We start from the raw sequence: 56,442 nt of genomic DNA, 5'->3' as shown, positions 1-56,442 counted from the left end.
TCGAAGCGGGACTCGAAGCGGTGCACCCGTCCCAGCTCGCCGCCGGCCAGCACCTTGCGCACGGTGCGGATGTCGCTGTCCCAGCGGCGGTTCTGGAACACCGTGAGCAGCAATCCCCGGTCGCGGGCGTGCTCGATGAGCTCGCGCCCCTCCTGCGCGGTCGGCGTGAAGGGCTTGTCCACCACCACCGGGACACCGGCGTCCAGCGCGGCCTTGGCAAGCTCGACGTGCGTGCGGTTGGGGGTCGTGATGACCACAAGGTCGGGCTCGCGGGCGAACAGCGCGTCCATGCCGGCCACCGGCTCGGTGCCCGGGTGGTCGGCGCGCACCTGCGCCTGCCGCTCCGAGTTGGAGGTGACGACGGCGTCGAGCCGCAGCCGCGGGTTGGCGGCGATCAACGGCGCGTGGAAGATCGCTCCACCTGAGCCGTAGCCGACGAGTCCGACCTTGAGTTCGTGCTGTTCCGAGCCGTGCATGACCCCATTAGACACGTCACGCCGCACGGGTTCGGCAGGGCGTCAGGCCGAGACCTGGCGCGGCGGGCGGGCGTTGTCCTGCCCCGGGCAGACCAGGCCCGTCTCGTAGGCGAGGATCACCAGCTGCGTCCGCGAGGAGATCTGCAGCTTCTGCATCACGTGGTACAGGTGCGATTTCACGGTCAGCTCGGCCAGGCCGAGGTTGCGGGCGATCTCGGCGTTGGAGCCGCCGCGCGCGACCTCCAGCAGCACGTCCACCTCGCGCTCGGTGAGCACGGACAGCTCGCTGCGGGCGTCACGCACGCCCAGCGCGGCGAAGCGCTGGAGCAGCCGCTTGGTCACCCGGGGCGCCAGCAGCGCCTCTCCCGCCGCGACCGTGTGCACGGCCTTGACGAGCTCCTCGGGACTGGCGTCCTTGAGCAGGAATCCGCTGGCCCCGGCGCGCAGCGCGCCGTAGACGTACTCGTCGAGGTCGTGCACGGTCAGCATGATCACCGATGTCGCGCCATCGGTCTCCGCGAGGATCTCCTGGGCTGCCGCGATGCCGTCCTTTCCCGGCATCCGCACGTCCAGCAGCACCACGTCCGGACGTCTCCGGCGCACCGCGGCCACCGCCGAGTCACCGTCGGAAGCCTCGGCCAGAACGCGCAGTCCCGGCTCGTTGGACAGCAGCGCGACCAGCCCCGCGCGGATCATCGCTTGGTCATCGGCAACCAGGACGGTCGTCTCCGCAGTTCCCACCGAGCCTCCTAGGTCCTGGCGGCCTGACATTTCGGCTCAGGCCAGGTCCGAATTTTCCGGGCACGGTAACACGGCCTCAAGGCGAAAACCGTTCATGACGGGATGGGCTGTCAAAGTTCCACCCAGCAGCGCAACGCGTTCCCGCAGGCCGATCAATCCGTGACCCGACTGTTGGTGCGCAGCCCGCTGCTTCTGGTCGTCCAGCGCGCTGAGCTCGTTGGTGACTTCGATGCGCACCGTGGTGGGGGCGTACTCCACCAGCACCCGCGCTCGGCCGGCTCCGGCGTGCTTGAGCACGTTGGTCATCGCCTCCTGGGCGATGCGGTACGCCGTCATCTCCACGGCCTGCCCGAGCTCGCGGACCGGACCGCGCCGGTCGAGCTTCCAGGTCACCTGCCCGCCGCGGACCGAGTCCACCAGGGCGTCGAGGCCGTCCAAGGTGGGCGTGGGCTGCCAGTCGACGGTTTCCTTGCCGGTGACGTCGCGCTCGCGGAGCGCGCTGAGCATGTCCCGCATCTCCCCCAGCGCTCCCCGCGAGCTGCTCTCCAGCTCCTGGAGCGTCTGCCTGGCGTGGTCGGGATCGCGGTCGATCACCGCCCGCGCCACGCCCGCGCGCAGCGCCACCACCGACAGGTTGTGCGAGACGATGTCGTGGAACTCCCGCGCTATTCGCGCGCGTTCGATCGAGGCGGCGTCGGCGGCCAGCTGATCACGAGCCTCGTCGAGCAGCGCCAGCGTGCGTTCGAGCTGATCAGCGCGCCTGCGACCGATCTGCACCGCGTAGGCCAGGCCGACGACGATCACCAGGTTCACCACGGCCCCGATGACCCGCAGCGCGCCCATCAGCGGGCTCATCTCGTAGGCGATCGCATCGACGACCGGGTAGAACATCGCCAGCCCTGCGGCGGCCACCATCATCGACGGCGTGCTGCGCACGCAGACCGAGTACAGCGCGACCTGGATCACCAGGTTCAGCGCACCGATGCTCAGCTGGAAGGCGCTCAGCCCGGACGCCGTCGCGACCAGCACGAACAGCACCGCCCACGGAGCCCGGCGGCGCAGCGGCAGCAGCAGACCGGCGGGGCCGCCGATGGCCATCGGCACCCACCACGGCATCCACGGCGGGTGGTCGGCCAGCGCGGCGTCGAAGGCGTAGAGCACCGACGCGGCGAGCACGAACGCGACGTCGCCGAGCGTCACGCGATGGGTCAGCGCCCAATGCCAGAACCCCGACTTCGAACGGGACAACACCAGCCTGCCGACGACCTGATCCATCGCACCTGCCTGTCTGCAACGGGGCTCACGGAGCCGAGTCCGGCCCCGGCGGCACCACGCGCCGCGAACACCGGAGTCGGGGGTTCCGGCATCCGCGGCACGCCGCTCCCGTCGCACCGGCACGCCGAACGACGGGCCCAAGATCTTGCCCGCCGTTCGACCCCACCTCATCCGTCGAAAGTGGGAGTGTAGAACGCTCCGTGTCGAACCGAGGACTGATCAGTGGCCGCGCGCCACCCATTCGTCGAATTGCGGACGAACATCGCCGATGGTCGTCGACTCTCCGTGTCCAGGGTGGACCTGGGTCTCCGGCGGCAGCGGCAGCAACCGGTCCCGGATCGAAGCGGTGATCACGCCGAAGTCCGAGTAGGAGCGCCCGGTCGCACCCGGCCCACCGGCGAACAACGTGTCCCCGGTGAACACCACGCCTTCGGCAGGCGCGTAGAAGCACACCGCTCCTGGCGCGTGGCCCGGCGTGTGCAGCACGTGCAGCTCACCGCCGCCGACCTCGATCACCTCGCCGTCGGCCAGCTGCCGGTCGGGCTCGCGGTCGGGGTGGGTCATGTTCCACAGCACCAGGTCGTCCGGGTGCAAGTGGATCGGGGCGCCGACCGCGTCGGCCAGTTCCGGCGCCCGGCGCACGTGGTCGTCGTGAGCGTGCGTGCACAGCACGGCGCGCACCTTCCGAGCACCGATCAGCTTCTGGATCGCGCCCACGTCGTGCGGCGCGTCCAGCACCACGCACTCGGAGTCGTCACCGACGACCCAGGCGTTGTTGTCCACTTCGAACGTCTGGCCGTCCAGCGAGAAGGTTCCGGACGTGACCGCGTGGTCCATTCGCAAGGTCATTTTCACCACCAGGCTTCGGGGTTCGGGGTTTCGAGCGGCGGGGCTCTCAGAAGGTCACCACGGAGCGGAGGACTTCTCCGCGGTGCATCTTGTCGAATGCCTGCTCGACATCGCCGAGGGCGATCTCCTCGGTCACGAACTTCTCCAGCGGCAACCTGCCCTGCTGGTACAGCTCGATGAGCATCGGGAAGTCGCGTTCGGGCAGGCAGTCGCCGTACCAGGAGGACTTGATCGCGCCGCCCCGGCCGAAGACGTCCAGCAGCGGCAGGTCCAGCGTCATGTCAGGCGTCGGAACGCCCACCAGGACCACGGTTCCGGCCAGGTCGCGCGCGTAGAAGGCCTGCTTGAACGTCTCGACCCTGCCGACCGCGTCGATCACCACGTCGGCGCCGAAACCGCCGGTGAGCTCGCGGATCGCCTCGACGCTGTCCTGCTCGGCGGCGTTGATCGTGTGCGTGGCGCCGAAGCCCTCGGCCCAGCTCAGCTTCTTGGGGTCGGTGTCCACGGCGATGATGCGCCGCGCACCGGCCATCGCGGCTCCGGCCACGGCACCGTCGCCGACACCGCCGCAACCGATGACGGCCACGCTGTCGCCCGGTCCGGCCTGGCCGGTGTTGACCGCCGCGCCGATGCCCGCCATCACACCGCATCCCAGCAGTCCGGCCACCGCGGCCCGCGCCGCGGGATCGACCTTCGTGCACTGACCGGCGTGCACCAGCGTCTTCTCCGCGAAAGCGCCGATCCCCAACGCCGGGGACAGCGGCGTGCCGTCGGTCAGCGTCATCGGCTGGGAGGCGTTGTGGGTGTCGAAGCAGTACTGCGGACGACCGCGCTTGCAGGCCCGGCAGACCCCGCACACCGCGCGCCAGTTGAGCACCACGAAGTCACCGGGCTCGACGTCGGTGACGCCCTCGCCGACCTGCTCCACGACACCGGCGGCTTCGTGGCCGAGCAGGAACGGGTAGTCGTCGCTGATGCCGCCCTCGCGGTAGTGCAGGTCGGTGTGACAGACCCCGCACGCCTGGACGCGAACAACCGCCTCGCCAGGCCCCGGGTCCGGCACCTTGATCGTCACCACCTCGACCGGCCTGCCCTTGCCGGCCGAGACCACCGCCTGCACGTCGGACACGACTACCTCCTGGGACCGCGTTGTCGGGATTCGCTGTGAATGGCGCAGCAGCCACATCGTCATATGCACGACCGACCATCACAAGGGCACGCCGATCCGCATGCCCGATCGATGTTGAACACGAAGGGTTACGTGCCGACTACTGTACGATTTCAGTGGAGAGGGAGAGGACGAGCATGGTCGACACGCGCAATGCGGCTGTCCGGGAGATGGACATCGGGCGTCCCGCTGCCGCCAGGATGTACGACGCGTTCCTCGGGGGCTGCCACAACTTCGGAGTCGAACGCGCCATGGTGGAGCGCATCGGCACTGCCCTGCCCGGCATCACCGGCACCTACCAGGAGACCCGCGCGTTCCTGCGCCGAGCGGTGGAATACCTGCTCGCGCACGGTGTCCGGCAGTTCCTCGACCTGGGCTCGGGCATCCCCACCATCGGTCACGTGCACGAGGTGGCGCGTCGGCGCACCCGCCACTTCCGGGTCGTCTACGTGGACAACGAGCCGCTGACGGTCGCGCACAGCAAGCCGCTGCTCGCCGCCGAGATCAACGCCGCCATCACCCACGCCGACATGCGCGATCCTCGGTCGGTGCTGGAGTCCGACGAGGTCCGAGCGCTGCTGAACGTGGACGAGCCGGTCGGCCTGCTGATGTCCTCGGTGCTGCACTTCCTCCCGGACTCCGATGACCCGGACGACCTGGTGGCCGAGTACCGGGCCCGGCTCGCCCCCGGAAGCCACCTGCTGGTCTCGCACGTCACCGGCAGCCATGACCCGGCCGCGACCCGCACGCTCACCGAGCACTACGCGGAGACCTCGGACCCGCTCTTCCCGCGCGACGCCGACCGCATCGAGTCCTTCTTCGGTGACTTCACTCCGGTCCCTCCCGGCGCGACCTACCTGAGCGACTGGCGTCCGGACCCGGGCACGCGGACCCCGACCCCGTACCGCCTGATGTTCGGCGGCCTCGCGCGCAAGTGACGGGCCCGGTCAGCGCCGGACGAACATCAGCAGGATCGCGGCGGTGATGGCGCAGGCCCCCGCGGCGATCCAAGCGCCGGTGAGGCCTGCGTGCTCGGCGAGGAGTCCGAACAGGAGCGGGCCGAGGCTGCCGCCGAAGTAGATGCCGGTCTGGGTGAAGGAGGTCGCGCTGGCCACCCGGTCCGGGGCGATCTTGGCGACGGCGAAGTTCAGCAGACCCGGCCACGCCCAGCCCGCGCCGAAACCGATGGCCACGCCGATGAGGAACACCGGTGGCGAATCCACCGCCATCAGGCCGAAACCCAGCGAACCGATCAGCAGCATCACCGTGATGACGCGGATCAGGTTGGGGTTCTTCCGGTCGGCGGTCACACCGGCGGCCAGCCGGATCGTCAGCCCCACGGCCGAGCCCAGCGACAGCACCAGCCCGGCGGCCCACGGGCTGAAGCCCACCTCGACGGCGGTGGTGGTGACGAAGGCTCCCAGCGCGTTGGCCGCCGCCGAAGCCAAGCCGCCGGCGATCGCGATCAGCAGCAGCGCCGTGAACTTCCCGTCGGTGCCGGCCGAACCCGGGCGGGTGGCCTGGGACCGTTCGGCCTGCGGCAGCTTCGGCACCGACACGGCCGCGACCAGTCCGATCACGCCGCCGATCAGGAACACCCAGCGCCAGCCGACGGTGAGCGCGATGGCGGGCACCGCCACGCCCGCCAAGAGCGTGGCGGCCGGGATCGACGACTGCTTCACGCCGAATCCCATGCCCCGGTGGTGCGCCGGAATGCCTTGTGCGATCAGCAGGTTCGAAGCCGGTTGCGCCAGCGAGTTGGGCAGCCCCGCCAGCCACAGCAGTCCCATCAGCCAGACCGCGTTCGGCGCGGCCGACAGGCCGAACAGGCACAGCGAGCTGCCGAGGACGCCGATGCGCATGCCGAGCCGGGCGCCGATGCGCTCGACCACCCAGCCCATGCCGCGCGAGGACACCGACGCCACGCCGAAGAACCCGGCCGCGCCCACGCCCAGCAGCGCCGCGCCGAAGCGCAGGTCCTGCTGCAACTGCACGCCCAGCCCGCCGACCAGGAACACCGGGAACACCCCGACGGTCACCACCGCGGCCACCGACGAGAGCACTCGCGGTATTCCGACGCTGCGCTGTTCGACCGCCACGGCTGACATCAAGACCCTTTCGTCCCAGGTCCTGCCAGCCTCCGGCGCCGAACGATCCTTAGCAAGGCTAAGGTGACGAAACCGTCATCCCCGGAAGGCCGGGATCCCGGTCAGCGCCTGGCCGATGGTCAGCGCGTGCATCTCGCTGGTGCCCTCGTAGGTCAGCACCGACTCCAGATTCGTCATGTGCCGGATCACCGGGTACTCCAGCGAGATCCCGTTGGCACCCAGGATCGTCCGCGCGGTGCGGGCGACCTCCAGCGCGCCCCGGACGTTGTCCAGCTTGCCGAAGCTGACCTGCTGCGGACTCAACTGCCCGGCGTCCTTGCGCTTGCCCAGGTGCAGCGCCAGCAGCCTGCCGTTCTGCACCCGCACGGCCATGTCCGCCAGCTTGGACTGGGTGAGCTGAAAACCGCCGATCGGGCGTCCGAACTGCTCCCTGCTCGTGGCGTAGTCCAGAGCCGCTTCCAGGCAGCTGCGCCCGGCACCCACCGAACCCCACACGATGCCGAAGCGGGCCTCGTTGAGGCAGGACAGCGGGCCGCGCAGGCCGGTGACCTCGGGCAGCACGGCATCGGCCGGCAGCCGGACGTCGTCGAGCACCAGCTCGGCGGTCACCGACGCGCGCAGCGAGAGCTTGCGCTTGATCTCCGGAGCCGAGAATCCCGGCGTGTCGGTGGGCACCACGAAGCCGCGCACGCCCTCGTCGGTCTGCGCCCACACGACCGCCACCGAGGCGATGCTGCCGTTGGTGATCCACATCTTGCGGCCGTTGAGCACCCAGTCGGACCCGTCGCGGCGAGCGGCGGTGCGCATCGACGACGGGTCCGAGCCGTGGTCGGGCTCGGTCAGGCCGAAGCACCCGATCGCCTCGCCGGCCGCCATCAGCGGAAGCCAGCGCTGCTTGTGCTCCTCCGAGCCCCAGCGCCAGATCGCGTACATCGCCAGCGATCCCTGCACCGACACCAGCGAGCGCAGTCCGGAGTCGCAGGCCTCCAGCTCCTCGCAGGCGATCCCGTAGTCCACAGCGGACAGACCGGCGCAGCCGTAGCCCTCCAGGTGCATGCCCAGCACGCCGAGCTTGCCCAGCTCCCTGGCCAGTTCACGGGCCTGCGGGAACTCGCCGTTCTCGTACCACTCGGCGACGTGCGGCTGCACGTGGTCGCGGCACAGGGCGCGCACGCTGTCGCGGATCGCCAGCTGTTCCGGGGTGAATTCGGCGTCGATGCCCAACGGGTCGTGCGGGTCGAACTTGGGGCGGTTTCCACCGGCGCTCATTGCGGGTCCCTCCTGGACGAGATCGGGGGAAGCTGTTGTTCGGGGCCCTCCAACCACGCGAGGACCTCCTTGTCGTGCTCACCGAGCAGCGGTGGCGCGGTCGCCTCGGCGCTGCCGTGCCCGGAGAAGTCGATGGGCATCCGCACCTGCATCGCGGCGCCTCCGCCTGGATCGACCATCGGCCGCAATCCCAGCGACTCGGCGTAGTGCACCGCCCCGGACAGGTCGTTGACCTGCCCGCACGCGATGCCCACGCCCTGCAGCCGCTGCTGCCAGTCGGCGGCCGGGCGCGCGCCCAGCACGTTCTCCAGCCTGCTCACCATCTCCTCGCGATGGGCGACCCGCTGGGCGTTGGTGGCGAACTTCGGGTCGTCGGCCAAGGACACCATGCCCAGCGCCTCGCTGAGCTTGCGGAACTGCGCGTCGTTGCCGACCGCCACGGCGAGGAAGGCGTCCTCGCAGCGCAGCGTCTCGTAGGGGGCGATGCTCGGGTGCTGGTTGCCCATCCGCTGCGGCGCGATGCCGGTGGTCAGCAGGCTCGACATCTGGTTGGCCAGCGAACCCAGGAGGCTGGACATCAGGTTGACCTCGACGTGCTGGCCCCGGCCGGTCCTCTCCCGGTGGCGCAGCGCGGCCATGATGCCCAGCGCGGCGTCCTTGCCGGTGAGCACGTCGACCACGGCGACTCCGACCTTCACCGGGGGCCGGTCGGACTCACCGGTGATGCTCATCAGGCCGCCCAGCGCCTGCACCACGAAGTCGTAGCCGGGCAGCTCGGCGCCCTCCTGGGAGCCGAAGCCGGAGATCGAGGTGTAGATCAGCCCCGGGTTGAGCTCGTGCGCGGACTCGAAGTCCAGGCCGTACTGCGCCAGCGAACCCACTTTGAAGTTCTCGACCAGCACGTCGGCCCGCCGGACCAGCTCGCGTGCGGCGGCCCGACCCTCGTCCTGGGCGAGGTCGAGTCGCACGCTGCGCTTGCCGCGGTTGACCGATTCGAAGTAGGAGGAGCTGTTCTCGGTCCAAGGCGGCCCCCAGGACCGCGTGTCGTCCCCCGTGCCGGGGCGCTCCACCTTGATCACGGTGGCTCCGAGGTCGGCCAGCAGCATCGTGGCGTACGGGCCGGCCAGCACCCGGCTGAAGTCCGCGACGACGACGCCGTCCAACGGCAGCGCTTCCATGACCCCACCCTTCCGACGGCGCGCGCAACGACGTTCTTGCGCGTCCGGAAATTTGGATCCAATATACAGTTGATCGATGCGCGGTCAAGCCGTTCCGAGCGCCCGCGTGTCCGCACCCGACGCAGGAGACTCCGATGCGCAGACCGCCGACCACGCAGGCATTCGTCCTCGATGAGCTGCGCAGATCCATCGTGTCGGGAGAGCTCTCGCCGGGCCAGCCGATCCGCCAGGACACGATCGCGGCAGGCCTGGGCGTCAGCCGCGTGCCGCTGCGCGAGGCGTTGAAAACGCTCGAAGCCGAAGGGCAGGTCGTCTACCAGCCGCACCGGGGCTACTCGGTGGCCGAGCTGTCGCTGGCGGACCTGCTGGAGGTCTACCGGATGCGGGAGCTGCTGGAATCCGAGGCGGCGAGGGTGGCCACCGAACGGCTCACCGACGCCGATCTGACGCGCATCACCGACGCGGGCCAGGACGTGGAGAGGGCGGCCGAGGACGGCGATCTGGTGGCGATGATCGCGGCCAACCGCCGCTTCCACTTCGCGCTGCTGGAACCTTCCGGGATGCCGCGGCTGCTGCGCGTGGTGCGCACGCTCTGGGACGCCACCGACGCCTACCGCGCCGTCTACTACAACTCCGGAACCAACCGGGCCCGCGTCCGTCGCGAGCACGAGGCCATCATCGGCGCGGCGGAGAACCGCCGCGCCGATGACCTCGTCCACCTGCTCGCCGAGCACCGCGACCACGCGGTCGACGCCCTGCGCGGCACCATCGGCGAGGAGAAGTTCCGGCGGTAGCCGCTGTTCCGGATGTGGAAGTCAACCTGCACCGCGAAGCAGGTTGACCACAGCGGTCATTCGTACGTGTAGAAGCCCTTGCCGGTCTTCTTGCCCTTGATTCCCGCGTCGACCATGCGCTTGAGCAGCGGCGGAGCGGCGTAGGTGGGCTCGGCGTACTCCTGGTACATCGAGTCGGCGATGGCCTTGACGGTGTCCAGGCCGACCATGTCCGCCAGCAGCAGCGGACCCATCGGGTGGGCGCAGCCCTGCACCATGCCGTTGTCGATGTCCTCGGCGCTGGCGTGCCCGGCCTCGAACATGCGGATCGCCGAGAGCAGGTAGGGCACCAGCAGCGCGTTGACGATGAACCCGGAGCGGTCCTCGGCGCGGATGGTCTCCTTGCCCAGCTGCTCGGTGGCGAAACCGCGGGCGCGCTCGACGGTGTCCTCGCTGGTGAGCAGCGACGGAACCAGCTCGACCAGGTTGAGCACCGGAACCGGGTTGAAGAAGTGCACGCCGATGACCTTGTCGGGACGCTTGGTGGCGCCGGCGAGCTTGGCGATCGGGATGGACGAGGTGTTGGAGGCCAGGATCGCCTCCGGGTCGGTGAGCAGCTCGTCGAGCTCCTCGAACAGCTTGAGCTTGAGGCCCTCGTCCTCGGCGATCGCCTCGATCACCATGTCGCGGTCGTCGAGGTCGGTGAGGGTGGTGGTGAAGTGCAGGCGCTCCTGGGTCGCGTCGCGCTCGGCCTCGGTCAGCTTGCCCTTCTGGACCGCGCGGTTGAGCGACTTCCACAGCCGAGAGCGAGCCGCCCGAGCCGCGTCGTCGTCGATCTCGCGAACGATCACGTCCAGGCCCGCGCGGGCGCCGACCTCGGCGATGCCCCCGCCCATCTGCCCGCCACCGACGACTCCCAGGCGTTCGATCTTGGTCACCACACAGTTCCCTTCCGCTCCCGGCCGCACTGCCGCTACGCGACGCTATTCGGCTCGGATCATGCCAAAAACCGCCGAACGGCACCGATCAACAGTGCGCGAGGGCACACCTGAACGCGCAGAGAGCCGGGTCCGCGTGCGAACCCGGCTCCCGGTCGTCCCCCGACTGTCCGACCCTGACCCCCTGTGCGATGTCGAGGCTACCGCACTGAGCGTGTCCGGGCGCATGCGCTCCGGTCATGCACAGTGGACGATCATTTCGGTCGTGCAACGCCACGAGCAGCGCTAACGGGGCCTGCGCGACCGACTGCAATAATCCGCCACCATGAGCAAGCAGATGCCGCCGCTGCGACGTCGGATGGTCTCGCGCGATCCCGAAGAGGAGCACCGCGCGGCGACACCGCTCGAGCTGCTGTTCGACCTGTGCTTCGTGGCCGCCGTCGGCCAGGCCGCCGTTCAGCTGCACCACGGGCTCAGCGAAGGGCACTTCGCACCCGTTTCGACCGGCTACATGATGGTCTTCTTCGCCATCTGGTGGGCGTGGATGAACTTCACCTGGTTCGCCTCGGCCTACGACACCGACGACGCGCCCTACCGGCTGCTGACGCTGCTGCAGATGGGCGGCGTCCTGGTGCTGGCCGCCGGGGTGCCCGCAGCGTTCCACGACTACGACTTCCTGATCGTCACCCTCGGCTACGTGGTGATGCGGGTGGCGATGATCGCGCAGTGGTTGCGCGCCGCCGCCGAGCACCCCGAGGGGCGGTCCTGCTCGCTGCGCTACGCCGGTGGCATCGCGGTGGTGCAGGTCGGTTGGCTGCTGCGCCTGCTGCTGCCGCACCCCTACAGCGAGATCGGTTTCCTGCTGCTGGTCGCGGCGGAGCTGGCGGTGCCCGCCTTCGCCGAGCGCCACGCGCCGACCACGTGGCACCCCCACCACATCGCCGAGCGCTACGGCCTGTTCACCATCATCGTGCTCGGCGAGGTCGTGCTGGCGGTGACCGCCGCGATGCAGGAGGACGTCGCCGACGGCGGGTGGTCGGCCGGATTGCTGGAGATCGGTGTCGGCGGCCTGCTCATGATCTTCGTGATGTGGTGGTTCTACTTCAAGCACTCCCCCGTCCAGCACCTCCGCGAGAACCTCCGCAGCTCCCTGACCTGGGGGTACAGCCACATCTTCGTGTTCGCCGCGGTCGCGGCGGTCGGTGCCGGCCTGGAGGTGGCCATCGACGCCGACGCGCACAAGGCGCACATCGGCGAGGTCTCCGCCGCGCTGACCGTGGCCGTGCCGCTGGCGGTGTACCTGCTGCTGACCGGGCTGCTGCACACCAGGTTCACCGACGCGGGCGGGCATTCGACGCTGATCTCGGTGATCGGTTCGGTGCTGCTGCTGGGCACCGCGCTGCTGGCGCACACCCTCGGCGTCTCCTCGACGGTGCTGCTGCTCGGCGTGCTGATGGCGCTGCTGCTGGCCGTCGGGCTGATCACGCATCGGGCACCGGTCAGGGAAGCCGGGTGACCGCGGTCCGGGAGACTTCGGTGATGTCGTTGACGGCCTTGCCGTAGCCGACCGAGCTGGGCTGGGCGCTGAGCAGGGCGACGACGTAGCGGCGGTCGGGGTCGACGACGCCCGCGCTGTGCACCCAGACCTTGTCCTCCTGGCAGCACATCCAGCCGGACTTCACCGCCTGCGCATCCATCGCCATCAGCCCGAACTTCTGGTTGACGCCGTCCGCCGCGCGGCTCGGGGCCGCGTGCAGCGCGTCGAGCACGAAGTCGCGGTCCGCGGCCGGCATGTGGGCGAGGAGGTGGTGGTAGACGGCGGCGATGTCGCGGGCCGACGTGACGGTGTCACCCCAGCGGCCGGGATCGTCCGGTGGCCGGGTCTGCTGGAGCATCAACCGGTTCGCGGCGGCGGTGATCAGCGACGACCCGTCGTAGCGGTCCCACAGGGCGTTCATGGCCTGGTCGTCGCTGGGGCCGAGGGCCCGCCGCATGGCTAATCGGTCCTGCGGGGTGACCCGGTGGCGTTCGAGCAGTTCGACGGCCACGATGACCTTCGACAGCGACGCGGAGTACATCGGTTGCTTCGCCGCGCTTCCGTAGGCGACTTCGCCGGTCGCGCGGTCCAGGATCGCGACGCCCAAGGGGTTCCGCTGCGCGGCCGCCTGCTGGTCGACCGAGGCGGTGGCGGCGGCAGGAGCTCCGGTGGGTTTCGCGCGGGTCTCCAAGACGCGTTGCTGGTCCTGCAGCGTGGCCACGGCCGAAGGCCCGCACGCGAGGAGCAGGACCGACAGCGCGGCAGCGGCCACCCCCATCGCGCCGGGGCGCGATGGGTGAGAAGCCGGTTTCCTGCCGAACACGCAACCCCCCGGTCGTGACGCCCGGCGTTGTGAACCCGATTCACACAACACCGTCCGGCCACGACAGCACAGGAGGGGCGAATCCGCAGGTGGAAGCCTTTCGTCCCGCTTCCAGGTGCCGGTGCGGCGCTAAACCGCCCGATGGGTACCGCACCGGCTACCGGACGTCACTCGCTCGGCATCAGTTCGGTGAGCAGCACACCCACACGGCGGTCGATGTCGTCGCGAATCTCGCGCACCGCGTCCACTCCCCGGCCGGCCGGATCCGCGAGTTCCCAATCCAGGTAGCGCTTGCCCGGGAACACCGGGCAGGCGTCACCGCATCCCATCGTGATGACCACGTCGGACGCCTCGACCGCATCGGTGGTCAGCTTCTTGGGGACCTCCTCGGACAGGTCGATCCCCAGTTCGCGCATCGCTTCGACGACCGCGGGGTTGATCGAGTCGGCAGGCGCGGAGCCGGCCGAACGCACCTCGACCTTTCCTTCGGAGCGGTGCCGCAGCAGGGCGGCGGCCATCTGCGACCGGCCTGCGTTGTGCACGCAGACGAACAGGACCTCGGGCATCAGCTTCTCCTCAGGAGGTGAACCGGCGCCGCAGCGCCAGCGAGACGTAGACCAGGCCGACCAGCACCGGCACCTCGATCAGCGGACCCACCACACCGGCCAGGGCCTGACCGCTGGTGACGCCGAAGGTCGCGATCGCCACGGCGATGGCCAGCTCGAAGTTGTTGCCCGCAGCGGTGAACGACAGCGTCGCGGAGCGCTCGTAGTTCAGGCCGATGGCCTTGCCGAGCCCGAACGAACCCGCCCACATCACCGCGAAGTACACCAGCAGCGGCAGCGCGATCCGCACGACGTCGAGCGGGTGGGAGGTGATCGCGTCCCCCTGCAACGCGAAGAGGATCACGATGGTGAACAGCAGCCCGTACAACGCGACCGGACCGATCCTGGGCAGGAACCGGGACTCGTACCACTCGCGGCCCTTGGCCCGCTCCCCGAACCTCCGCGTGAGGTAACCGGCCACGAGCGGGATGCCGAGGAAGATCAGCACGTTCTTGGCGATCTCCCACGCCGAGACCTCCAGCCCCACCTGGTCCAGGCCCAGCCACCCGGGCAGCACCGATAGGTAGAACCAGCCCAGCCCGGCGAACGCGATCACCTGGAACACCGAGTTCAACGCGACCAGCACGGCAGCCGCCTCGCGATCCCCGCAGGCCAGGTCGTTCCAGATGATGACCATCGCGATGCAACGCGCCAAGCCCACGATGATCAGACCCGTCCGGTACTCCGGCAGGTCCGGCAGGAACCCCCAGGCCAGCGCGAACATCAGCGCCGGGCCCAGCACCCAGTTCAGCAGCAGCGAGGAGGCCATCAGCCGCTTGTCACCGGTGACGGTGTCCAGCCGGTCGTAGCGGACCTTGGCCAGCACCGGGTACATCATCACCAGCAGACCCAGCGCGATCGGCAGCGAGACGCCATCGATCTGCACCGCGTCCAGCGCCGATCCCAGCCCGGGGATCCAGCGACCGGCGAGCAGACCGAGGACCATCGCCGCGCCGATCCACACCGGCAACAGCCTGTCGAGCGTCGAAAGCCGTGCGACGACCGCGCTCTCGGGTTCGGCCGTGCGCGTCACGCGAGCACCTCCGCCGGCGTCAGCACCGACGAGACCGCGCTCAGGGTCTCCGGGCGCACGCGGTAGTAGATCCAGGTCCCGCGCCGCTCCCCCTCGATGATCCCGGCCTCGCGCAGCACCTTGAGGTGGTGCGAGATCGTCGGCCCGGACAGCTCGAAAGCACCGGTCAGATCGCACACGCACGCCTCACCACCGGCGTGCGAGGCGATCAGCGAGAGCAAGCGCAACCGCACCGGCTCCCCGATCGCCTTGAACACGCGTGCCAGCTCGACCGACCGCTCGGCGCTCATCGGCTCCCGCAGGACCGGCGAGCAGCACAACTCCTCCTGTTTCGACACCGCTCTAATTTGACACACCTCGAAACAAGGAGCAATCTCGGGTTGCTGCTTCGACGCACATCAAAACAAGGAGTTCGTGATGTCACGCCTTCAACTCGCCCTCCGCGTCGGTGACCTGGAAGGGTCGATCTCCTTCTACTCCAAGCTCTTCGGCGCCGAGCCGGCCAAGCGGCGCCCCGGTTACGCCAACTTCGCCATCGCAGAACCGCCGTTGAAGCTGGTCCTGATCGAGGGCGAGGCCGGCCAGGACACCGCCATGGACCACCTCGGCGTCGAGGTCGACGACACCGCCACCGTCGAGCAGGCCACCGCCCGCCTGGCGGAGCTCGGCCTGTTCACCGAGGTCGAGAACGACACCGACTGCTGCTACGCCGTGCAGGACAAGGTCTGGGTCCACGGACCGGGCCGGGAGCCCTGGGAGGTCTACACCGTCAAGTCCGACTCCCCGGCCGCAGACGTCACGTGCTGCTCGTAGCACCTCGGCATCTGCGACCTGAACTGCGAGAACCCCGGCTATCGCAGCGCGAGCACCGGGGTTCTCAGGAGCGGATCACCGCCTCGATCACGTCACTGGGGCGGGTTCTCGCAGGAGGGGTTGAGGATCTTCTGGATCTCGGGCGAGTCCAGGTTCTCCTTGGTGATGAGGGTGGCGCCGGTGTCGGTGCTCGGGGCCTGCTCGCCCGTGCCCCGGATCTTGGCGACCGCGGTGTTGACCGCCGCGTAGCCCATCTTGAACGGGTTCTGGGCGATCAGGCCGGTGATCACGCCGTCCCGCAGCGACTGGATCTGCCCCTCCGAGGTGTCCCAGCCGATGATCTTGACCTGCCCGGTCTTGCCGGACTGCCGGACCGCCTCGGCCGCGCCCAGCACGCTCGGCTCGTTGGCCGCGTAGATGCCGTTGAGGTCCGGGTTGGCCGTCAGGATGTCCTGGGTGACCTGCAACGCCTTGTTGTAGTCGCTGTCGCTGGACTGCTGCGCCACCAGCTGCAACCCGGGGTTCTTGGCCAGTCCGTTCTTGAAGCCCTGCCCGCGGGTCTCGTTGGTGCTGGTGCCGGCCTGGAACTCGATGAAGGCGACCTTGCCCTTCCCGCCCAGCTGGCGCGCCAGCTCGTCGGTGCCCTGCTCGGCCGCGGCGACGTTGTTGGTGGCGAACACCGGCACGTCCGGCGGCTGCGGGGTGGTGCCGGAGTCCATGTTGACCACCGTGGTGCCCTGGCCCTGCGCGGTCTTGGTGACGTCCGACAGAGCCTTGGCATCGGTGGCCGCGTAGACCAGGCCCTTGACGTTGCCCTGGGCGAGCATGTCCTGCAGCAGGCTCTGCTGGCCGCTGACGTCGCTCTCGGCGCTCACGCCGTCCCACTGCAGCTCGACGTCCTGCTGCTTGGACCCGGCGCACTCGGCGCCGACGCGGACCTTCTCCCAGAAGTCGAAACCGATCGCCTTGGGCACCACCGCGATCTTGATCGGGCCACCGGCCTGCTGGCCGCCGCCGGTCTGCTCGCGCACGCCGACGCTGCAACCGGTGGCCGCCAGCGTCAGCATCACGCACGTTGCCGTCAGAACCTTCTTCATCGAAGAGCTCCCTTGCTCCTAGCGGAAGTGGCTATCCGACGTCGCCGCCGAGCTTGCGGCGCTGGTAGTAGTCCCACCAGACGGCCAGCCAGATGATCACGCCGATCAGCACGTTCTGGTAGAAGGTGCCGATGTTGAGCTGCACCGCGCCGTTGCGGATGACCGCGACCAGGAAGGCCCCGATCAGCGAACCGAGCACGGTGCCGCGCCCGCCGAAGAGGCTGGCGCCGCCGATGACGACCGCCGCGATCACGTCCAGCTCCAGGCCCTCGCCGAAGTTCGGCTGGCCGGAGTTGATCCGCGACGCCGCGATCATGCCGCCGAGCCCCGCCAACGCACCGGAGAGCACGTACACCGAAGTGATGTAGCGCTTGACCGGGACACCGGACAGCCGCGCGGCCTCCATGTTGGAACCCATCACGTACGCGTAGCGGCCGAGCCGGGTGCGGGTGAGCACCACGTACCCGAGCAAGGCCACCACGATGATCAGCAGCACCGGGATCGGCAGGATCCCGACGACGCCCTGCCCGAGCAGCCGGAACGAGTCCGGCGCGCCGAACACCGCGACCGCACCGGTGGCGATCAGCACCAAACCCCGCCCCACGCTGAGCATGCCCAGCGTGGCGATGAACGGCGGCAGTCCCACCACCGACACCAGCAGGCCGTTGACCAGTCCCGCCAGCGCACCGACGACGAGTCCACCGACGACGCCCAGCAGCGGGTTGAACCCGTAGTCGGCCATCAGCAGCACGCCGATCACACCGGAGAGCGCGGCCACCGAGCCCACCGACAGGTCGATCCCGCCGGTGATGATCACCAGCGTCACCCCCACCGCCATCACCGCGTTCACCGAGGTCTGCGACCCGAGGTTGAACAGGTTGTCGGCGGTGAGGAACGACGGCGCGACGATCGACAGCAGGATGAACACGACGATCAGCGCACCGGCCGCCGCGACCTGGGAGACCGCGCCGGAAAGCCGGTCGCTCAGCCCTCCCAGCAGGCCGCGGTCCCCATTGGACGGTGCCTTGGTCCGCTCAGTCATGGTTGCCCTTCGCTCCGGTCGCGAGTGCGACGACGCGTTCTTCGGAGAACTCGGCCCGCTGGACCTCGCCGGTGATCCGGCCACCGCGCATCACCAGGATCCGGTCGCACATGTTCAGCAGCTCCGGCAGGTAACTGGAGATCAGCACGACCGCTTTCCCCTGCCCCGCAAGGGAATCCAGCTGTTGGAACATCTCCGACTTGGCACCGACGTCCATGCCCCGGCCCGGCTCGTCGAAGAACAGCACGTCGGCCCCGGTCTCCAGCCAGCGCGCCAGCACCACCTTCTGCTGGTTGCCGCCGGAGAGGGTCTGCGCCTGCCGCCCCACGCGCGGGACGCGGATGCGCAGCGAATCGCGCTGGCGCTCGGCGATGCGCCGTTCACCCTGCAGGTCGATGAGCCCGTAGCGCAGCATCGGGAGCTTGGCCATCGTGATGTTCTTGTCCACGCCCAGCTGCATCGCCAGGCCGTCGGTCTTGCGGCTCTCGGTGAGGTAGCCGATCCCGGCGGCGATGGCGTCGGCCGGGCCGCGGATGCGCAGCCTGCGACCGTCCATTGTGATCGTTCCGCGCTCGGGCGGTTCGGCGCCGAAGACCGCGCGGGCCAGCTCCGTTCGCCCGGCGCCGACCAGACCGGCCAGCCCGACGATCTCCCCCGCCCGGACCTCGAACGACACGTCGCGGACCTGCTCACCCCTGGTGAGCCCGTCGACCTTCAACCGCACCTCGCCGGGCGGTTGGTGGGTGCGCGGGTAGAGGTTGGAGACGTCGCGGCCGACCATCAGCTGCACCAGCCGCGCCTCGTCCAAGCCGTCGACCGGGCTCGTGTCCACAACGGCACCGTCGCGCATCACGGTGACCCGGTCGCCGATCTCGAAGATCTCGTCCAGCCGGTGCGAGATGTAGAGCACCGCGATGCCCTGGGCGGTGAGTTCGCGGACGATGCCGAACAGCTCCTCGGCCTCGCGCTCGGTCAGGCTCGCGGTCGGTTCGTCGAGGATGAGCACTTTCGCCTGCACCGCCAGGGCTTTGGCGAGCTCGACCCGCTGCTGCTCCGCTGTGGACAGCAGCGACACCCGACGACCGGGGTCGACGTCCAGGCCGACGCGGGCGAGCAGTTCGCGCGCGGCCCGGCGCTCGGCGTTGCGGGAGATCCAGCCGCCCCGGCCGGGTTCGTGCCCGATGAAGAGGTTCTCGGCGACCGACAGGTCCGGGGCGAGGGCGAACTCCTGGTGCACCATGGAGACGCCGAGCCGCCGCGCCGAACCGGGCCCCTGGTAAGTGACCCGCGCTCCGTCCAGTTCGATGTGACCGCTGCTGGGCTGCTCGATCTGAGCGATCACCTTCATCAGCGTCGACTTGCCCGCACCGTTCTCACCTGCGAAGACGTGCACCTCACCCGGTGCGATCTCCAGGGTGACCCCGTCGACGGCCACCACCCCGGGGAACCGCTTGCCGACGCCGCGCAGCGCCACCGCCGGGCGTAGTCCGCTGGCTGTCACGGCGTGCCTCCCTCGATCCGCTGCGAGCGTGCTCCAGGTCACGGTGCGCCGGATCATACCCACAGCGCTGCTCTTGTTGAAAGGTCTGGAACGAAGCCAAGTAACCGATTACCGATCGGACTCGCCGACGCGAATTGGAGCGACGACCGGACGTGGAAGCGGAGGTTACGTAAGCTCTCAGTCGGGACAGCGCACACGCGACCACCGATGATCTAGGGGGCGAGGACGCCGTGCAGCCGTTGCTGGCCAGCGATCCGACCAGGGTCGGCGACTACCGGCTGCTCGCACGTCTGGGCCGAGGCGCGATGGGCGGGGTCTACCTCGGCCGCTCGCGCGGTGGCCGCGTGGTCGCGGTCAAGGTCATCCGCGCCGACCTCGCCGAGGACCCGGAGTTCAGGGAGCGTTTCCGGCGCGAGGCCGACGCGGCACACGCGGTCGGCGGGTTCTGGACCGCCGCCGTCGTCAACGCCGACCCGGACGCCGAACAGCCCTGGCTGGCCACCGAGTACGTGCCCGGCCCGACGCTGCACCAGGCCGTCGCCGACCACGGCCCGCTGCCCGAGCCCACCGTGCGCAGCCTGGGCGCCGGACTGGCCGAGGCCCTGGTGGCCATCCACAAGGTCGAGCTGGTGCACCGCGACCTCAAACCGGCCAACGTCCTGCTGGGTCCCGACGGCCCGCGCGTCATCGACTTCGGGATCTCCCGGGCGATGACCGGGCACTCGCTGACCGCGACCGGCATCTTCCTGGGCACCCCCGGGTTCTTCTCGCCCGAGCAGACGCTCGGCAGCGAAGTGGGTCCACCCAGCGACGTGTTCTCCCTCGGCGCGGTGCTGGTGTTCGCCGCCGCCGGCTGCGGACCGTTCGGCGAGGAGAGCACCGCCTCCCTGTTGTACAAGGTCGCGCACGCCGAACCCGAACTGGAGAAGGTGCCGGAAGGACTGCGGCCGCTGCTGGCCGAATGCCTGAACAAGGACCCCGCCGCCCGCCCGACCCCGGCGCAGATGCTCGACCGGATCGGCGAGACCAGCCCGCAGGGCAGCAGCTGGCTGCCGCCGACGATCACCGCGGTGATCGCCCAGCACTCGACCGAGTTGCAGCGCACGGTGCACGCCCCGGACGCTCCCCCGCCGCAGCCGGTTCCCGCGGCCCCGCAGGCAGCGCCGAAGCCGGTCACCCAGGCCTACACCCAGGCGCCTCCGGTCGCCGCTCCCGAGCAACCGGCCGCCGCGCCCGCACCGCGGATGCGGGACAAGATCGTGCCCTCCCCGCCGCAGAAGCGCCCGACGCAGGCGCAGCAGCAGCGCGCACCCCGCGTGCGACGGGACGGGCCGGGGCCGGAGTTCCGCACCCGGGGCCGGGTGGCCGCGGCGATGTGGACCGCGCTCTTCGCCCTGCTGCTGGTCGCGGTGTTCTACCTCTCCGACCGCATGAACATCCCGTTCTACAACGGGACCGTGTCCATCAACCCGGACCGGCTGGCGATCTTCCGGCTCGGGTCCCTGCTGCTGCTGGTCGGCGCGATCTGGTCGTGCTGCCGGATGCTGGCGCCGAGCCTGCGGTTGAAGGTCAACTCCGACGGAGTCGTGGTCCACCGGATGGGCCTCACGCGCGAGATCCCGTGGCAGCAGGTCTCCCGGGTGGGCGTGGTCGGCAGGGGCAAGACGACGTCCCTGGCGGTCTGGCTGACCGACGGTTCCGCCCCGCGCTCCTCGATGTGGCACCGGGTGCGGCGCTACCACGGCGGCGCGAGGATCTACCCGGTCGGCGCGACCGGCGGCTTCCTCTCCCGGCGGCAGGAGGCCCGGCGGCTGCGCGGCGCCCTGGAGCAGTACGCGCGCGGGCGCTACGACTCACGCATGCTCTGATCCTGCGATAGCACAACGAAGGTTCGCATTCACTCGAATATGCGCAACGAAGCGACGCAACAAGCAAGGCTTGACGACTGAAATCCACTGGACCGTCGACATAGCCTTGTGCTCATGGCTACCGCCCACCACCTCGACACCGAGTCCCGCGCCGGAGAGTTCCTGGCGCTCGACGAGCGCTACAGCGCGCACAACTACCACCCGCTCCCGGTCGTGATCGCCGAGGCCGACGGCGCCTGGATGACCGATGTGGACGGACGGCGCTACCTGGACTTCCTCGCCGGCTACTCGGCCCTGAACTTCGGGCACCGGCACCCCGAGCTGGTCGCCGCCGCCACCGAGCAGCTCGGCAAGCTGACGCTGACCAGCCGCGCGTTCCACCACGACCAGCTGGGACCGTTCTGCCGCGAGCTCGCCGAGCTCACCGGCACCGACCGGGTGCTGCCGATGAACTCCGGCGCCGAAGCGGTCGAGTCGGCGATCAAGATCGCCCGCAAGTGGGCCTACCAGGTCAAGGGCGTACCGGAGAACCAGGCCGAGATCATCGTGGCCGGCTCCAACTTCCACGGCCGCACCACGACCATCGTCTCCTTCTCCACCGACCCGGACGCGCGCGCCGAGTTCGGCCCCTACACCCCGGGATTCACGGTCACCGACTACGGCGACGCCGCCTCCGTCGAGGCCGCGATCAGCGAGCGGACCGCGGCGGTGCTGGTCGAGCCCATCCAGGGCGAGGCAGGCGTGGTCGTGCCGCCCGCCGACTACCTGCCCCGGCTGCGGCGGCTGTGCGACGAGCAAGGCGCCCTCCTCATCTGCGACGAGATCCAGTCCGGCCTGGCCCGCACCGGTGAGCTGCTGGCCAGCGCCCACGACGGCGTCCGCGCCGATCTCTACACGCTGGGCAAGGCGCTCGGCGGCGGCATCCTGCCGGTCTCGGCGGTGGTCGGTCGCGACGACGTCATCGGCGTGCTGCAGCCCGGTCAGCACGGCTCGACCTTCGGCGGGAACCCGCTGGCGGCGGCCGTGGGCCGCGCGGTGATCCGCCTGCTGAGCACCGGCGAGTTCCAGGAGCGCTCCCGCGACCTGGGCGCTCATCTGCACGCGCGCCTCGGCGACATGATCGGCAACGGCGTGGCGCAGGTGCGCGGCCGGGGCCTGTGGGCGGGCGTGGAGATCGCGCCCGGCGGCCCCGCTGGTCGTGAGGCCAGCGAGGCGCTGATGGCCAAGGGCGTGCTGTGCAAGGAAACGCAGGACACGACGCTGCGCATCGCTCCGCCGCTGACGATCACGCGCGACGAGCTGGACACCGGCATCGACGCCATCGCCGAGGTCCTCGCGAAGTAGCGCTCGGGCGGTTTTGGTCCGAACCGATCGGCGTCCGCCATGCCCGGAAAGTTCGGACCAGAACCGCCCGCTGCCGTCGTCGGCGCGCGGTTCAGGACTTGGTGAGGTCCCGGGACAGAGCGGTGAGGCGGCTGATCGCCCGCAGGTACTTCTTGCGGTAGCCGCCCTGCAGCATCTCCTCGGTGAACAGGCCCGACAGCGGCGCGCCCGAGACGCGGACCGGGATGGCCCGGTCGTAGAGGCGGTCCGCCAGGGCCACCAGCCGCAGCGCCACGTCCTGGTCCGGGGCCGCGTGCACGCCCGAGAGGTGCACGGCGGTGATGCCGTCGACGAGCGTGCCGTACTTCGAAGCGTGCAGACCGGCGAGGAAACCGCAGAGCTCGTCGAAGTCGTCCAGCGTCGAACCGTCGGTGGCCTCGGCGAGCCGGGACAGCTCGTCATCGGCCATCGGCGGGGGCGCGTCCGGCAGACCGCGGTGCCGGTAGTCCGGCCCGTCGACCCGCACCACCCCGAACCGGGCCGACATCGCGTGGATCTCGCGCAGGAAGTCCGCCGCGGCGAACCGGCCCTCTCCCAGCTTGTCCGGCAGCGTGTTGGACGTGGCCGCCACGTGCACACCGGCGTCGGTGAGCTTGGCGATCAGCTGCGTGACCAGCATCGTGTCACCCGGGTCGTCCAGCTCGAACTCGTCGATGGCCAGCAGCCGGTGCTGCGAGAGCCGCTCGACGGTCGCGGCGAACCCGAGAGCGCCGACGAGGTTGGTGATCTCGACGAAGGTGCCGTAGGACTTGGTCCCCTCGGTGGCGTGCCACAACGAGGCCAGCAGGTGGGTCTTGCCGACGCCGAACCCGCCGTCGAGGTAGAGCCCGCGCTTGTCGCCGTCGGTCTTCTTCTTGCCCCCGAACATCCCGCGCAACCAACCGCCGCCACCACCGGCGGAGGCGTTGATCCGCTCGGCGAACGCCGCGCAGTCCCGCACGGCCTGCGCCTGGCTGGGCTCGTCCGGGTTGGGGATGTAGGTCTCGAAGCGCGCCGCCTCGAAGCGGGGCGGCGGCGTCATCGCCTGGACCAGCTCGTCCGGGGTGATCTCTGGACGGCGGTCGACCAGACGGGCGAAATTCATGCGACCGACTCTATAACCGGACACCGCCGAGCCAGGTCCTGGCGCCACGTGCCACTCGTCACCCGTGGTGGGATGGATCCGTGGTCGATGAGCTCTGGCCGGTGGACGGCGCCCGAGAAGCGGACGAGCGCCTGGAGGCGCACTACGCCTACCCGAAGAACCCGCACCGCCCGTGGGTGCGGGTGAACTTCGTGTCGAGCCTGGACGGCGCGGTCACCTCCGGGGGCAGCTCCCGGCCGCTGTCGGATCCGGTGGACCGCAAGGTGCTGAGCCTGATCCGCGATCTCTCCGACGTGATCCTGGTCGGCGCGGGCACCGCCGTCGCCGAGGGGTACCGGGGCGTGAAGCGCAACGCGGTCCGCACCGAGCGCCGCACCCGCCTGGGGCTGTCCGAGGTACCACCGATCGCTGTGGTCACCGCGCGCGCCGCGCTGCCCTCGGACTCGCCGCTGCTGACCGACACGCTGGTGCCGCCGATCGTGCTCACCTGCGAGGCGGCACCCGCGCAGCAGCGGGCCGCGCTGGCCGAGGCCGGTGCCGACGTGGTGATCACGGGTACCGACCGGGTGGACCTCGCCGCCGCGCTCGACGCGCTGGACCAGCGGGGGCTTCGCCGGATCGGCTGCGAAGGCGGGCCGCAGCTGTTCGGCGGTCTCGTCGACGCCGACCTCGTCGACGAGCTCTGCCTGACCCTCTCACCCATGCTGACCAGTGGAGACGCCGGTCGGATCGCGGCAGGCCGCGGCGCGGAGCCGCCGCACCGGATGCGGTTGGAGTCGGTGCTGCACTCGGATTCGCTGCTGTTCCTGCGTTACGGAAGAATGCGCGAGTGACGGATGTGGCGAAACGCCGACGCTGTCACCCGAGGCACCCGAATGGTGCCGCGACCGCATCTGGGACACCCTTCGGACCAGGGGCGGGCATCACTCGCGCCACACCTAGCCGACGATCTTCGGCGTACCGGGAAGGAGCTGGATTTCCATGGCCCAGAACAGCGACACGTCGTCCGGCCAATCCACCCAGCAGACGGGTGCTCAGAGCGGCGAGCGGCGCATCCCGGAGACACGCGGCGGCGGTTCGCCCGCGCGCACCGACGAGAGCTCGCAGGGCAAGACGACCATCGCCGCATCGGTCGTGCAGAAGATCGCGGGCATGGCTGCTCGCGAGATCTCCGGCATCCACGCCATGGGCGGCGGCGTCTCCCGCGCCTTCGGCGCGCTGCGCGACCGGATCCCCGGCGGCAGCGGCACTTCCTCCACCTCGGGCGTGCAGGTGGAGGTCGGCGAGAAGCAGACCGCGGTGGACCTCGACCTGGTCGTGGAGTACGGCGAGTCCATTGTGGAACTCTCGCGCGCGGTGCGGCGCAACGTGATCACCGCCGTGGAGCGGATGACCGGCCTCGAGGTCATCGAGGTCAACATCGTCGTCAACGACATCCACCTCCCCAGCGACGACGAGGAGGAGGCGCCGCAATCCGCGCAGTCGCGCGTCGAGTGACGTCGTCCGTCCGAAACCGCCTAGGAGGCCCAGTTGCCGGAGCAGCCATCCGTCAGTGAGCTCGCCGAGAAGGTGCTGGCGCACCCGTCGGTGGCGCGGCTGGCCGGCGGCGCCTTCGGGGAGATCACGTCCTACTTCCCGGGTCACCGCATCACCGGCGTGCGGATGCCCGAGGACGGGAGCGTGGAGATCGGCGTGGTGGTGCGCCTCGACCAGCCGGTCGACAAGACCGTCGCCGAGCTGCGCGAATCGCTGACCGGACTGCTGGGCGAAACCCGGGTGGACGTCTACGTGTCCGACGTGGAAACCGCCGAGGATACGCCGGAATCGGCATGACTGGCCGGTCCCGCCTGGAGGCGCAGAATGGTGGACGTGGAGCACGATCCGGCGACGCGCGCCGAGATCCGCGCGTTCGTCCGGGCGAATCACCCGGACGTGGGAGGGGACCCGGAGGCGTTCGCCGCCGGGCTCGCTCGGCTGCGCGGCAGGACCGCCGATCCCCGGTTCGACGCGCCGATCGTGGTGGAGATCAGGCCGAGCGGAGTCCGGGGCCTGCTGCACCGCGTCCGATGCCGGTGGCGGCGCCGCCACGCACCTCCCCGCGTTCGATGACCCGTTCGTGCAACAGCCCTTTTCGTCACAGGAGGCATCGGAGATGAATGCGACGCAGACCGGACTGATCTCCGGACTGATCCTCGGCACCGCCGCGGCGGTCGGCGGGTTCAGCGGGTTCTTGATCGCCCTGGTCATCGGCGTGGTGGGGCTGGTCATCGGCCGGGTCCTCGACGGCGAGCTGGAGATCGGCGATCTGCTGGGCCGCTCCAAGGACCGTCGATGACCGCAGCCGCGACCAAGCCGGAGGGGACCACCTCCGACGAAGCGCTGGAGGAGCGCGGCGACCTGCACATCAACCGCACGGTGCTGCGCAAGATCGCCGAGCACGCCGCCGACGTCGACCCGGGCAGCGCGCGCAGCGGCCGCAAGCACGCCGCCGGTGCCGAGATCAGCGGACCGGACGACGCGTTGCGGGTCCGGCTGACCGTGGCGCTGCGCTACCCGAACCCGGTGCGCGACATCGTCGCCTCGATGCGCGAGCGGGTCGGCGCCGAGCTCTCCCGCATCGCGGGCTGCGAGGTGCGCAGCGTCGACGTGACCGTGTCCGGGCTGGTTCCACCGGCCGCGGCACCTCGGGTGGAGTGAGCGATGCGCCTGTTCGTACGACTGATCACCGCCGTCGCCGGCGTCGTCCTCGCCGCCGCCGGAGTGCTCGTGACCATCGAGTCGGTGTGGTCGCTGATCCGGCCGGGCGGCCGCGGCCTGATCCTCGGCCCGGCCGCGGTGCGCGACGCGCTGGCCGGGTTCTCGTGGAACGACGTGCCGGTGCGGCTGGTGGCCTGCGGGCTGATCGTGCTCGGCCTGGTGCTGCTGATCGCCGCGATGAGCGCGGGCCACCGGGAGGTCCGGCTGCACGACCCGGCACCGGAGGTCACCGTCACCACCGACCGCCGTTCGCTCGCGCGGCTGGTCGGGCATCAGGTTCGCGACCAGGACGGTGTCGCGGGGGCGACCGTCACCGCCGGTGCGAAGCGGATCCGCGTCAAAGCCACCTCGCGCTTCCGGGAGACCGGTGACCTGCGGGGCCGGCTGACGGAGACCGCCGAGCACGCCGTCGGGGACCTCCCGCTGCCCAGCACGCCGAAGGTGCTGGTGTCGCTGGCCACGCCCAAGGAGCGCCGATGAGCGAGACCAAGCCGAGCAGCACCCCGATCGGTCGCGGCGCTGGGTTCGAACGCGGCGCCGTGGTCCTGCTGGGCCTGCTGTCGCTGCTGGTGGGCGCAGCCGCGATCGTCGTGGGTTCCGGAGCGCTGGGCGTGTTCCGCGCGCAGCGGCCGGTTGCCGATCCGCTGGTGGCGCAGTGGGTGCGGGACAACTCCCGGCTGGCGGCGGTGATCGGCATCGCGGCCGGGCTCGTGCTGCTCGTGCTGGGCCTGTGGTGGCTGGTGCGCGCGCTGCGGCCCGAGCAGCGGCCGGACTTCCGCCTGGAGCACTCCGACTCGGGCGACCTCAGCGTGACGGCCAGTGCCCTGTCCGACGCCGTGCGCGCCGATGCCGAGCGGGTTCACGGCGTCAAGCGGGCCCGGGTGCGGATGGCCGGCACCGAGCGCTCGCCGTCGCTGCGCCTGACGCTGTCGCTGCAGGAGGGCACCAACGTCCGGCACGTGTGGGAGGAGCTGGACGAGAAGGTCCTCGCCCGCGCCCGCCAGGCGCTGGGACTGGAAACGCTGCCCACGGCCATCCGGCTGCGACTGGACCGCGCCCCCAAGCAACGCGTTCAGTAGGAGGCCGTCGTGCTGCCGCTGCACCCTCCGGTGAAACCGATGCTGGCCAGTCCGATCGACGGCGTGCCGCACCGCGAGGGCCTGCTGTTCGAACCGAAGTGGGACGGCTTCCGCTGCCTGGCGTTCATCGATCCCGGCAGTCCCGTGCTGCTGCAGTCGCGCACCGGGCGAGGGCTGGAGCGCTACTTCCCCGAGGTGCAGGCGACGCTCTCCCAGCAGCTGGAGCGCCCGGCGGTGCTCGACGGGGAGCTGGTGGTGATCGACCACGACTCCGTCGGGGACAGGCTCGACTGGAACCTGCTCAGCGAGCGGATCCACCCCGCCGCCAGCAGGGTCAAGGCGCTCGCCGAGCGCACTCCGGCCACCTTCATCGCGTTCGACCTGCTGGCGCTGGACGACCAGGACCTCACCGGATCGGCGCAGTCCGAACGCCGCTCGCTGCTCGCCGACCTGGGACTGGACCGCCCGGGTCTGCGCACCACCCCGGCGACCGAGGACCCGGAGCTGGCCGAGGAGTGGTTCCGGCTGTTCGAGGGCGCCGGGTTGGACGGCATCATCGCCAAGCCCCTCGACGGCCCGTACGTGCCGGGCAAGCGGACGATGTTCAAGATCAAGCACTCGCGCACCGTGGACTGCGTGGTCGCCGGGCTCCGCTGGCACGCCAACACCGAACCCGGCACCGCGGTCGGGTCGTTGCAGCTGGGGTTGCACGACGAGCACGGGGTGCTGCACCACGTCGGCGTCGTCGGTTCGTTCTCCGCCGCGCGCAGGCGCGAACTGGCCGGGGAGCTCGCCGAGCTGATCACCGACGACGAGCACCCGTGGGTCGGCGAGAACGCGACCGGGCGGCGGCTGCCCGGGTCGGTGAACCGCTGGAACAGCAACGAGCAGCCGTGGGTGCCGCTGCGCCCGGAGCGGGTCGTGGAGGTCTCCTACGACCACACCGAAGGCGGGCATCCGGCCCGGTTCCGGCACACCACGCAGTTCGTGCGCTGGCGTCCCGACCGGGATCCGGAGTCCTGCGACTACGCCCAGCTGGACGAGCCGATGCGTTACGACCTCGACTCGGTTCTGTTCGGCGCAGTGCACCGGACGGATCGTTCGAGCGGGTAACGTCCGCTCCCGTGGCAGAGCGAATTGCGGTGATCGGTTCGGGTGGCATCGGCGGGGTGATCGCCGAAGCGGCGCACGCCGCGGGCCACGAGGTGACGATGTGCGTGCGCACCCCGTTCGAGCGGCTGGTGGTGGACGCGCCGGAGGGGCCCGTGGAAGTCCCGGTGTCGGTGGCCACCGATCCCGGTGCCGTCGGCGAGTTCGACTGGATCGTGCTCACGACCAAGGTCCACGACGTGCCGAGCACGGCTCCCTGGCTGCACGAGCTCGACGACGGGCGCACGCCCCTGGTGGTCGTGCAGAACGGTGTCGCGCACCGCGAGTCGGTCGCCGAGCTGCGGCTGCAGGCGCCCGTGCTGCCCGCGCTGATCTACGTCGGTGCTGAGCGGACCAGTCCCGGCCGCGTGGTGCGCCGGTCCCCGGCCACCCTGCAGGTCCCCGCGGGTGATCTCGGTTCCCGGTTCGTGTCGATGCTGGCAGGTTCGGCGCTGAAGCTGCGCGAGACCCACGACTTCCACACCGCGGCCTGGCGCAAGATGCTCACCAACGTGGCGCCGAACCCCATCACCGCGCTGACCCTGCGCCGCCTGGACGTGCTCGCCGACGCCGAGGTCCAGGAGCTCTGCGCGGGCATCCTCACCGAGGCGATCGCGGTCGCCCGGGCCGAGGGCGCATCGCTCACGCAAGAGGACGCGGACAAGGTCCTCGCCGACTACACGGCCCGGATGCCTCCCACCAACGGCACCTCGATGCTCTACGACCGCATCGCCGGTCTCCCGCTGGAGCACGAGCACATCACCGGAACCCTCGTCCGGGCGGCCGACCGGCACGGCATCCCGGTCCCCCTCAACCGCACGCTCCTGACCCTCCTCCGCGCGATCAAGCCCCACCCCTAACCCCAAGATCACCGCAGAATTCCCTCCAGCCGGGCATGTGATCGCAGCTCAAGGCCCTGACGTTCGAATTTCGCGCGAAATTTGAACCCGAACTTCCGGAGTCGAATTTCGCGCGAAATTCGAATTTCGTCGCCCGATCGGGTCAGTTCGCCGGTGGGTCGCTCGACTCGGGGGTTTTGCGGGTGGTGGCGACCGAGCCGACGGAGGCGATGACGACGCAGCAGATCGCCAGCCACTGCCAGCCGGTCAGGAGTTCGCCGAGCACCACCAGGCCGGCGAGGGCGGCGACGGCGGGTTCGGTGCTCATCAGGATCCCGAAGACGCGAGCCGGCATCCGGCGCAGCGCTTCGAGTTCGAGCGTGTAGGGCACCACCGAGGACATCAGCGCGACCACCAGTCCGATGATCAGCACCATCGGGCTCAGCAGCGCGGGCCCGGAGTCGAAGGCGCCGATGGGAAGCGCGACCAAGGCGCCGAAGGCCATCGCCAGCGCCAGCCCGGAGGTTCCGGTGGTGCGGCTGCCGACCTTGGCTCCGAGCAGGATGTACCCGGCCCAGCAGGCGCCCGCGGCCAGTGCGAACGCGACGCCGACCCAGTCGAGGCCGCCTTCGACGCGGGCGAGCAGGAACACGCCGGTCCCGGCCAGCAGCGCCCACACCACGTCGAGCTTGCGGTGCGACCCGAACAGCGCCACCGTCAGCGGCCCGAGGAACTCGATGGTCACCGCCGCGCCCAGCGGAATCCGCTCGAAGGCCTGGTAGATGCACATGTTCATGCCGGCGAGCACCAGTCCGTACCCGGCGACCACGCGCAGCGTCGGCCAGTCCAGCCGCAGCGACGGGCGGAACACCACCAGCAGGATCAGCGCGGCGAACACCAGGCGCATCAGCACCACGCCCGAGGCCCCGGCGACGCTGAACAGCTGCTTGGCGAACGCGGCACCCACCTGCACGCTGATCACGCCGACGAGCACCATCATCGGCGGCGGCACGGCTCCCAGCGCAGCGGCCGACACCCGGCTCGCGCTCCACCGACGTTCGTCTCCCGGCCCCCAGGCGACCTGCACAACGCTCCTTCACGGCTGAACGACAACGACCAGCACGCTATCCCAGCGAACACCCGAGAAGAACGAGCGCCGAAGGTGCTTCTCCGCACCCCGGCACCGCCGGGAGGACGCCGTGCACTGGACTCTCGCATCCGGAGCCGGGTTCGGCTTCCGGCCCCGCTGAGCAATGAGGAGTCGCCGCGGACGTCCCCTAACCGAGGTCACACGTCGATCATGGGATGCTGCGTAGCAAGTTCGCCGGTCGACTAGGAGTTCTCGTGCCGCGCACCATCAACCGGGCCGGAGCCGCGCTGCTGCCGTTGCTGCTGCTGGTGGCCGCCGGTTGTTCGGTCGGGCCGTCCCAGCGCCCCGCGGTCGCCTACCACGACAGCGAGCAGCAGGTGGCGCCCGCGCCGCAGCCGCCGAAGCCGCGGCCGGTGCCGCCGCTGGGCGCCGCTCCAAACGACGCGCTGAACTGGCAGGACTGCACCGACCAGACCCGCGCCGAGCTGGGGACCTTGCCGCCCGGTCTGACCTTCTCCTGCTCCCGCCTGCTCTCCACGCTCGACGCGCCGGAGGCACCGGAGCGCGGCACCGCCCGCAACGCCTTGATCCGCACGGGTTCCGGTCGCGTGCCGCTGGTGGTCGTGGGCGATGTCGGCGGCGAGCCGGGCACGACCTTCGCCGCGCGGATGGCCACGCAGCTGCCGCCGGAGCTCCGCAACACCTTCGACATCATCGGCATGGACCGGCGAGGCACCGGCGAGTCGGAACCCGCCGACTGCGTTCAGCCGCAGCAGCGCGAGGAGGTCCTGGGCTTCGACCCGCGCGCGACCCAGCGCCCGGACCTGGACCGGCTGCTGGAGTCGGTGCTGTCGGCCAGCCAGGAGTGCCTGCTCAAGCTCGACGAGCGACTGCAGGCCTACGACACCTGGCGCACTGCCTCCGACCTGGAAGAACTCCGCCTGGAGCTGGGTGTGCCGAGGTTGCACGCGATCGGCCGCGGCGAGGCCGGGCGGCTGCTGACGACCTACGCCGAGCGGTACCCGGGCGGGGTCGGGCGGTTCGTGATCGACGGCGCCCCGGACCCGACGCGCGACTCGATGGGGCAGGCCGAGTACCAGGCGCAGACCGCCGAGCAGACCTTCGACGTCTTCGCCGCCGACTGCGTCAGCCGCAACTGCCCGCTCGGGCCGAATCCCCGGCAGACCGTCAGCGACCTGGTCGAGCGCACCCGGAACACCCCGCTGCCCGCGCCGGGCACGTCGGTGCCGGCGGGCCGGGTCACGCAGGCGGTGCTGCAGGGGCTCTCCGACCGCAACGGCTGGCCCGCGCTGGCCGAGGCGCTGGCGGCGGGCAACCGCGGTGACGGTGCGCGCCTCGCCGAGCTCACCGCCCCGCTGGTCGCCGCGCAGGGGGTGAACCCGCCGTGGTTCGACGGCGACCTGATCACCAGCTGCAACGACACGACGTTGCGCGTTCCGCCGCAGCGCAGCAGCGAGATCGCGCAGGACTGGGTGAACCGCTTCCCGCTGTTCGGCGGGGTCGCGGCACAGCGCGTGGTGTGGTGCGGTTCGTGGCCGGTTCCGCAGCAGCCGCTGCCGACTCCTCGCCGCGCGGATCTACCGCCGATCCCGGTGATCACCACGGCCCACGATCCGCGGACGCTGGCGCTGGGCACCGATCACCTGGCCGACGAGCTGCCGACCGGTGTGCCGATGCGCTGGCAGGGCGCCGGGCACGGAGCGATGACCCGCTCGACGTGCGTCACCGACGCGATCAGCCGGTTCCTGGTGCAGGGGGTCGTGCCCACCGAGGGCATGGCCTGCCCGGAGTGATCCCGCAACACCCCGGGCAAGCCACCGCCGCTTCAGCCGCAGCTGGAGCAGCAGCCACAGGAAGGACCGCTGCAACTGCTGCAACAGCTGCAACCGCCCTGGTGCGGTGCGTCGGTGCCGACCATCTCCGACCTCCGATCGGTGTTGGATACCAGCACCGTCCGATGTTCCTCGCCTAGCCAACCGCCGGGACACCGCTGCACGAGCGAACCGACGTCGCCCGAGGAGTGGAACCTGCGGCTGCGATCAGTGACCGAACCGGGGTTCCGGGTCGATCATCCGAGGTAGGCGTACTGGTACTCGTGCGGGGACGGCTGGGTGGACGACACCGCGCCGTTGCCCACCATCGCGAGCACGCCGAGCACGATGAACACGATCAGCAGGATCCGCCCGCCGCGCGACATCACCAGCGGCCGCGTGCCGGCCGGGACCCTGGCCGCCTCTCCCTCCTCGCGGGCGTCGCCGAACAGCCGCTTCGGGTAGGCGCCGGTGAGCAGGTGGACGTAGGCGTTGGTGCGCATCGAGTAGCGCAGGGCGGCCACCGAGGCGTCGAAGACCGGGCGCGGGTTGCGGCCCATGACCAGGATGATCAGCCACAGGAAGAACGCCAGGACCCCGTAACCCCACGAGGTCACCGCGGCCACGATCGCCGCCGGGATCAGCAGGATGAACCGGAACAGCACCGCCCAGCGGTTGAGCCTGCCCGGCCGGATCTCGACGTCGACCGGGAACTGCGGATCGCCCACGACGAACGGCGGGTAGCGGTCGACCAGCAGCCACGCTGAGGCTCCGACCCGCGTGGAGTAGGAGATGTAGAGGGTGAGGAACCCGGAGATCCAGTCGGGGAGCCTGCCCAGGACCAGCGCGGCGAACCAGCCGATGAACACCACCACCGCCGCGGCGACGCTCAGCGCCCACAGCACGATGAAGTGCGGGATGAGAAGCAACATCCGCAGCAGCACGGTCCAGCGGCGGTGCCGCTCAGGTGGTGTGATCAGCAGCTCCGGCAGGAATCGACCCTCTTCGACTGCGGCTGACTCGCTCAACGCCACCCTCCCATGATCCAAGATGAATTCCTCACAGCTTAGGTGTTCCACGGCGGCGACGAGCGCGATTGCCCTGGTCGGCCCGCCACTCCATCCGGTGAACTCGGCGATTCCGCTCCCCGCGGATGAGGGGATACGGTGTGCCGATGCAGCGCCGTGAATCCGAGGAGCCGGCCCGCTTCGGCGACCTGGACGACCTCGATCAGGACGATCCCGAGGTCCGCGCGTTCGCCGAGCACCGCGCGCGGATGGACCGGCCGAACTCCGAGGCCACGGTCGAAGGCATGCTGCGCGGGGTGGACGAGTTCGCCCAGAGCGCCAACCGCACCGGGGGCCACCGCAGGCTGGTGGCGGTGGCCGTCGTCGTGCTGATCCTGTTCGGCGTGCTGTTCACGGTCTGGAACGCGGTGGCCTACATGCTCGGGACGTTCTTCGGCTGATCGTGGCCTGGACCTCGATCAGCCAGGGCGACTTAGCAATCGATCTTCGATCGCATTAGCGTGGAAGCATGGATCCGGTTGCAGGCACGCCCAAGGTCACCAAGAGCGAGCAGGAGTGGCGGGAGCAGCTCACCCCGAACGAGTTCGCGGTGCTGCGCCAGTCCGCCACCGAGCCCGCCTGGGTGGGCGAGTACGTCGACACCAAGACCACCGGCGTCTACGAGTGCCGGGGCTGCGGAGCGGAGCTGTTCCGCAGCGAGACCAAGTTCGAGTCGCACTGCGGCTGGCCGTCGTTCTACGACCCGAGCGACTCCGACGCGGTGATCATCCGCGAGGACCGCAGCATGGGCATGGTCCGCACGGAGGTCCTCTGCGCCTCCTGCCACGGTCACCTCGGCCACGTCTTCACCGGCGAGGGCTACGCGACGCCGACCGACCAGCGCTACTGCATCAACTCGATCGCCGTCCGCCTGGTCGAGAGCTGACCCGCGACAGCAGAAGGCCCAGCACTCCCGGAGTGCTGGGCCTTCGCGCTCGATGCGTCAGGGAAGCCGGGTGACCAGGTCGGTGACCTCGACGCGGTGCCCGGTGTAGAACGGGATCTCCTCGCGGACGTGCAGGCGGGCCTCCGTGCCGCGCAGGTGGCGCATCAGGTCGACGATGCGGTGCAGCTCGTCGGCCTCGAAGGCGAGCATCCACTCGTAGTCGCCCAGCGCGAAGGACGCGACGGTGTTGGCGCGCACGTCCGGGTAATCGCGGGCTTCCTTGCCGTGGTCGGCGAGCATCTTGCGGCGCTCGTCGTCAGGAAGCAGGTACCACTCGTAGGACCGCACGAAGGGGTACACGCAGATGTACTTCTTCGGGTCCTCACCGGCCATGAACGCCGGGATGTGGCTCTTGTTGAACTCCGCGGGACGGTGCAGCGCCACGTTGCTCCACACCGGCTCGGAGGACTGGCCGAGCGGGGTTTCGCGGCGGAACCCGGTGTAGGCGGCCTGCACGGCCTCGATCTCCTCCGCGTGCCACCAGATCATGAAGTCCGCGTCGGCACGCAGGCCGGACACGTCGTAGACACCGCGCACCACGACACCGGATTCCGCCAGCGAGTCCAGGTACTCCTGGGTCACCTGCGCGGCCTTGGCCCGGTCCTCGGGCAGGGTTCCCTGCTCGATCCGGAAGACCGACCACATGGTGTAGCGGATGGTGTCGTTGAGCTCGTCGTAATTCAGCCGCGCCATGCCTTCATCGTCCCACTGCTCAGCGTCCGGGCCGCACCAGGTCCCGCGTGATGCTGGTCGCTGCCGCCTCACCGGTCGCCACGCACGCGGGCACACCGACCCCGTGCAGCGCGGCTCCCGCGATCGCCAGACCCGGAACCTCGGCCACCTCGCGTTCCACGTCGGCGACCAGGTCCAGGTGACCGACGCCGTACTGCGGCAGTCCGCCGCCCCAGCGCAGCACCGCCGAATCCACCGGTTCGGCGGTGATCCCGGTCAGCTCGGCCAGGTCCGCGCGGACGCGCCGCAGCAGTTCCTCGTCGTCCAGGCGGAGGTCCTCGGTCTCGCCGAAGCGGCCGACCGAACCGCGCAGCAGCACCTCTCCCCCGGAACCGCGCAGGTGCGCCCACTTGTTGCTGGAGAAGGTGAACGCCTTGGCGGTGAACGGGGTTCCACCGGAGTGCCGTTCACCGCGCGCGATCAGCGCGCCGGAAGCCGGGGTGCCGTCGTGCTCGGGCAACTGAGTGCCGGGCGGCAGCGCCAGACCGACCACGACCATCGACGCCAGTTCGACCTCGGCGAGCTTCGCGGCGGCAGCGGGGACGGGGCCCTGCAAGAGCTTCCGAGCGGCGGGCGCGGGGACCGCGAGCACCACGGCGTCGACGTGGAGGTGCTCCGGCGCGGGTGCCGAGCCGATCTCCAGCCGCCAGCCGTCGCCGGTGCGGACCAGCGCGCGGACGGGAAGACCGAGCCGCACCTCGACGTCGGCGGCGATCAGCAGCCGGTCGAGCAGCTCCCGGTAGCCGTTCCGGAAGGCTCCGAAAACGGGTTGCGGCGCACCGGGTTTCGGCGTCGGCAGCGCGGCGCGGGCGGCTGCGGTGATCCAGCCCGCGCCCTCGTCGAGGGCCTTGGCCAGGGCGGGAACCGTCGCGCGCAGGCCCAGCCGGTTGGCGTCCCCGGCGTAGACGCCGCCGAGCAGCGGCTCCACCAGCCGGTCGACGACCTCGTCGCCGACGCGGGCGCGCAGCAGGTCGCCCACCGAGATGTCCGCGCCGCCCAGTTCGATCGGCGGCATGTCGGCTTCGGCGCGCACGGCGGCGATCCCGGCGTCGGAGAGCACTCCGGCGACGGAATCGGCTTCGGCGGGAACGCCCATCACGGTGCCACCGGGCAGCCGCTGGGTCCGTTCTCCGGCCCGAACCGTCGCGGCCGCACCAGCCGGGTGCACGACCTCCGTGCGAACGCCCAGCTCCTCGGCCAGGTTCAGCACCTCGGGCCGGCGGGCCAGGAACGCCTCGGCACCCAGGTCGTACGGGCAGCCGGCGAGTTCGACGGTGCGCAGCTTGCCGCCGAGCCGAGAGGTCTGCTCCACCAGCACGATCTCGGTTCCGGCGCCCAGCTCGCGGCGGAGCCGGTGGGCGGCGGCCAGTCCCGCGACGCCACCCCCGACGACCGCGACGCGGCCGGTCATCAGCGCTGCGCGGTCGCGGTGTGCACCAGCTCGACGACCCGGGTCAGGACCTCCGGATCGGTGGTCGGCAGCACGCCGTGGCCGAGGTTGAAGATGTGTCCGCCCGCTTCGCGGCCCTCCTCGAGGATGCGGTGCACCTCGCGCTCGACTGCGTCCCAGCCGGCGAACAGCACGGCCGGGTCGAGGTTGCCCTGCACGACCGGCTTGGCCGCACCCGGCTCAGCGGCGCCCAGCCGGGCGACGGCGGTGTCGAGCGGAACGCGCCAGTCCACGCCGACCACGTCGGGTCCGGCGTTGCGCATCGCGCCCAGCAGCTCACCCGTTCCGACCCCGAAGTGGATCCGCGGCACGTCGGAGATCTCGGCAACGCCCTCGAAGATGCGGCGGCTGTGCGGCAGCACGAACTCGCGGTAGTCGCGCAGCGAGAGCGCGCCCGCCCACGAGTCGAACAGCTGGATGGCGTCGACCCCCGCGTTCAGCTGCACCCGCAGGAACTCCAGCGTGGTGTCGGCGAGCTTCTCCAGCAGCGCGTGCCAGGTCGTGGGGTCGGAGTGCATCAGCGCCTTGGTGCGCTCGTGGTTGCGGCTCGGGCCGCCCTCGACGAGGTAGGAGGCGAGCGTGAACGGCGCACCGGCGAAACCGATCAGCGGCGTGCTCCCGAGCTGCTTCACCAGCAGGCCCACGGCCTCGGCGACCGGCGCGACCTGCTCGGCGTCCAGCGACGGCAGCGCTGCGACGTCGGACGGCCCGCTGATCGGATTGCTCACCACCGGGCCGGTTCCGGCCACGATGTCCAGTCCGACGCCCGCGGCGTAGAGCGGGAGGACGATGTCGCTGAACAAGATCGCGGCGTCCACCCCGTGCCGCCGGACCGGCTGCATGGTGATCTCGCTGACCAGCTCCGGGGTCAGGCACGCCTGCAGCATCGGGGTGCCTTCGCGCACCTGGCGGTACTCGGGCAACGAACGCCCGGCCTGCCGCATGAACCAGACCGGCGTGTGCTGGGGCTTTCCACCACGTGCGGCCACGAGCAGAGGTGCGTCGGCGAGGTCCCGGCGAGTGGAGACCGGAGCGAAGTTCGTCATCGAAGGGTGTCCGTACGTCGAATCGTCGGATCCCGGTGCGGTCTGCGGGCGAGAAGGAACGGATCTGCCACGACGGACTGCCGGGCTGGCTCCGGCAATCTTCGCACGACGCCCGCGCCCCCGGTCCAAGCGCCCGCTCCTCCACGGCGTGCCTCCACCCACGCGCCGGGGTCGGCCCTTACAGTCGTCGGCGTGACGGAGATGTCGGCGGCGCCCGAAGTTTTCCGGCAGGCGGTTGCCGCGTTGACGTCGCCTCAGCCGCGTGCGGAGATCGAGCTCAGCGAAGTCGGTCCACCCAAGCGCTTGGCCCCCTGGGCCCACGCGCTGGCCGCGGAGGCGAACGGACCGGCCGGTGAGCTGGCGACCGCGCGTTTCGTGCTCCTCTACGACCCGGAGGGCCAGGAGGCCTGGGACGGGGTGCTGCGGCTGGTGGTCTACCTGCGCGCCGAGCTCGATCCCGAAGTGGCCGATGACCCGCTGCTGCCCGCGGTCGGCTGGTCGTGGCTGACCGACGCCCTGGAGGACGCGGGCGGTTCGTTCACCGCGCTGGGCGGCACGGTGACGCTGACGTCCTCGGCGCGGTTCGGCGACATCGCCGGGCCCTCGCGCAGTCACGATCTGGAGTTGCGCGGGTCGTGGACGCCGAAACCCTCGGTGTTCGGCTCCGAGGAAGTCGATCTCGCACCGCATGCGGATGCATTCCTCGAACTCATGGCAAGTGCGGCCGGGCTTCCGCCGGAAGGCGTTGCGCTACTCGGCAGGCGACCGAACGGCGCAATGCGTCAGGACTGATCGGGGTCCCCCGATCATCGGCTGCGTGGGTTCGGCCCAGCGCGTAGCGTTGAGGCGGGACTTCACCCCCGCAGACCCCTCGAATGCGACACGCCGAAGCGCGACACGCCGGTGTCCGATTTTCATTCGCGAAGTTCGTTCAACGTCGTTGAAGTGCTTGCCGAGGCAAGATTTTCACCATACGCATTCGAAATATGTCGCATGGCCACGCTCCGACGTTACGGTCGTCGCTCTGAGTCACCCAAAAGAGCGACAAAACTATGCGCTCGTCACAACTCGATCGGGATAGATACCCGATTGATCGTCCCGCTGACCCGCTTGGGCGGTTACGCTCACCCCGACGACACCACTTTCGGTCGATCAGTGGCGCGGCTGATTGGTCGAGAGTCCCGGTGCCGGTCGGGGGGCACGACCGACTCCAGGGAGGTAGTGACGTGGCTGCCGTCGGCTTAGGTCAGGCCGCTCGAACCACGCCTGCCGGCGCTTTGCCGGCCAACATGGTCCCGCACCCGCGGGAAGAGCTGTTCACGGTGCTCGTGGTGGATGACCATCCGCTGCTCCGAGAGGCGATCGCCGCTCGGCTGCTGCAGATGGGCGCCGGCACGGTGCACGAGGCCGCATCCATGGCCGAAGCCAGGGCTCGCGCTCTGGCGACCGGTCCGTGCGACCTCGCAATCCTCGATCTCGGTCTCCCAGACGGGACCGGCATCGAACTGGTTACCGAACTCCGGAGCCAGGGCTGGCCGCGGATCGTGGTGCTCGCTTCGTCCGATGACCCCTATGCGGTCCGGGCCGCCTTCCAAGCAGGTGCGCAGGCGTACCTGTTGAAGTCGGCCTCGCCCATGGTGGTCACCGACGGCGTGCGCCGCGTGCTCGACGGCGGTGTGTACGCCGATCCCAGCGTGGCTCCGGTGCTCGCCGCCGGAACCCGCGTGCCGGGAACGGACAACACACCTCGCGAGCTGTCCGGGCGTGAGGTCGAAGTTCTCCAGTTGGTGGCCGATGGCCGCTCCAACAAGGAGATCGGCGAGGCCCTGAACCTTTCCGCGCTCACGGTGAAGTCTCACCTGTCGCGGATCGGGCGCAAGTTGGGCACTGGCGACCGGGCGCAGATGGTCGCACTGGCCATGCGCGCCGGCGTGATCCGGTGACGGATCGCTGAGAGAGCACCAGCGCCGGGTGGGCCGGACCGACGACGTCGGGTGGACCAGCCACACGAGACGGGCCAAAGCACGTAAGGTCTGTTAGCCGTGGAAGCTGCAAGCCCCGAGACCGTCGGATCCGGCCGCCCGGAGCCGGTGTTGTTGACCGAACCCGTCGACGGCGTGCCGCCGGTGGTGGAAACCCCGGCCGCGCTCGACGCGGCCGCAGAAGCGCTGGCCGCAGGCACCGGGCCGGTCGCGGTCGACACCGAGCGCGCCTCGGGTTACCGCTACTCGCAGCGCGCCTACCTGGTGCAGTTGCGTCGCGAGGGATCGGGCACCGTGCTGGTGGACCCGATCGCTCTCAAGGGCGCGCTCGACCCCTTGGTTCCGGCTCTGGCCGACACCGAATGGGTGTTGCACGCCGCATCCCAGGACCTCCCGTGCCTGGCCGAACTCGATCTGCACCCCTCCAGGCTCTTCGACACCGAACTGGCCGGCCGGCTCGCCGGGTTCGACCGGGTGTCGCTGGGCGCGCTGGTGGAGCGCATGCTCGGCTACCGGCTGGAGAAGGGCCACAGCGCCGCCGACTGGTCGAGACGGCCGCTGCCCGAGGACTGGCTGGTCTACGCCGCGCTGGACGTGGAGCTGCTGGTCGCGCTGCGCGACGAGATGCACGCCGAACTCGAGCGCCAGGACAAGCTGGACTGGGCCTTCGAGGAGTTCGAGGCGGTCCGCAACGCCGAGCCCGCTCCCCCGCGCGCCGAACCGTGGCGCCGGACCTCGGGAATCCACAAGGTGCGCAGTCCCCGGCAGCTGGCCGCGGTCCGAGCGCTGTGGCAGGCCAGGGACGAGTTCGCCCGCGAGCGCGACATCGCGCCGGGCCGGGTGCTTCCGGACTCCTCGATCGTGCTGGCCGCGCAGGCCAACCCGAAGTCCGAGGGCGATCTGGTGGCCATGCCGGTCTTCGGCGGTCGCCAGCAGCGCAGGCGCGCCTCGATGTGGTTGCAGGCGCTGCGCGCCGCGCGCGGGCTCACCAACGAGGAGCTGCCCGCCGCGTCCACTCCGAACGAGGGCCCGCCACCGACCAACCGCTGGTCGGACCGCGACCCCGCCGCTGCCGCACGGCTCACCGCGGCCCGCGCGGCGCTGAACGAGATCGCCGAGGAGCACTCGCTCCCCGTGGAGAACCTGCTGCTGCCCGACCTCGTCCGGCGCACCTGCTGGACCCCGCCGGAGGACTGCGACGTCCCGGCGGTCACCGAGCTGCTGCGCGCCAAGGGCGCCCGCGAGTGGCAGATCACCCTCACCGCGGAAGCCCTCTCCAAGGCGCTGCACGCGACTCCGCCCGAGGACTCCTGAGGTGGTGGGCGGTTCTGGTCCGAACCGTCCATGATCCGTTTCGCCCGGTCGGTTCGGACCAGAACCGCCATCTGCTCCGCCGAGCACGGGGCCGATTCCTCGGGAAGGATTCGGCTGCCGGGTCCCGGGCTGGTCAGCATGTGAGACAACCGACAGGGGCGGGCACGTGGTTACCGGTGGGTAATAAGCGCTAGAGTGCGGTTACCGGTCGGTAAGGCGCCGCCCTCGCGGACTCCGGCCGAGCACCATCCACCAAGCCAGTGAGGAGCACGCCGTGGCCGCACCTGCGTCGGCACCCGCCGACAGCCGCAGCCGCCCAGCGGTTCGGGACGTGGTCTTCGTCGACGGCGTACGCACGCCGTTCGGCAAGGCCGGTTCGAAGGGCCAGTACGCCCAGACGCGCGCGGACGACATGGTCGTCAAGGTCATCCGGGAACTGCTGCGCCGCCACCCCGAACTCCCGGCGGAGCGCATCGACGAGGTCGCCATCGCCGCGACCACCCAGATCGGTGACCAGGGCCTGACCATCGGCCGCACGGCGGCGCTGCTGGCCGGGCTGCCCAAGTCCGTGCCGGGCTTCGCCATCGACCGCATGTGCGCCGGTGCCATGACCGCCGTGACCACCGTGTCCAGCGGCATCGCCTTCGGCGCCTACGACGTCGTGATCGCAGGCGGCGTCGAGCACATGGGCAACCACCCGATGGGTGAAGGCGCCGACCCCAACCCGCGCTTCGTGTCCGACAAGATCGTCGACCCGTCCGCGCTGGTCATGGGCTCCACCGCCGAGAACCTGCACGACCGCTACCCGTCGCTGACCAAGGAGCGCACCGACGCGTACGCCGCCCTGAGCCAGCAGCGCTACGAAGAGGCCCAGAAGGCGGGCAAGATCAGCCCCGACCTGGTCCCGGTCTCCACCCGCTCCGACGAGGGCTGGGGCCTGGCGACCACCGACGAGCCGCCGCGCCCGGGCACCACGGTCGAGACCCTCGCCGACCTCAAGACCCCGTTCCGCCCGCACGGCCGGGTCACCCCGGGCAACGCCGCCGGTCTCAACGACGGCGCCACCGGTGCCCTGCTCGCCGACGCCGAGACCGCTGAGGAACTGGGTCTGCCGGTCGGCATGCGACTGGTGGGCTACTCCTTCGCCGGTGTCGAGCCCGAGGTCATGGGCGTCGGTCCGGTCCCGGCCACCGAGAAGGCGCTCAAGCGCGCCGGGCTGACCATCGACGACATCGGTCTGTTCGAGATCAACGAGGCCTTCGCCGTGCAGGTGCTGGCCTTCCTGGAGCACTTCGGCATCGCCGACGACGACCCGCGGGTCAACCCGTGGGGCGGCGCGATCGCCTGCGGCCACCCGCTGGCCTCCTCCGGCGTGCGGCTGATGACCCAGCTGTCCCGCCACTTCGCAGAGCACCCCGAGGTCCGCTACGGCATCACCACCATGTGCATCGGCATCGGCATGGGCGGAACGGTCATCTGGGAGAACCCGAACTACAACGCAGGAGGCGAGCAGTGACTGACTTCGCGGCGCTGTTCCCCGACGAGGTCGTGACCAAGGCGTTCACCCGCCTCGTCGACGTTCCCGGTCTGACCGGCAAGCTCGCGCTCATCACCATCGACAACGGCCACGACCACACGAAGCCGTCGACCTTCGGCCCGGGTGGTCTGAGCAGCCTGAACGCCGCTCTGGACGAGGCGTTCGCCGCCGAGCCGGCCGCGATCGCGGTCACCGGCAAGCCGTTCGTGTTCGCCGTCGGCGCGGACCTCTCGGGCGTCGGCCAGGTGTCGCAGCGCGAGCACGCGCACGCCATCGCGCAGACCGGCCACGACGTGTTCCGCCGGCTCACCGAGTCGAAGATCCCGACGTTCGCCTTCGTCAACGGCGCCGCCCTCGGCGGTGGCCTGGAGCTGGCGCTGTCCTGCCACTACCGGACCGTCGCCTCCAACGCGGGCGCGATCGCGTTCCCGGAGTGCTACCTGGGCCTGTTCCCGGGCTGGGGCGGCACGCAGCTGCTGCCGAACCTCATCGGCCCGGACGCGGCCGTGACGGTGATCATCGAGAACGCGCTGAGCCAGAACAAGATGCTCAACCCGAAGAAGGGCCTGCAGCTGGGCATCTTCGACGAGCTGCTGGAAGGTGCGGACTTCCTCGAGGAGTCGCTGCGCTGGCTGGTCCGCGTGGTCAACGGTGACAAGACCGTCGAGCGCCCGGAGATCGACCGCGGCAAGGGCTGGGACGACGCCGTGGCGCGCGCCAAGGGCATCGTCGAGGCCCGCACCAAGGGCGCTTCGCCCGCGGTGACCAAGACGGTCGAGCTCATCGAGCTGGCCCGCAACAACGACATCGACGCCGGCTACGCCGCCGAGACCGAGGCGCTGACCGACGCGCTGATGTCCGACGAGCTGCGCGCCGGGCTGTACTCGTTCGACCTGGCCCAGAAGCGCGCCAAGCGCCCGGCCGGTGCGCCGGACAAGGGCCTGGCCCGACCGGTGAACAAGGTCGGCGTGGTGGGTGCCGGGCTGATGGCCGGTCAGCTGGCGCTGCTGTTCGTGCGCCGCCTGCAGGTGCCGGTGGTCATCACCGACATCGACCAGGAGCGCATCGACAAGGGCGTGGCCTACATCCACGGCGAGATCGACAAGCTCGCGGGCAAGGGCCGCCTGTCGCCGGACGCCACCAACCGGCTCAAGGCGCTGGTGACCGGTGAGCTGGACAAGAAGGCCTTCGCCGACGCGGACTTCGTGATCGAGGCCGTCTTCGAGGAGATGACGGTCAAGCAGAAGGTCTTCGCCGAGCTGGAGGAGCACGTCTCCCCCGAGGCGATCCTGGCGACCAACACCTCGTCGCTGTCGATCACCGAGATGGCGTCGAAGCTGAAGAACCCGGAGCGGGTCGTCGGCTTCCACTTCTTCAACCCGGTTGCTGTGCTGCCGCTGCTGGAGATCGTGCGCGGCGAGAAGACCGACGACGCTTCGCTGGCCACGGCCTTCGCGGTCGGCAAGAAGCTCAAGAAGTCGTCGGTGCTGGTCTCCGACGCCCCGGCGTTCGTGGTCAACCGGCTGCTGACCCGCTTCATGGGCGAGATCATCGCCGCCGTCGACGAGGGCACGCCCTTCGAGGTGGCCGACAACGCCCTCGAAGAGCTCGGTCTGCCGATGAGCCCGATGGTGCTGCTGCAGCTGGTCGGCCCGGCCGTCGCCCAGCACGTCAACGGCACCATGAACGCGGCGTTCCCGGACCGGTTCGGCATCAGCGAGAACCTGCAGCGGTTCGTCGACGAGGGCAAGACCGCGGTGTGGACGTTCGACGAGTCCGGCAAGACCGTCGTCGACCCCGAGGTCGCCGAGCTGTGGAAGTCGGGTGACAAGCCCTCCACCAGCGAGGAGGTCCGCGACCGCGCGCTCAACGCGCTGGCCGAGGAGATCCGGATCATGCTGGACGAGGGCGTCGTCGCCGAGGCCCAGGACATCGACCTGTGCATGCTCCTCGGCGCGGGCTGGCCGTTCTGGCTGGGCGGCATCACGCCGTTCCTGGACCGCTCCGGCGTGTCCGAGAAGGTCAACGGCAAGCGGTTCCTCGCCCCGGGCGTGGCGTCCCTGCCCGCCTGACTCGAGCAACCCGAACCGGGGGTCGGAGCACGCGCTCCGACCCCCGGTTCTCGTTCACGACTCAGGGCGCGGCGGGGAGTTGGATGGTGATCGCGAGGCCGCCCGCGGGCAGGGCGGTGGCGTGGATCTTGCCGTGGTGGGCCGTGGTGGCCGCTTGGACGATCGACAGGCCCAGTCCGGTGCCGTTGCGGGCGGTGCGCTGGACACCGGCGCGGCGGAACGGTTCGAAGAGGGCGTTCACCGACTCCGGTGCGATCGCCGGACCTGAGGACGCCACCCGCAGCGTCGTCCACCGCGGGTCGGCGCCGGTGCTGACCTCCAGCCAGCCGCCCTCGACGTTGTGCCGGACCGCGTTCTCCAGCAGGTTTCCCGCCACCCGCTCCAGCAGCGCCGGATCTCCGACCGCGAACGCCGGTTCGGTGCAACGCTTCACCCGCAACCCGCACCTGCGGACCTCGGGTTCGACCGCGCGCAGGGCCCGGCCGACGACGTCGGTGAGGTCGACCGGTTCGCGGACCGCCAGCTCCACCCCCTCGGTGCGGGCCAGCAGCAGGAGCGCCTCCACCAGGCGTTCGGCGCGGGCCGTGGCCTCGCGGACGACGTCGGCCATCCGGCGCAGCTCGGCCTCGTCGGCGTGGGGGTCCGACAGGGTCACGTCGAGCTCGGTGCGCACCACCGACAGCGGGGTGCGCAGCTCGTGGCTGGCGTTGGCGACGAAGCGGCGCTGGGCGTCGAAGGCGGCCTGCAGGCGGTCCAGCATGGCGTCGAAGGTGTCGGCGAGCCTGGCCACCTCGTCGCGGGGACCGCTGAGCGCGATCCGCTCGTCCAGCGACTCCGCCGACAGCCGCTGCGCGGTCTCGGTGACCTCCTGCAGCGGACGCAGCATCCGGCCGGTGACCAGCCAGGCCAGCAGCGCCGCGGCGACCACTACCGCGACGAACGCCGGACCGCCGATCAGCAGGACCTGGTCGCGGGCCGAATCGCGCAGCGCGGCACCGAGCAGCTCAGCGGGCACGTCCACTCCCCCGACCCGCACCGGCGTGCCCGCCGGCAGCCGGGGCACCGCGGCGACGACGTTGCCGACCAGCACCCAGCCCAGCCAGAGCAGCACCGCGCTGACCAGCGCGACCAGCGACGTCGCCAGCAGCGTCAGCCGGAGCCGCAGTCCCGGTCCGCGCCGGGTGAGGGCGCCCACGATCAGTCCCTGACGTGTTCGGCGCGAGCCGCGGAGGGCACCCGGTAGCCGGAGCCGACCACGGTCTCGATGACGCCCGGTTCCCCCAGCTTCTTGCGCAAGGTCATCATCGTGACCCGCACCGTGGTGGTGAACGGATCGGCGTTCTCGTCCCAGACCCGCTCCAGCAGTTCCTCGGAGCTGACCACCGCGCCACCGGCCGACAGCAGCACCTCCAGCACGCCGAGCTCCTTGCGGGTCAGCTCGACCTCCGCTCCGGAGCGGGTGACGGTGCGGCGGGCCGGGTCGAGCTCCAGGTCCTCGGCCGTCAGCAGCGGCGGCTGGGCGGGCGTGGCGCGGCGGCCCAGCGCGCGCACCCGGGCGATGAGCTCGGGGAACGCGAAGGGCTTGGCGAGGTAGTCATCGGCGCCCAGCGACAGCCCCGCGACGCGGTCGGCGACCGTGCCCGAGGCGGTCAGCATGATCACCCTGGTCAGCTCGCCGGAACCGACCAGGTCGCGACACAGGTCGTCACCGGACATGCCGGGCAGGTCGCGGTCGAGCACGACGACGTCGTAACGGGTGATCGCGGCCTTCTCCTGGCCGCTCTCGCCGTCGTAGGCGACGTCGACGGCCATGCCGTCGCGCCGCAGCCCTCGCGCCACCGCATCGGCCAGCGGCTTCTCGTCCTCCACGACCAGGATTCGCACGAATCCACCCTGCCACAGCACGCGCCGCCAGCCGCCGAGGTCAGGGCCGGGTGACCGGATTTCAGTGGAAATCGGAACCCCGATCTCAGTGGAAATCAGGAACCGGATTTCCACTGAAATCGGGGACGACGTCAGCCGTGGGCGGCGTCCGCCTCGGTGGCGACGTGCAGCTGGGCGCCGCGCCGGCCGGAGAACCAGTCGTTGATGCGGGCGGCGATGTCGGTCTCGGTCAGGCCGAGATCGGCCAGCACCTCCTCGCGGGAGGAGTGCTGGAGGAAGTCGTTCGGCACCGCCAGGTCGCGCAGCGGCACGTCCAGCTCGGCGTCGCGCAGCGCCGCGGCCAGCGACGATCCGAACCCGCCGTGCCGTCCGCAGTCCTCCAGCGAGACCACCAGCCGGTGGTCGGCGGCCATCTCCACGACCTTCGACGGCACCGGGACGACCCAGCGCGGGTCGACCACGGTCACGCCGACGCCCGTAGCGGCCAGCCGCTCGGCCGCGGCCACGGCGAGCTTGCCGAACGCGCCGACGGCCACCAGGAGCACGTCCTTGCGCTCATCGGCGCGCAGCACGTCGATCCCGCCGACGCGCTCCACGGACGGGACCTCTTCGATCACCGAACCCTTGGAGAAGCGCAGCACGGTCGGCCCGTCGTCAACGGCGACGGCCTCGCGCAGCTCCTCCCGCAGCGTCACCGCGTCGCGCGGCGCGGCCACCTGGATGCCGGGGATCAGCCCGAGGATCGACAGGTCCCACATGCCGTTGTGGCTGGCGCCGTCGTCGCCGGTGATGCCGGAGCGGTCGAGCGTCACGGTGACCGGCTGCTTGTGCAGGGCGACGTCCATCAGCAGCTGGTCGAACGCCCGGTTCAGGAACGTCGAGTAGACCGCGAACACCGGGTGCAGCCCGCCCATGGCCAAACCGGCGGCGGAGGTCATGCCGTGCTGCTCGGCGATGCCCACGTCGAAGCAGCGCTCCGGGTAGGCCTCGGCGAACTTCTTCAGACCAGTCGGCCCCAGCATCGCGGCGGTGATCGCCACGACGTCGGAGCGCTCGGCGCCGATGCCGACCAGTTCGTCGGCGTAGACGTCGGTCCAGCTCTTCGGCGCGGGCTTCTTCGGCAGGCCGGTCTCCGGGTCGATGACCTTGACCTGGTGCATCTGCTCGGCCTCGTCGTTCTCGGCCGGGGCGAAGCCGTTGCCCTTGCGGGTCACGGCGTGCACGATCACCGGCCCGCCGAAGGACTTGGCCATCTGCAGCGCGTACTCCATCGCGCGCATGTCGTGGCCGTCCACCGGGCCCAGGTACTTCAGGCCGAGGTCGGAGAACATGACCTGCGGGCTGATCGCGTCCTTGATGCCGCTCTTGGCGGCGTGCAGACCGGTGTAGAGGGAGCGGCCCACGACCGGCATCTTGCGCAGCGTGCGCTTGCCGGACTCCAGGGCCTTCTCGTAGCTCGGGTTGAGCCGCAGCGCCGCCAGGTGCTCGGCGAGGCCGCCGATGGTGGGCGCGTAGGAGCGGCCGTTGTCGTTGACAACGATGACGACCGGGCGGTCCTGGTCGGCCGCGATGTTGTTCAGCGCCTCCCAGCACATGCCACCGGTGAGCGCGCCGTCGCCGACGACCGCCACCGCGTGCCGCTCGGCGCCGGTGACCTGGAACGAGCGGGCCAGACCGTCGGCGTAGGACAGCGCGGTCGAGGCGTGGCTGTTCTCGACGAAGTCGTGCTCGCTCTCAGCGCGCGACGGGTAGCCGGACAGGCCGTCCCGCTTGCGCAGCTGGTCGAAGCCGTCCTGCCGACCGGTCACGATCTTGTGCACGTAGGCCTGGTGCCCGGTGTCGAACACGAGCGCGTCGTTCGGCGAGTCGAAGACCCGGTGCAGCGCGAGGGTCAGCTCCAGCGAACCCAGGTTGGGCCCCAGGTGACCACCGGTCCGCGACACCTTCTGGATCAAGAAGTGCCTGATCTCCTCGGCCAGCTCCACCAGTTCGGCGTGCGTCAGGCGCTTGACGTCGGCCGGACTGCGCACGGACCCCAGCAGCGTCACCGTGTTCCACCTCGCTTGTCGTGCCGGTCGGTCACAATCGCAATGCCGGGGCCTGGCCGGCAACCTGGCTCCGTCTGCATAGTGCGCCCCAGTCTACGGAGGAGCCATGCGGCCACCGGGTGCGGTCGGACACCTGCGGCGATGGCTCGCCACCTGCGGTGAGCCGTCTTCACCACGGCCGCGACGTTCACGTCGCGAGTACCACCTGGATAGCGGTGTTGCTACCTTTCGTCTGATCCCGTGGGAGGCGACATGACTGGTCCGGACGGCCGCAAGGCGGAGCTCGAGGCGCGCAACGCCGCGATGCGCGAACAGGTGAGCTCGATGCTCGAAGGGTTGCAGCGGCAGACCGCCGAGTTGCAGGACGCTCAGGCCAGCGCGCTGGCCGCGACCGGTGAGGCGACCTCGGCTGACGGTTTGGTCACGGTCCAGGTCAACGCCGCCGGCGTGGTCACCGACACCTCCCTGTCGCCGTCGGCGCTCCGCTCGAGCACACCGGAGAAGCTCGCCAGGAGCTTCACCCAGGCGGCCCAGGCGGCTGCCCGCGATGCCCGCGCCAAGGCCGACGCGGCCGTCGCACCTCTGCAGGAGAACGTCCCCGACCTGCCTGATCTGTTCCCGGGCGCGCCCTCGTTGGCGCAGCTGATCCCGTCGGCTCCGGATTTGCCGGAACCGAACACCCCTCCTGCTGCGTCCAAACCCGCGGCTGAAGAGGACTGGGACGACTTCGAACCCCGGTCCCGTTTCCGGAAGGACCGTTGGTGATGGGATTCGAGGTCAACCCCGAGGCGCTGCGCGGCGCCTCACCGAAGTTCGACGCGTCGTCGGACAAGCTCCAGTCCGCGCTGGACAAGCTCAACGGCGTCCTGCAGGCCGAAGGCCAGTGCTGGGGCGGTGACGAGGCGGGCCAGGAGTTCGCCAAGAACTACGAGCCCGGCTCCCAGCAGGGCACGGACGGCATGAAGGGCCTCGCCCAGGCGCTGCACCAGGTCCGCGGTGAGCTCGACGCCACCGCCCGGACCTGGGACGACGTCGACCAGGCGAACGCCGACGGCATCAAGAGCCAGGGCTGAGGGGGACGGCGTGGGCATCGAGATTCCAGGCGAGGTCAGCTGGTTGTTCCCGATCGTGGTCGGCGCGAGCTGGCCCGAGGGCGACGAGACGGCGCTGCGCAGGGTCGCCGAGGCGTGGACGCAGTGCGGCGTCGACATCGAGGGCGTCATCAGCGAGACCGAGGGCGCGGTGCGGTCGGCCCTGGGCACGATGAAGGGCGACACGCACGACGCCTTCGAGAACTTCATGAAGGACTTCTGCAACGGCGACGCCGGTCACCTGCCGGAGTTGAAGAAGCTCTGCGAGGCCCTCGGCGAGGGAGCCGACAACGCGGCGCTGGAGATCGAGTACACCAAGTACAGCATCATCGCCGCGCTGATCATCCTCGCCGCCCAGATCGCCGCGATGATCGCCTCGGCGGTGGCGACCTTCGGCGCGAGCACGGCGGGCATCCCGATCGCCCAGGCCGCGACGCAGTTGACGGTGCGGACGTTCTTCCAGCAGCTGCTGACCAAGATCGGCCAGCAGATCCTGCTGAACGTGGCGATCAACGTCGGTGTGGACGGGGCCATCCAGGGCCTCCAGTTCGCCAAGGGCGACCGGCAGAGCTGGGACTGGTCCAACACCGGCAACGCGGCGGTGTCGGGTGTCGCGGCGGGTCTGGCCGGTGGTCTCGTCGACGGGCTCGCTCCGGGCATCGGCCAGCAGGTCGGCAAGGACCTGGCGGGCAACGCCACGAAGAACTTCACCGAAGCCGCCGCCTACGGCGCAGCGCGGGGTTCGATCTCGGGCGTGCTCGGCAACACCATCAACCAGGGCTTGCACGGCCAGGCTCCGGGGATCAACGACATCACCTCGGGCGCCATCTCCGGTGGTGTCAGCGGCGCGACCGGCGGGATGCAGAGCAGGCACGAGGGCCTCAACGCGACCTGGGAGGGCAACGGCCGCGGCCCGACCGGCGACGGCGGCGGCGAGTGGGTTTCCGGCTCCAACACGCAGGGGTGGCGCTTCGAGTCCAACGAGGGCGCGGTGTCCGGAGCCAACGTGGACAGTCCCTACAACAACGGCGTCAACTCCTCGACCGTCGGGCAGCACGCCAACATCGACGGCGGGCCGAACAACGTCAACAACAACTCCTACGGAGATGTCGACGCCCAGGAGCAGCGGGCTCCGGAGAAGCTGGACCTGCCCGAAGGTCCGCGCTGATCCGGGGTCGCTCCACCGCCAGCGTCAGCTCCAGGGACGCCAGCCGGAGATCGGGGCGGCCTCAGGTCGCAGGTCGCCCCACGGCGGGCTGTTCGGCGGCAGCGACTGCAGTTCGGCGTAGCCGAGCCGGGTGCGCCGCCGCAGCCAGCTGACCACGAAGAACGCGCCGATGAGCAGCATCGCCGCGGCGGCGAGCCACGTGCTCGGGTCCGTGCCACCACCGGCGATCAGCGTGGTGAGCAGCATCAGGCCGAGAACACCTGCGGAGAAGCCGACCAGCGGGCGGAACACCCCGTAGGGCTGAGACCGCTTCGCGTTTCGGAACGTCGTCGTTCGGGCCGTGGCCCACTTGCGCAGCGCGTGCCAGGAGCCGAGGTCCTGCGGCCCCGTCCGCTGCGACCACGCGGCGGACTGCCGCCTGCGCAGGATCGCGGCCACCAGTCGCGGATCCTCGACGTTGACGATCCACTGCTGCTCGCCCGCGACGAGTCGCACGGCAGGGCCCTTGACCAGCCGGACCGCCGTCGTGCCCGGCAGCGGCCACGAGTCGGCGCCGATGATCTCGCCGGGCTGGGCCAGCGACACCTCGGCGAGCGCGATCGCCTGGTCCACGTTCCCGCCGCCCGCCGTTCGCCCGAGCGCCAGCACGGCTCGATCGCGTTCGATCCGCAGGCGTGCGGACTGGTGGCGGTAGATCTCGAAACCGACCTCGACGTCGAGCTCCGCGAGATCGAAACCCGGTGCCGTGAAACGCTTCTGCGCCACCCTCGCCAGCAGCGGGCAGACGACGACCGCGACGAGCGCGACCAGGCCGATCGGGGCCAGCGCGAGGTTGACGTAGGCCGCGGAGAGCGCGGCGAGCAGCGCCCAGCCGCCCCAGTGCCTGGGCGTGCGCGCGTCGGCCAGCCAGGCGGCTGTCGCCACGGCGATGCCGACCAGACCGGCGATTCCGACGCCGACCTCCAGTTCGCGCACGCCCCAGACCACGAAGCCGAGCGGGATCAGCACGACCGCTGCGGCGCCGAGAGCGAAGGACTGCGCGCGGCGGCCCGGGACGAGCTCCGGAGCAGCGCTCGCCCGGCCGGCGACCGGCGTGATCTCGGACCCCGTCGCAGGAGGCGCCGGGAGGACTTCCGGAAGGTGTTCGCGCGCCGTCACGTCCAGTCCTCGATGCGCGCCGGTTCCCTGCCGTGCAGAGCGGCTCGGGCGCGCAGCAGCTCGGCGAGTTCCGGATCCGCGGGCAGCAGCTGGGTGTCGGTGCGGGTGCGGATCACGACGACGTCGCCTTCCGGCAGGGACGCCCCGCGCCCGTCTGCCAGCAGCGCCCAGGAACCGTCATCGGAAGTGCTGGGCCGCACGCCGATCTCGGTGATGTCGGCGAGCGCGATGTCCTTCGTGGACGGCTGGGCGGCCGGTCGTCCGGCAGCCGTGCGGACCGAGAGCCGCAGCGAATCGCCGGTGATCTTGACGGAGTCCTCGCCCCCGCCCTGCGGCGATCGCAGGCCCTTCACCAGCACGAACTCGCTGCCACCGATCTCCCGCAGCGGCTCGGCCATGATCGCCCGCCGGGCCAGGAAGGTCGCCAGCAGCGGAACCGCGAGTCCGATGACGCCCGCGGCGATGCGGAACCAGAAGGGCAGGGAGGTGTAGGTGATGGCCAGCCACAGCCCGAGCGCCTGGGCGAACCCGACGACAGCGCCGTACATCAACCAGCCGTCCGGCTTGAGCCGCCAGTCGATCCCGTCGGCGCCGCGCCCAGCGACCCAGGAGGCGAGCGGCATCGGCAGCACGACGATCACCGCGGCGAGAACCAGCCCGGTCACATCGCCCTGCTTCGGGCTGCCGAGCAGCGGCAGGTCCGGTCCGGCGACCAGCGTCCATCCCAGCGCCAGCAGCGACACCACGAGCTCGGCCGCGCACCACGACCAGGTCACCGACAGCAGCACCTTCGCCCGCGACCACCGTCGTCCGACGGCCTCCGCCGCCCGCGGGTCGACCCGTCCAGGAACCTCACCGAACACCCGGCCACCTCCTCAGCCGCCGCAACCTTAACCGCAGTCCGCTCGCGCCCTGCCGAATCCCGGCCAACGCGGCCGGCCACGGCTCTCAGGCCGGATGGATCTGGTCCCAGCTCGCCGAGGCCGGTTCGAACCGCCCGGTCGTCGACACCCACGGGCCGCTGGACGAGATCGCCGACGCCTACCGCCAATTGGAGGCCGGCGGCGTCCAGAGCGAGCACGTCCTCCACCTCACCTGCACACCAAGCCGGTAACCGAAACCCGGATTACCGCCGGACTCGGTGACCTGAATACCCCGGTAATCAGGTACCCGAATACTTCGGTAATCCGTGTCCTGAGAACCCCGGTAATCAGGTACCGGAAAACTGCGGTAATCCGTGTCCCGATCACCGGGGTGTTCCGCGAGTTGGTTGCGGCGGTGGTCAGGCGTCCTTCGGGGTGGGTTGGAGGACGGCGACGCACTCCACGTGGTGGGTCATCGGGAACGCGTCGAACGCCTCCAGGTCGACCATGCGGTAGCCGTTCTCGGCGTACAGCGAGACGTCGCGGGCCAGGGCCGCCGGGTCGCAGGCGACGTGCACGACGCGAGCCGGTTCGCGGGCCGTGATCGCCTCCACCACCTGCCGACCCGCGCCCTTGCGGGGCGGGTCGAGGACGACCACGTCCGGCGACCGCAGGTCCTCGTCCTCGAGGACGCGTTCCACCGTTCCCGCGCGGAAGTCCACCTGCGGCTGGTCGCGGAGGTTGGACACCGCGTCCTCCACCGCGCCGCGCGAGGACTCCACCAGCAGCACCGAACCCGTCGGGCCGACCTGCTCGGCGAGGTCCGCGGCGAACAAGCCCACACCGCCGTAGAGGTCCCAGGCCACGCCACCGGAGGGAGCGGCGGCGAAGCGGGCCACGACCTCGGTGAAGGTCTCCGGCGCGGCCTTGTGCACCTGCCAGAAGCCCTGCGCGCCGACGTCGAACCGGCGTCCCCGAACCGTCTCGTGCGCCACGCCGCTGCCCGCCACCTGGCGAGCGACGGCCTGCTGGCGGCCGCGCCGCTGCGGCTTGCGGTCCAGGGCGGTGACGTGCAGTTCGCCCTCGCCGTCAGCGGCCACCGTCAGCTCCGCACCCGGCCGCCAGCGGCGCTCGGCGAGCTCCTCCACGGCGCCTTCGACGGTGATCGGGCAGTCGGCCACCGGGATGACCCGGTGGCTGCGGCTCGGCCGGAAACCGGCGTTGCCCCTGCGGTCGACCGCCAACCGCGCGCGGGTGCGCCAGCGCAGCAGCCCGCCGGGCAGCTCCTGGACCCGCACCGGCCAGTCCAGGCCCGCGATGCGCTGCAGCTGTTCGGTGATCACCGCGGCCTTGAGCTCGCGCTGCGTCTCGCCGTCGGCGTGCTGGAAGTCGCAGCCACCGCAGCGGTCCTTGCCCAGCGCCGCGTCGGCCAGCGGGCACGGCGGGACGACCCGCCCCGGCGCGGCCTCGCTCACCTCGACGGCGTCCGCGCGGCAGAAGCCGCCACCGTTGTCCTCGGTGACCTCGACGGTCACGGTCTCCCCCGGCAGGGCGTGGCGGACGAACACCACGCGGCCCTCGTACCTGGCCACGCAGTGGCCTCCGTGAGCCACCGGGCCGACTTCGACCTCCAGCCGCCTACCGGTCCAATCCGGCTTTTCGGTCACCGTTCACCTTTCCATTGCTCCCCAGGCCCCGACGCGTCGCGCCGGGCATCGAGGTGATCCGCTGTGCTCGCACCTTCGTCGACGACGCCAGCTGCCACGGCACGCTGGTGACCATCACTCCCGGCTGGAACAACAGCCTGCTCTTCAGGCGCAGCGCGCTCTGGTTGTGCAGCAGCTGCTCCCACCAGTGTCCGACGACGTACTCCGGGATGAACACGGTGACCACGTCGCGGGGGCTGTCCCTGCGGATCCGCTTGACGTACTCCAGCACCGGCCGGGTGATCTCCCGATACGGCGATTCGAGGACCTTCAGGGGCAGCGGCAGGTTCAGCTCCTCCCACTCCGCGGTCAACGTCCGGGTGTCCTCCTCGTCGACGTTGACGGTGACGCCTTCCAGCTCGTCCGGCCGGGTGGCGCGGGCGTAGGCGATGGCGCGCATCGTCGGCAGGTGCAGCTTCGAGACCAGCACCAACGCGTGGTTGCGCGACGGCAGGACCGCGTCGGTCTCGGACTCCTGCAGCTCGTCGGCGACCCGGTCGTAGTGCTTGCGGATCGCCGTCATCAGCACGTAGATGGCCGCCATCGCCGCGATCGCGATCCAGGCGCCGTGGGTGAACTTGGTGATCAGCACGATGACCAGCACGCTGGCGGTCATGAACAGACCGAAGGCGTTGGTCGCCTGCGCCCGGCGCATCCGGCGCCGCGCCATCGGGTCGGTCTCGCGCCGCAGCAGCCGGTTCCAGTGCCGGATCATGCCGCTCTGGCTGAGCACGAACGAGACGAACACGCCGACGATGTAGAGCTGGATCAGCCGCGTCACCTCGGCCTCGAAGGCGAACACCAGGATGATCGCGCTGAAGGCCAGGAACAGGATGCCGTTGGAGAAGGCGAGCCGGTCGCCGCGGGTGTGCAGCTGGCGGGGGAGGAAGCGGTCCTGCGCCAGGATCGAGCCCAGCACCGGGAAACCGTTGAACGCGGTGTTGGCGGCCAGCACCAGGATCAGACCGGTGAAGAACACCAGGTACCAGATCCCGGGCGGGAACCCGCTGAACACCGCGCCGGCCAGCTGCGCGATCAGCGTCTTCTGCTCGTAGCCCTCGGGAGCGCCGATGAGCTGGTGCGCGGGGTCCTCGGCGACGACGGCGCCGGTGACGCGGGCCAGCATGATCAGGCCCAGGAACATCAGGATCGCCAGCCCGCCCATCAGCGCCAGCGTGGTCGCGGCGTTGCGGGACTTGGGCTTGCGGAAGGCCGGGACGCCGTTGCTGATCGCCTCGACACCGGTCAGCGCGGCGCTACCGGAGGAGAAGGCCCGCAGGATCAGGAACGCGAACGCCACACCGGCGTACTGGCTCTCCTCCTGCGCCAGCTGGAACCCGGCGCTCTCGGCGCGCAGGTCGGAGCCCAGCACCACGGACTGGAAGAAGCCCCAGCAGATCATGCCGAGCACGCCGATCACGAACGCGTAGGTGGGGATCGCGAACAAGGTGCCCGACTCGCGGATCCCGCGCAGGTTCAGTGCGGTCAGCAGCACGATCGCCCCGACGGCGAACAGCACCTTGTGCTCGGCGACGAACGGGATGACCGAGCCGATGTTCGCCGCGGCCGAGGAGATCGACACCGCGACGGTGAGGATGTAGTCGACGAGCAGCGCGCTGGCCACCATCAAGCCCCAGCGCCGACCGTGGTTGACCGTGGCGACCTCGTAGTCGCCGCCACCGGAGGGGTAGGCGTGCACGTTCTGCCGGTAGGACGCCACCACCGCGATCATCACCAGCGCGACCAGGACACCGATCCACGGGCTGATGGCGAACGCGGACACGCCCGCCACCGACAGCACCAGCAGGATCTCCTCCGGCGCGTAGGCGACGCTGGACATCGGGTCGGAGGCGAAGACCGGCAGCGCGATTCGCTTGGGCAGCAGCGTGTGCGAAAGGCGATCGCTGCGGAACGGCCGACCGACGATCAGCCGCTTCGCCGCGGTTGCGAGCTTGGACACGGTGCAGAGCGTAAGCGGTGGGGCCGGGGTACCGGTGAATGCGGGCTTTCGAATTGCTCTCAGGTCACATCCGGGGTGGCGTGGTGCCCATCGGAGGGACTCACCCGGTAC

General features: G+C 70.5%; 56 protein-coding genes (1 of these 56 running past the window's edge). 27 read left to right on the top strand and 29 right to left on the bottom strand.

The genetic code is table 11. The features are described from left to right. From AB0J78_RS19515 to AB0J78_RS19495, 5 genes are all read right to left on the bottom strand, one after another. Positions 1-476 carry the 5' portion of a Gfo/Idh/MocA family oxidoreductase gene (locus AB0J78_RS19515; protein ID WP_363790873.1) on the bottom strand. The gene continues 586 nt to the left of window position 1, outside the view, so only the first 476 of its 1,062 coding nucleotides appear in the window; its start codon is at positions 474-476; the stop codon falls past the left edge of the window. 42 nt (positions 477-518) lie between these two features. Continuing rightward, a complete protein-coding gene (locus AB0J78_RS19510) occupies positions 519-1,217 on the bottom strand; it encodes a response regulator transcription factor (protein ID WP_132620158.1) in 699 nt (232 codons plus the stop codon). 36 nt (positions 1,218-1,253) lie between these two features. Beyond that, on the bottom strand, positions 1,254-2,492 hold the full coding sequence (locus AB0J78_RS19505; RefSeq protein ID WP_363790871.1) for a histidine kinase: 1,239 nt from the start codon (positions 2,490-2,492) through the stop codon (positions 1,254-1,256). Positions 2,493-2,711: 219 nt separating this feature from the next. Then, positions 2,712-3,341, bottom strand: coding sequence for an MBL fold metallo-hydrolase (locus AB0J78_RS19500; protein WP_363790869.1), 630 nt, complete (start codon positions 3,339-3,341; stop codon positions 2,712-2,714). A gap of 46 nt (positions 3,342-3,387) precedes the next feature. Further along, positions 3,388-4,527: an S-(hydroxymethyl)mycothiol dehydrogenase gene (locus AB0J78_RS19495; RefSeq protein ID WP_363791117.1), complete on the bottom strand. Its 1,140-nt coding sequence runs from the start codon at positions 4,525-4,527 to the stop codon at positions 3,388-3,390. Between the two features lie 119 nt (positions 4,528-4,646). Here AB0J78_RS19495 and AB0J78_RS19490 point away from each other — a divergent pair, with 119 nt between their 5' ends. Then, positions 4,647-5,447, top strand: a complete 801-nt coding sequence (locus tag AB0J78_RS19490; protein WP_363790867.1) for an SAM-dependent methyltransferase — start codon at positions 4,647-4,649, stop codon at positions 5,445-5,447. A 9-nt stretch (positions 5,448-5,456) separates the two neighbouring features. On the opposite strand, the gene AB0J78_RS19485 is transcribed toward AB0J78_RS19490, so the two are convergent. From AB0J78_RS19485 to AB0J78_RS19475, 3 genes are all read right to left on the bottom strand, one after another. After that, entirely contained in the window at positions 5,457-6,617 is a 1,161-nt protein-coding gene (locus AB0J78_RS19485; protein ID WP_363790865.1) for an MFS transporter, read from the bottom strand. A 75-nt stretch (positions 6,618-6,692) separates the two neighbouring features. Further along, on the bottom strand, positions 6,693-7,886 hold the full coding sequence (locus tag AB0J78_RS19480) for an acyl-CoA dehydrogenase family protein (RefSeq protein ID WP_132685475.1): 1,194 nt from the start codon (positions 7,884-7,886) through the stop codon (positions 6,693-6,695). Continuing rightward, positions 7,883-9,064, bottom strand: a complete 1,182-nt coding sequence (locus tag AB0J78_RS19475; RefSeq protein WP_363790863.1) for a CoA transferase — start codon at positions 9,062-9,064, stop codon at positions 7,883-7,885. The genes AB0J78_RS19480 and AB0J78_RS19475 overlap by 4 nt, the downstream gene beginning before the upstream one ends. A gap of 134 nt (positions 9,065-9,198) precedes the next feature. Here AB0J78_RS19475 and AB0J78_RS19470 point away from each other — a divergent pair, with 134 nt between their 5' ends. Next, positions 9,199-9,858: a GntR family transcriptional regulator gene (locus AB0J78_RS19470; protein ID WP_363790861.1), complete on the top strand. Its 660-nt coding sequence runs from the start codon at positions 9,199-9,201 to the stop codon at positions 9,856-9,858. A 56-nt stretch (positions 9,859-9,914) separates the two neighbouring features. On the opposite strand, the gene AB0J78_RS19465 is transcribed toward AB0J78_RS19470, so the two are convergent. Beyond that, the gene (locus tag AB0J78_RS19465; protein ID WP_363790859.1) at positions 9,915-10,775 is read right to left on the bottom strand and encodes a 3-hydroxybutyryl-CoA dehydrogenase; all 861 of its coding nucleotides are present in this window, start codon (positions 10,773-10,775) and stop codon (positions 9,915-9,917) included. A 325-nt stretch (positions 10,776-11,100) separates the two neighbouring features. Here AB0J78_RS19465 and AB0J78_RS19460 point away from each other — a divergent pair, with 325 nt between their 5' ends. After that, the gene (locus AB0J78_RS19460; RefSeq protein ID WP_363790857.1) at positions 11,101-12,291 is read left to right on the top strand and encodes a low temperature requirement protein A; all 1,191 of its coding nucleotides are present in this window, start codon (positions 11,101-11,103) and stop codon (positions 12,289-12,291) included. Here AB0J78_RS19460 and AB0J78_RS19455 read toward each other — a convergent pair. The 4 genes from AB0J78_RS19455 to AB0J78_RS19440 all read right to left on the bottom strand — a co-directional run bounded on the left by AB0J78_RS19455 (position 12,275) and on the right by AB0J78_RS19440 (position 15,063). Beyond that, entirely contained in the window at positions 12,275-13,090 is an 816-nt protein-coding gene (locus tag AB0J78_RS19455) for a hypothetical protein (RefSeq protein ID WP_363790855.1), read from the bottom strand. The two genes, AB0J78_RS19460 and AB0J78_RS19455, sit on opposite strands and share 17 nt — an antisense overlap. Before the next feature lie 212 nt (positions 13,091-13,302). Continuing rightward, positions 13,303-13,701 (bottom strand): arsenate reductase ArsC, encoded by a 399-nt coding sequence (locus AB0J78_RS19450; protein ID WP_363790853.1) that lies wholly within the window; start codon positions 13,699-13,701, stop codon positions 13,303-13,305. Between the two features lie 10 nt (positions 13,702-13,711). Continuing rightward, positions 13,712-14,773: an ACR3 family arsenite efflux transporter gene (gene arsB, locus AB0J78_RS19445; RefSeq protein WP_363790851.1), complete on the bottom strand. Its 1,062-nt coding sequence runs from the start codon at positions 14,771-14,773 to the stop codon at positions 13,712-13,714. Further along, complete coding sequence (locus tag AB0J78_RS19440) at positions 14,770-15,063, bottom strand: metalloregulator ArsR/SmtB family transcription factor (protein WP_363791115.1); 294 nt, start codon at positions 15,061-15,063, stop codon at positions 14,770-14,772. The genes arsB and AB0J78_RS19440 overlap by 4 nt, the downstream gene beginning before the upstream one ends. 127 nt (positions 15,064-15,190) lie before the next feature. On the opposite strand from AB0J78_RS19440, the gene AB0J78_RS19435 reads away from it, so the two are divergent. Further along, positions 15,191-15,586, top strand: coding sequence for an ArsI/CadI family heavy metal resistance metalloenzyme (locus AB0J78_RS19435; protein ID WP_363790849.1), 396 nt, complete (start codon positions 15,191-15,193; stop codon positions 15,584-15,586). 92 nt (positions 15,587-15,678) lie between these two features. On the opposite strand, the gene AB0J78_RS19430 is transcribed toward AB0J78_RS19435, so the two are convergent. Genes AB0J78_RS19430 through AB0J78_RS19420 form a run of 3 tightly spaced genes read right to left on the bottom strand, consistent with a single transcriptional unit; the run spans position 15,679 to position 19,226 of the window. Then, positions 15,679-16,683 carry a substrate-binding domain-containing protein gene (locus AB0J78_RS19430; RefSeq protein ID WP_363790847.1) on the bottom strand — a complete coding sequence of 335 codons (1,005 nt, stop codon included), beginning with the start codon at positions 16,681-16,683 and terminating at the stop codon, positions 15,679-15,681. 31 nt (positions 16,684-16,714) lie between these two features. After that, positions 16,715-17,725, bottom strand: a complete 1,011-nt coding sequence (locus AB0J78_RS19425; protein ID WP_363790845.1) for an ABC transporter permease — start codon at positions 17,723-17,725, stop codon at positions 16,715-16,717. Then, positions 17,718-19,226 carry a sugar ABC transporter ATP-binding protein gene (locus AB0J78_RS19420; RefSeq protein WP_363790843.1) on the bottom strand — a complete coding sequence of 503 codons (1,509 nt, stop codon included), beginning with the start codon at positions 19,224-19,226 and terminating at the stop codon, positions 17,718-17,720. The genes AB0J78_RS19425 and AB0J78_RS19420 overlap by 8 nt, the downstream gene beginning before the upstream one ends. A 230-nt stretch (positions 19,227-19,456) precedes the next feature. Between AB0J78_RS19420 and AB0J78_RS19415 the strand changes: the two genes are divergently transcribed. Together AB0J78_RS19415 and rocD are read left to right on the top strand one after the other, a co-directional pair. Next, on the top strand, positions 19,457-21,094 hold the full coding sequence (locus tag AB0J78_RS19415; protein ID WP_363790841.1) for a serine/threonine-protein kinase: 1,638 nt from the start codon (positions 19,457-19,459) through the stop codon (positions 21,092-21,094). Between the two features lie 114 nt (positions 21,095-21,208). Beyond that, positions 21,209-22,438, top strand: a complete 1,230-nt coding sequence (gene rocD / locus AB0J78_RS19410; RefSeq protein ID WP_363790839.1) for an ornithine--oxo-acid transaminase — start codon at positions 21,209-21,211, stop codon at positions 22,436-22,438. A gap of 91 nt (positions 22,439-22,529) precedes the next feature. Here the strand turns inward: rocD and zapE are convergent, their stop codons facing one another. Beyond that, positions 22,530-23,561 carry a cell division protein ZapE gene (gene zapE / locus AB0J78_RS19405; protein WP_363790837.1) on the bottom strand — a complete coding sequence of 344 codons (1,032 nt, stop codon included), beginning with the start codon at positions 23,559-23,561 and terminating at the stop codon, positions 22,530-22,532. Positions 23,562-23,641: 80 nt separating this feature from the next. Between zapE and AB0J78_RS19400 the strand changes: the two genes are divergently transcribed. From AB0J78_RS19400 to AB0J78_RS19355, 10 genes are all read left to right on the top strand, one after another. Beyond that, positions 23,642-24,394, top strand: a complete 753-nt coding sequence (locus AB0J78_RS19400; protein WP_363790835.1) for a pyrimidine reductase family protein — start codon at positions 23,642-23,644, stop codon at positions 24,392-24,394. Between the two features lie 148 nt (positions 24,395-24,542). Continuing rightward, the gene (locus AB0J78_RS19395; protein WP_363790834.1) at positions 24,543-25,058 is read left to right on the top strand and encodes an Asp23/Gls24 family envelope stress response protein; all 516 of its coding nucleotides are present in this window, start codon (positions 24,543-24,545) and stop codon (positions 25,056-25,058) included. Between the two features lie 33 nt (positions 25,059-25,091). Then, a complete protein-coding gene (locus AB0J78_RS19390; RefSeq protein WP_363790832.1) occupies positions 25,092-25,394 on the top strand; it encodes a hypothetical protein in 303 nt (100 codons plus the stop codon). Between the two features lie 27 nt (positions 25,395-25,421). Further along, the gene (locus tag AB0J78_RS19385) at positions 25,422-25,670 is read left to right on the top strand and encodes a hypothetical protein (protein ID WP_363790830.1); all 249 of its coding nucleotides are present in this window, start codon (positions 25,422-25,424) and stop codon (positions 25,668-25,670) included. A 43-nt stretch (positions 25,671-25,713) separates the two neighbouring features. Continuing rightward, on the top strand, positions 25,714-25,896 hold the full coding sequence (locus AB0J78_RS19380; RefSeq protein WP_363790828.1) for a hypothetical protein: 183 nt from the start codon (positions 25,714-25,716) through the stop codon (positions 25,894-25,896). Next, positions 25,893-26,258 (top strand): Asp23/Gls24 family envelope stress response protein, encoded by a 366-nt coding sequence (locus tag AB0J78_RS19375; protein ID WP_363790826.1) that lies wholly within the window; start codon positions 25,893-25,895, stop codon positions 26,256-26,258. The genes AB0J78_RS19380 and AB0J78_RS19375 overlap by 4 nt, the downstream gene beginning before the upstream one ends. A gap of 3 nt (positions 26,259-26,261) precedes the next feature. After that, positions 26,262-26,798, top strand: a complete 537-nt coding sequence (locus AB0J78_RS19370) for a DUF6286 domain-containing protein (RefSeq protein ID WP_363790824.1) — start codon at positions 26,262-26,264, stop codon at positions 26,796-26,798. Further along, complete coding sequence (gene amaP, locus AB0J78_RS19365) at positions 26,795-27,397, top strand: alkaline shock response membrane anchor protein AmaP (RefSeq protein ID WP_363790822.1); 603 nt, start codon at positions 26,795-26,797, stop codon at positions 27,395-27,397. The genes AB0J78_RS19370 and amaP overlap by 4 nt, the downstream gene beginning before the upstream one ends. A gap of 9 nt (positions 27,398-27,406) precedes the next feature. Beyond that, positions 27,407-28,510 carry an ATP-dependent DNA ligase gene (locus AB0J78_RS19360; RefSeq protein WP_363790820.1) on the top strand — a complete coding sequence of 368 codons (1,104 nt, stop codon included), beginning with the start codon at positions 27,407-27,409 and terminating at the stop codon, positions 28,508-28,510. Between the two features lie 11 nt (positions 28,511-28,521). Next, positions 28,522-29,406, top strand: coding sequence for a 2-dehydropantoate 2-reductase (locus tag AB0J78_RS19355; protein ID WP_363790818.1), 885 nt, complete (start codon positions 28,522-28,524; stop codon positions 29,404-29,406). 142 nt (positions 29,407-29,548) lie between these two features. Here the strand turns inward: AB0J78_RS19355 and AB0J78_RS19350 are convergent, their stop codons facing one another. After that, the gene (locus tag AB0J78_RS19350) at positions 29,549-30,472 is read right to left on the bottom strand and encodes a DMT family transporter (RefSeq protein WP_363790816.1); all 924 of its coding nucleotides are present in this window, start codon (positions 30,470-30,472) and stop codon (positions 29,549-29,551) included. 257 nt (positions 30,473-30,729) lie between these two features. Here AB0J78_RS19350 and AB0J78_RS19345 point away from each other — a divergent pair, with 257 nt between their 5' ends. Further along, positions 30,730-32,289: an alpha/beta fold hydrolase gene (locus AB0J78_RS19345; protein WP_363790814.1), complete on the top strand. Its 1,560-nt coding sequence runs from the start codon at positions 30,730-30,732 to the stop codon at positions 32,287-32,289. A 275-nt stretch (positions 32,290-32,564) separates the two neighbouring features. On the opposite strand, the gene AB0J78_RS19340 is transcribed toward AB0J78_RS19345, so the two are convergent. Beyond that, on the bottom strand, positions 32,565-33,335 hold the full coding sequence (locus AB0J78_RS19340) for a DUF4389 domain-containing protein (RefSeq protein WP_363790812.1): 771 nt from the start codon (positions 33,333-33,335) through the stop codon (positions 32,565-32,567). A 146-nt stretch (positions 33,336-33,481) separates the two neighbouring features. Between AB0J78_RS19340 and AB0J78_RS19335 the strand changes: the two genes are divergently transcribed. Together AB0J78_RS19335 and msrB are read left to right on the top strand one after the other, a co-directional pair. Then, positions 33,482-33,775, top strand: coding sequence for a hypothetical protein (locus AB0J78_RS19335; RefSeq protein WP_363790810.1), 294 nt, complete (start codon positions 33,482-33,484; stop codon positions 33,773-33,775). 68 nt (positions 33,776-33,843) lie between these two features. Further along, positions 33,844-34,260, top strand: a complete 417-nt coding sequence (msrB, locus tag AB0J78_RS19330; protein ID WP_363790808.1) for a peptide-methionine (R)-S-oxide reductase MsrB — start codon at positions 33,844-33,846, stop codon at positions 34,258-34,260. Positions 34,261-34,317: 57 nt separating this feature from the next. On the opposite strand, the gene hemQ is transcribed toward msrB, so the two are convergent. The 3 genes from hemQ to hemE are packed head-to-tail and all read right to left on the bottom strand — an operon-like array spanning position 34,318 to position 37,548. Then, on the bottom strand, positions 34,318-35,013 hold the full coding sequence (hemQ, locus tag AB0J78_RS19325; RefSeq protein WP_132620211.1) for a hydrogen peroxide-dependent heme synthase: 696 nt from the start codon (positions 35,011-35,013) through the stop codon (positions 34,318-34,320). Between the two features lie 19 nt (positions 35,014-35,032). Next, positions 35,033-36,463: a protoporphyrinogen oxidase gene (hemG, locus tag AB0J78_RS19320; RefSeq protein ID WP_363790806.1), complete on the bottom strand. Its 1,431-nt coding sequence runs from the start codon at positions 36,461-36,463 to the stop codon at positions 35,033-35,035. Continuing rightward, on the bottom strand, positions 36,463-37,548 hold the full coding sequence (gene hemE, locus AB0J78_RS19315) for a uroporphyrinogen decarboxylase (protein WP_363790804.1): 1,086 nt from the start codon (positions 37,546-37,548) through the stop codon (positions 36,463-36,465). Before hemE ends, hemG begins: the two co-directional genes overlap by 1 nt. Before the next feature lie 192 nt (positions 37,549-37,740). On the opposite strand from hemE, the gene AB0J78_RS19310 reads away from it, so the two are divergent. The 5 genes from AB0J78_RS19310 (at position 37,741) to AB0J78_RS19290 (ending at position 44,453) form a co-directional block, all read left to right on the top strand. Next, positions 37,741-38,340 carry a DUF3000 domain-containing protein gene (locus tag AB0J78_RS19310; RefSeq protein ID WP_363790802.1) on the top strand — a complete coding sequence of 200 codons (600 nt, stop codon included), beginning with the start codon at positions 37,741-37,743 and terminating at the stop codon, positions 38,338-38,340. A gap of 434 nt (positions 38,341-38,774) precedes the next feature. Further along, complete coding sequence (locus AB0J78_RS19305; protein ID WP_093264979.1) at positions 38,775-39,491, top strand: response regulator transcription factor; 717 nt, start codon at positions 38,775-38,777, stop codon at positions 39,489-39,491. Positions 39,492-39,590: 99 nt separating this feature from the next. Next, entirely contained in the window at positions 39,591-40,844 is a 1,254-nt protein-coding gene (locus AB0J78_RS19300; RefSeq protein ID WP_363790799.1) for a ribonuclease D, read from the top strand. Between the two features lie 274 nt (positions 40,845-41,118). Further along, positions 41,119-42,360, top strand: coding sequence for a thiolase family protein (locus tag AB0J78_RS19295; protein ID WP_363790797.1), 1,242 nt, complete (start codon positions 41,119-41,121; stop codon positions 42,358-42,360). Further along, the gene (locus tag AB0J78_RS19290; RefSeq protein WP_363790795.1) at positions 42,357-44,453 is read left to right on the top strand and encodes a 3-hydroxyacyl-CoA dehydrogenase NAD-binding domain-containing protein; all 2,097 of its coding nucleotides are present in this window, start codon (positions 42,357-42,359) and stop codon (positions 44,451-44,453) included. The genes AB0J78_RS19295 and AB0J78_RS19290 overlap by 4 nt, the downstream gene beginning before the upstream one ends. Positions 44,454-44,514: 61 nt before the next feature. On the opposite strand, the gene AB0J78_RS19285 is transcribed toward AB0J78_RS19290, so the two are convergent. From AB0J78_RS19285 to dxs, 3 genes are all read right to left on the bottom strand, one after another. Next, positions 44,515-45,648, bottom strand: coding sequence for a HAMP domain-containing sensor histidine kinase (locus AB0J78_RS19285; RefSeq protein ID WP_363790793.1), 1,134 nt, complete (start codon positions 45,646-45,648; stop codon positions 44,515-44,517). A gap of 2 nt (positions 45,649-45,650) precedes the next feature. Continuing rightward, complete coding sequence (locus tag AB0J78_RS19280; RefSeq protein WP_363790791.1) at positions 45,651-46,337, bottom strand: response regulator transcription factor; 687 nt, start codon at positions 46,335-46,337, stop codon at positions 45,651-45,653. Positions 46,338-46,468: 131 nt separating this feature from the next. Then, positions 46,469-48,385, bottom strand: coding sequence for a 1-deoxy-D-xylulose-5-phosphate synthase (gene dxs / locus AB0J78_RS19275; protein ID WP_363790789.1), 1,917 nt, complete (start codon positions 48,383-48,385; stop codon positions 46,469-46,471). A 252-nt stretch (positions 48,386-48,637) separates the two neighbouring features. Here dxs and AB0J78_RS19270 point away from each other — a divergent pair, with 252 nt between their 5' ends. The 3 genes from AB0J78_RS19270 to AB0J78_RS19260 are packed head-to-tail and all read left to right on the top strand — an operon-like array spanning position 48,638 to position 50,644. Beyond that, positions 48,638-49,150, top strand: a complete 513-nt coding sequence (locus AB0J78_RS19270) for a YbaB/EbfC family nucleoid-associated protein (RefSeq protein ID WP_363790787.1) — start codon at positions 48,638-48,640, stop codon at positions 49,148-49,150. Beyond that, positions 49,150-49,458, top strand: coding sequence for a WXG100 family type VII secretion target (locus AB0J78_RS19265; RefSeq protein ID WP_363790785.1), 309 nt, complete (start codon positions 49,150-49,152; stop codon positions 49,456-49,458). Before AB0J78_RS19270 ends, AB0J78_RS19265 begins: the two co-directional genes overlap by 1 nt. A 10-nt stretch (positions 49,459-49,468) precedes the next feature. Further along, entirely contained in the window at positions 49,469-50,644 is a 1,176-nt protein-coding gene (locus AB0J78_RS19260) for a hypothetical protein (RefSeq protein WP_363790783.1), read from the top strand. A 24-nt stretch (positions 50,645-50,668) separates the two neighbouring features. Here AB0J78_RS19260 and AB0J78_RS19255 read toward each other — a convergent pair whose 3' ends face one another. The 4 genes from AB0J78_RS19255 to AB0J78_RS19240 all read right to left on the bottom strand — a co-directional run bounded on the left by AB0J78_RS19255 (position 50,669) and on the right by AB0J78_RS19240 (position 56,331). Then, complete coding sequence (locus tag AB0J78_RS19255) at positions 50,669-51,802, bottom strand: hypothetical protein (RefSeq protein ID WP_363790781.1); 1,134 nt, start codon at positions 51,800-51,802, stop codon at positions 50,669-50,671. Next, positions 51,799-52,665: a hypothetical protein gene (locus AB0J78_RS19250; protein WP_363790779.1), complete on the bottom strand. Its 867-nt coding sequence runs from the start codon at positions 52,663-52,665 to the stop codon at positions 51,799-51,801. The genes AB0J78_RS19255 and AB0J78_RS19250 overlap by 4 nt, the downstream gene beginning before the upstream one ends. Before the next feature lie 419 nt (positions 52,666-53,084). Then, the gene (locus tag AB0J78_RS19245) at positions 53,085-54,332 is read right to left on the bottom strand and encodes a TRAM domain-containing protein (RefSeq protein ID WP_363790777.1); all 1,248 of its coding nucleotides are present in this window, start codon (positions 54,330-54,332) and stop codon (positions 53,085-53,087) included. Beyond that, positions 54,304-56,331, bottom strand: coding sequence for an APC family permease (locus AB0J78_RS19240; protein WP_363790775.1), 2,028 nt, complete (start codon positions 56,329-56,331; stop codon positions 54,304-54,306). The genes AB0J78_RS19245 and AB0J78_RS19240 overlap by 29 nt, the downstream gene beginning before the upstream one ends. Between the last annotated feature and the right edge of the window lie 111 nt (positions 56,332-56,442).

It is taken from the genome of Saccharopolyspora sp. NPDC049426, assembly GCF_040676935.1.
Lineage (GTDB): Bacteria > Actinomycetota > Actinomycetes > Mycobacteriales > Pseudonocardiaceae > Saccharopolyspora.
The sequence above is the reverse complement of the archived record's forward strand: the minus strand, read 5'-3'. Positions and strand labels throughout refer to the sequence as shown.

Excerpts from the sequence above, each read along its gene's own strand:
- AB0J78_RS19505 (WP_363790871.1), bottom strand. The coding sequence starts at position 2,492 with ATGGATCAGGTCGTCGGCAGGCTGGTGTTGTCCCGTTCGAAGTCGGGG.
- AB0J78_RS19500 (WP_363790869.1), bottom strand. The coding sequence starts at position 3,341 with ATGACCTTGCGAATGGACCACGCGGTCACGTCCGGAACCTTCTCGCTG.
- AB0J78_RS19495 (WP_363791117.1), bottom strand. The coding sequence starts at position 4,527 with ATGTGGCTGCTGCGCCATTCACAGCGAATCCCGACAACGCGGTCCCAG.
- AB0J78_RS19490 (WP_363790867.1), top strand. The coding sequence starts at position 4,647 with ATGGTCGACACGCGCAATGCGGCTGTCCGGGAGATGGACATCGGGCGT.
- AB0J78_RS19485 (WP_363790865.1), bottom strand. The coding sequence starts at position 6,617 with ATGTCAGCCGTGGCGGTCGAACAGCGCAGCGTCGGAATACCGCGAGTG.
- AB0J78_RS19480 (WP_132685475.1), bottom strand. The coding sequence starts at position 7,886 with ATGAGCGCCGGTGGAAACCGCCCCAAGTTCGACCCGCACGACCCGTTG.
- AB0J78_RS19475 (WP_363790863.1), bottom strand. The coding sequence starts at position 9,064 with ATGGAAGCGCTGCCGTTGGACGGCGTCGTCGTCGCGGACTTCAGCCGG.
- AB0J78_RS19470 (WP_363790861.1), top strand. The coding sequence starts at position 9,199 with ATGCGCAGACCGCCGACCACGCAGGCATTCGTCCTCGATGAGCTGCGC.
- AB0J78_RS19460 (WP_363790857.1), top strand. The coding sequence starts at position 11,101 with ATGAGCAAGCAGATGCCGCCGCTGCGACGTCGGATGGTCTCGCGCGAT.
- AB0J78_RS19455 (WP_363790855.1), bottom strand. The coding sequence starts at position 13,090 with ATGGGGGTGGCCGCTGCCGCGCTGTCGGTCCTGCTCCTCGCGTGCGGG.
- AB0J78_RS19450 (WP_363790853.1), bottom strand. The coding sequence starts at position 13,701 with ATGCCCGAGGTCCTGTTCGTCTGCGTGCACAACGCAGGCCGGTCGCAG.
- AB0J78_RS19440 (WP_363791115.1), bottom strand. The coding sequence starts at position 15,063 with ATGAGCGCCGAGCGGTCGGTCGAGCTGGCACGCGTGTTCAAGGCGATC.
- AB0J78_RS19435 (WP_363790849.1), top strand. The coding sequence starts at position 15,191 with ATGTCACGCCTTCAACTCGCCCTCCGCGTCGGTGACCTGGAAGGGTCG.
- AB0J78_RS19430 (WP_363790847.1), bottom strand. The coding sequence starts at position 16,683 with ATGAAGAAGGTTCTGACGGCAACGTGCGTGATGCTGACGCTGGCGGCC.
- AB0J78_RS19425 (WP_363790845.1), bottom strand. The coding sequence starts at position 17,725 with ATGACTGAGCGGACCAAGGCACCGTCCAATGGGGACCGCGGCCTGCTG.
- rocD (WP_363790839.1), top strand. The coding sequence starts at position 21,209 with ATGGCTACCGCCCACCACCTCGACACCGAGTCCCGCGCCGGAGAGTTC.
- zapE (WP_363790837.1), bottom strand. The coding sequence starts at position 23,561 with ATGAATTTCGCCCGTCTGGTCGACCGCCGTCCAGAGATCACCCCGGAC.
- AB0J78_RS19395 (WP_363790834.1), top strand. The coding sequence starts at position 24,543 with ATGGCCCAGAACAGCGACACGTCGTCCGGCCAATCCACCCAGCAGACG.
- AB0J78_RS19385 (WP_363790830.1), top strand. The coding sequence starts at position 25,422 with ATGGTGGACGTGGAGCACGATCCGGCGACGCGCGCCGAGATCCGCGCG.
- AB0J78_RS19380 (WP_363790828.1), top strand. The coding sequence starts at position 25,714 with ATGAATGCGACGCAGACCGGACTGATCTCCGGACTGATCCTCGGCACC.
- AB0J78_RS19375 (WP_363790826.1), top strand. The coding sequence starts at position 25,893 with ATGACCGCAGCCGCGACCAAGCCGGAGGGGACCACCTCCGACGAAGCG.
- AB0J78_RS19370 (WP_363790824.1), top strand. The coding sequence starts at position 26,262 with ATGCGCCTGTTCGTACGACTGATCACCGCCGTCGCCGGCGTCGTCCTC.
- amaP (WP_363790822.1), top strand. The coding sequence starts at position 26,795 with ATGAGCGAGACCAAGCCGAGCAGCACCCCGATCGGTCGCGGCGCTGGG.
- AB0J78_RS19335 (WP_363790810.1), top strand. The coding sequence starts at position 33,482 with ATGCAGCGCCGTGAATCCGAGGAGCCGGCCCGCTTCGGCGACCTGGAC.
- msrB (WP_363790808.1), top strand. The coding sequence starts at position 33,844 with ATGGATCCGGTTGCAGGCACGCCCAAGGTCACCAAGAGCGAGCAGGAG.
- hemQ (WP_132620211.1), bottom strand. The coding sequence starts at position 35,013 with ATGGCGCGGCTGAATTACGACGAGCTCAACGACACCATCCGCTACACC.
- hemG (WP_363790806.1), bottom strand. The coding sequence starts at position 36,463 with ATGACCGGCCGCGTCGCGGTCGTCGGGGGTGGCGTCGCGGGACTGGCC.
- hemE (WP_363790804.1), bottom strand. The coding sequence starts at position 37,548 with ATGACGAACTTCGCTCCGGTCTCCACTCGCCGGGACCTCGCCGACGCA.
- AB0J78_RS19270 (WP_363790787.1), top strand. The coding sequence starts at position 48,638 with ATGACTGGTCCGGACGGCCGCAAGGCGGAGCTCGAGGCGCGCAACGCC.
- AB0J78_RS19265 (WP_363790785.1), top strand. The coding sequence starts at position 49,150 with ATGGGATTCGAGGTCAACCCCGAGGCGCTGCGCGGCGCCTCACCGAAG.